General features: G+C 67.5%; 51 protein-coding genes and 2 pseudogenes (1 of these 53 only partly in view). 35 read left to right on the forward strand and 18 right to left on the reverse strand.

The genetic code is table 11. From position 1 onward, the window contains the following. The 4 genes from trxA to ACRRRO_RS11080 form a co-directional block, all read left to right on the forward strand. A protein-coding gene (trxA, locus tag ACRRRO_RS11065) for a thioredoxin (RefSeq protein WP_424789056.1) crosses the window boundary here: on the forward strand, positions 1–270 show its 3' portion. 99 nt of this gene lie to the left of the window's left edge; 270 of the gene's 369 nt are visible here — the last part of the coding sequence; its start codon lies beyond the left edge, outside the window; the stop codon is at positions 268–270. A gap of 46 nt (positions 271–316) precedes the next feature. Next, positions 317–709 (forward strand): DUF302 domain-containing protein, encoded by a 393-nt coding sequence (locus ACRRRO_RS11070; RefSeq protein ID WP_424798034.1) that lies wholly within the window; start codon positions 317–319, stop codon positions 707–709. 185 nt (positions 710–894) lie between these two features. Then, a complete protein-coding gene (locus tag ACRRRO_RS11075) occupies positions 895–1,545 on the forward strand; it encodes a hypothetical protein (protein ID WP_424798033.1) in 651 nt (216 codons plus the stop codon). A gap of 298 nt (positions 1,546–1,843) precedes the next feature. Next, positions 1,844–2,305: a hypothetical protein gene (locus ACRRRO_RS11080; RefSeq protein WP_434081532.1), complete on the forward strand. Its 462-nt coding sequence runs from the start codon at positions 1,844–1,846 to the stop codon at positions 2,303–2,305. Between the two features lie 58 nt (positions 2,306–2,363). On the opposite strand, the gene ACRRRO_RS11085 is transcribed toward ACRRRO_RS11080, so the two are convergent. Together ACRRRO_RS11085 and ACRRRO_RS11090 are read right to left on the reverse strand one after the other, a co-directional pair. Next, positions 2,364–3,362 carry an aldo/keto reductase gene (locus ACRRRO_RS11085; RefSeq protein ID WP_424798031.1) on the reverse strand — a complete coding sequence of 333 codons (999 nt, stop codon included), beginning with the start codon at positions 3,360–3,362 and terminating at the stop codon, positions 2,364–2,366. Positions 3,363–3,429: 67 nt separating this feature from the next. Further along, positions 3,430–4,299, reverse strand: coding sequence for an amidohydrolase family protein (locus ACRRRO_RS11090; RefSeq protein WP_424798030.1), 870 nt, complete (start codon positions 4,297–4,299; stop codon positions 3,430–3,432). A 264-nt stretch (positions 4,300–4,563) separates the two neighbouring features. On the opposite strand from ACRRRO_RS11090, the gene ACRRRO_RS11095 reads away from it, so the two are divergent. The 7 genes from ACRRRO_RS11095 (at position 4,564) to ACRRRO_RS11125 (ending at position 10,831) form a co-directional block, all read left to right on the forward strand. Next, the gene (locus ACRRRO_RS11095) at positions 4,564–5,514 is read left to right on the forward strand and encodes a nucleoside hydrolase (protein ID WP_424798029.1); all 951 of its coding nucleotides are present in this window, start codon (positions 4,564–4,566) and stop codon (positions 5,512–5,514) included. A gap of 86 nt (positions 5,515–5,600) precedes the next feature. After that, positions 5,601–6,917, forward strand: a complete 1,317-nt coding sequence (locus tag ACRRRO_RS11100) for an ABC transporter substrate-binding protein (protein ID WP_424798028.1) — start codon at positions 5,601–5,603, stop codon at positions 6,915–6,917. A 20-nt stretch (positions 6,918–6,937) separates the two neighbouring features. Next, complete coding sequence (locus tag ACRRRO_RS11105) at positions 6,938–7,912, forward strand: carbohydrate ABC transporter permease (RefSeq protein WP_424789064.1); 975 nt, start codon at positions 6,938–6,940, stop codon at positions 7,910–7,912. Further along, a complete protein-coding gene (locus ACRRRO_RS11110; RefSeq protein ID WP_434081533.1) occupies positions 7,909–8,445 on the forward strand; it encodes a carbohydrate ABC transporter permease in 537 nt (178 codons plus the stop codon). The genes ACRRRO_RS11105 and ACRRRO_RS11110 overlap by 4 nt, the downstream gene beginning before the upstream one ends. Beyond that, positions 8,366–8,764 (forward strand): ABC transporter permease subunit, encoded by a 399-nt coding sequence (locus tag ACRRRO_RS11115; protein ID WP_434081534.1) that lies wholly within the window; start codon positions 8,366–8,368, stop codon positions 8,762–8,764. Before ACRRRO_RS11110 ends, ACRRRO_RS11115 begins: the two co-directional genes overlap by 80 nt. A 79-nt stretch (positions 8,765–8,843) precedes the next feature. Continuing rightward, positions 8,844–9,704, forward strand: coding sequence for a ribokinase (locus ACRRRO_RS11120; protein WP_434081535.1), 861 nt, complete (start codon positions 8,844–8,846; stop codon positions 9,702–9,704). Between the two features lie 47 nt (positions 9,705–9,751). Continuing rightward, positions 9,752–10,831 carry a LacI family DNA-binding transcriptional regulator gene (locus ACRRRO_RS11125; RefSeq protein WP_434081536.1) on the forward strand — a complete coding sequence of 360 codons (1,080 nt, stop codon included), beginning with the start codon at positions 9,752–9,754 and terminating at the stop codon, positions 10,829–10,831. Between the two features lie 9 nt (positions 10,832–10,840). Here the strand turns inward: ACRRRO_RS11125 and ACRRRO_RS11130 are convergent. From ACRRRO_RS11130 to ACRRRO_RS11140, 3 genes and pseudogenes are all read right to left on the reverse strand, one after another. Next, positions 10,841–12,252 (reverse strand): annotated as a pseudogene (locus ACRRRO_RS11130) (sugar porter family MFS transporter). An 84-nt stretch (positions 12,253–12,336) separates the two neighbouring features. Continuing rightward, on the reverse strand, positions 12,337–13,980 hold the full coding sequence (locus ACRRRO_RS11135; protein WP_424798024.1) for a DNA repair helicase XPB: 1,644 nt from the start codon (positions 13,978–13,980) through the stop codon (positions 12,337–12,339). A gap of 196 nt (positions 13,981–14,176) precedes the next feature. Next, positions 14,177–14,917 carry a GntR family transcriptional regulator gene (locus tag ACRRRO_RS11140; RefSeq protein WP_424798023.1) on the reverse strand — a complete coding sequence of 247 codons (741 nt, stop codon included), beginning with the start codon at positions 14,915–14,917 and terminating at the stop codon, positions 14,177–14,179. Positions 14,918–15,126: 209 nt separating this feature from the next. Here ACRRRO_RS11140 and ACRRRO_RS11145 point away from each other — a divergent pair, with 209 nt between their 5' ends. The 12 genes from ACRRRO_RS11145 (at position 15,127) to ACRRRO_RS11200 (ending at position 29,617) form a co-directional block, all read left to right on the forward strand. Next, a complete protein-coding gene (locus ACRRRO_RS11145) occupies positions 15,127–16,149 on the forward strand; it encodes an extracellular solute-binding protein (protein ID WP_424798022.1) in 1,023 nt (340 codons plus the stop codon). A gap of 87 nt (positions 16,150–16,236) precedes the next feature. Then, positions 16,237–17,334 carry an ABC transporter ATP-binding protein gene (locus tag ACRRRO_RS11150; RefSeq protein ID WP_424798021.1) on the forward strand — a complete coding sequence of 366 codons (1,098 nt, stop codon included), beginning with the start codon at positions 16,237–16,239 and terminating at the stop codon, positions 17,332–17,334. Next, positions 17,331–18,992 carry an ABC transporter permease gene (locus tag ACRRRO_RS11155; RefSeq protein WP_424798020.1) on the forward strand — a complete coding sequence of 554 codons (1,662 nt, stop codon included), beginning with the start codon at positions 17,331–17,333 and terminating at the stop codon, positions 18,990–18,992. The genes ACRRRO_RS11150 and ACRRRO_RS11155 overlap by 4 nt, the downstream gene beginning before the upstream one ends. Positions 18,993–19,066: 74 nt before the next feature. After that, complete coding sequence (locus tag ACRRRO_RS11160) at positions 19,067–19,858, forward strand: inositol monophosphatase family protein (RefSeq protein WP_424798019.1); 792 nt, start codon at positions 19,067–19,069, stop codon at positions 19,856–19,858. Between the two features lie 202 nt (positions 19,859–20,060). Then, a complete protein-coding gene (locus ACRRRO_RS11165; RefSeq protein WP_424798018.1) occupies positions 20,061–21,320 on the forward strand; it encodes an amidohydrolase family protein in 1,260 nt (419 codons plus the stop codon). Continuing rightward, positions 21,317–21,721 (forward strand): TIGR04076 family protein, encoded by a 405-nt coding sequence (locus ACRRRO_RS11170; protein ID WP_424798017.1) that lies wholly within the window; start codon positions 21,317–21,319, stop codon positions 21,719–21,721. Before ACRRRO_RS11165 ends, ACRRRO_RS11170 begins: the two co-directional genes overlap by 4 nt. Then, positions 21,718–22,728: an LLM class flavin-dependent oxidoreductase gene (locus tag ACRRRO_RS11175; RefSeq protein WP_424798016.1), complete on the forward strand. Its 1,011-nt coding sequence runs from the start codon at positions 21,718–21,720 to the stop codon at positions 22,726–22,728. Before ACRRRO_RS11170 ends, ACRRRO_RS11175 begins: the two co-directional genes overlap by 4 nt. 76 nt (positions 22,729–22,804) lie before the next feature. Continuing rightward, positions 22,805–23,944: a DUF885 family protein gene (locus tag ACRRRO_RS11180; protein WP_434080256.1), complete on the forward strand. Its 1,140-nt coding sequence runs from the start codon at positions 22,805–22,807 to the stop codon at positions 23,942–23,944. After that, on the forward strand, positions 23,881–24,456 hold the full coding sequence (locus ACRRRO_RS11185) for a DUF885 family protein (protein WP_434080257.1): 576 nt from the start codon (positions 23,881–23,883) through the stop codon (positions 24,454–24,456). The genes ACRRRO_RS11180 and ACRRRO_RS11185 overlap by 64 nt, the downstream gene beginning before the upstream one ends. Next, positions 24,449–26,089 carry a DUF885 family protein gene (locus ACRRRO_RS11190; protein ID WP_434080258.1) on the forward strand — a complete coding sequence of 547 codons (1,641 nt, stop codon included), beginning with the start codon at positions 24,449–24,451 and terminating at the stop codon, positions 26,087–26,089. Before ACRRRO_RS11185 ends, ACRRRO_RS11190 begins: the two co-directional genes overlap by 8 nt. Positions 26,090–26,232: 143 nt before the next feature. Then, positions 26,233–28,224 (forward strand): ABC transporter substrate-binding protein, encoded by a 1,992-nt coding sequence (locus ACRRRO_RS11195; protein ID WP_434080259.1) that lies wholly within the window; start codon positions 26,233–26,235, stop codon positions 28,222–28,224. A 130-nt stretch (positions 28,225–28,354) separates the two neighbouring features. Continuing rightward, the gene (locus ACRRRO_RS11200; RefSeq protein WP_424798012.1) at positions 28,355–29,617 is read left to right on the forward strand and encodes a nucleotide sugar dehydrogenase; all 1,263 of its coding nucleotides are present in this window, start codon (positions 28,355–28,357) and stop codon (positions 29,615–29,617) included. Positions 29,618–29,763: 146 nt separating this feature from the next. On the opposite strand, the gene wecB is transcribed toward ACRRRO_RS11200, so the two are convergent. Beyond that, the gene (wecB, locus tag ACRRRO_RS11205) at positions 29,764–30,846 is read right to left on the reverse strand and encodes a non-hydrolyzing UDP-N-acetylglucosamine 2-epimerase (protein WP_424798011.1); all 1,083 of its coding nucleotides are present in this window, start codon (positions 30,844–30,846) and stop codon (positions 29,764–29,766) included. Between the two features lie 42 nt (positions 30,847–30,888). On the opposite strand from wecB, the gene ACRRRO_RS11210 reads away from it, so the two are divergent. After that, entirely contained in the window at positions 30,889–31,125 is a 237-nt protein-coding gene (locus ACRRRO_RS11210) for a hypothetical protein (RefSeq protein ID WP_424798010.1), read from the forward strand. Positions 31,126–31,176: 51 nt separating this feature from the next. On the opposite strand, the gene ACRRRO_RS11215 is transcribed toward ACRRRO_RS11210, so the two are convergent. After that, positions 31,177–32,169, reverse strand: a complete 993-nt coding sequence (locus ACRRRO_RS11215; protein WP_424798009.1) for a hypothetical protein — start codon at positions 32,167–32,169, stop codon at positions 31,177–31,179. Positions 32,170–32,477: 308 nt separating this feature from the next. Between ACRRRO_RS11215 and ACRRRO_RS11220 the strand changes: the two genes are divergently transcribed. Genes ACRRRO_RS11220 through ACRRRO_RS11240 form a run of 5 tightly spaced genes read left to right on the forward strand, consistent with a single transcriptional unit; the run spans position 32,478 to position 34,603 of the window. Further along, positions 32,478–32,825 (forward strand): ArsR/SmtB family transcription factor, encoded by a 348-nt coding sequence (locus tag ACRRRO_RS11220; RefSeq protein WP_424798008.1) that lies wholly within the window; start codon positions 32,478–32,480, stop codon positions 32,823–32,825. A 40-nt stretch (positions 32,826–32,865) separates the two neighbouring features. Further along, positions 32,866–33,525, forward strand: coding sequence for an SRPBCC family protein (locus tag ACRRRO_RS11225; protein ID WP_434080260.1), 660 nt, complete (start codon positions 32,866–32,868; stop codon positions 33,523–33,525). Further along, positions 33,407–33,847 carry an SRPBCC domain-containing protein gene (locus ACRRRO_RS11230; RefSeq protein WP_434080261.1) on the forward strand — a complete coding sequence of 147 codons (441 nt, stop codon included), beginning with the start codon at positions 33,407–33,409 and terminating at the stop codon, positions 33,845–33,847. Before ACRRRO_RS11225 ends, ACRRRO_RS11230 begins: the two co-directional genes overlap by 119 nt. Further along, positions 33,844–34,377, forward strand: a complete 534-nt coding sequence (locus tag ACRRRO_RS11235; protein ID WP_434080262.1) for a DNA alkylation repair protein — start codon at positions 33,844–33,846, stop codon at positions 34,375–34,377. Before ACRRRO_RS11230 ends, ACRRRO_RS11235 begins: the two co-directional genes overlap by 4 nt. A gap of 28 nt (positions 34,378–34,405) precedes the next feature. Then, on the forward strand, positions 34,406–34,603 hold the full coding sequence (locus ACRRRO_RS11240; protein WP_434080263.1) for a DNA alkylation repair protein: 198 nt from the start codon (positions 34,406–34,408) through the stop codon (positions 34,601–34,603). 449 nt (positions 34,604–35,052) lie between these two features. Here the strand turns inward: ACRRRO_RS11240 and ACRRRO_RS11245 are convergent, their stop codons facing one another. Then, positions 35,053–35,760: a hypothetical protein gene (locus ACRRRO_RS11245; RefSeq protein ID WP_434080264.1), complete on the reverse strand. Its 708-nt coding sequence runs from the start codon at positions 35,758–35,760 to the stop codon at positions 35,053–35,055. Then, a complete protein-coding gene (locus ACRRRO_RS11250) occupies positions 35,676–37,505 on the reverse strand; it encodes a helicase-associated domain-containing protein (RefSeq protein ID WP_434080265.1) in 1,830 nt (609 codons plus the stop codon). Before ACRRRO_RS11250 ends, ACRRRO_RS11245 begins: the two co-directional genes overlap by 85 nt. Before the next feature lie 328 nt (positions 37,506–37,833). Between ACRRRO_RS11250 and ACRRRO_RS11255 the strand changes: the two genes are divergently transcribed. Continuing rightward, positions 37,834–38,217 carry a cold-shock protein gene (locus ACRRRO_RS11255; RefSeq protein ID WP_424798004.1) on the forward strand — a complete coding sequence of 128 codons (384 nt, stop codon included), beginning with the start codon at positions 37,834–37,836 and terminating at the stop codon, positions 38,215–38,217. Then, positions 38,201–39,292, forward strand: coding sequence for a DUF3027 domain-containing protein (locus tag ACRRRO_RS11260; protein ID WP_424798003.1), 1,092 nt, complete (start codon positions 38,201–38,203; stop codon positions 39,290–39,292). The genes ACRRRO_RS11255 and ACRRRO_RS11260 overlap by 17 nt, the downstream gene beginning before the upstream one ends. A 158-nt stretch (positions 39,293–39,450) precedes the next feature. Here ACRRRO_RS11260 and ACRRRO_RS11265 read toward each other — a convergent pair whose 3' ends face one another. The 4 genes from ACRRRO_RS11265 to ACRRRO_RS11280 form a co-directional block, all read right to left on the reverse strand. Beyond that, on the reverse strand, positions 39,451–39,660 hold the full coding sequence (locus ACRRRO_RS11265) for an HNH endonuclease signature motif containing protein (protein ID WP_434080266.1): 210 nt from the start codon (positions 39,658–39,660) through the stop codon (positions 39,451–39,453). Positions 39,661–39,734: 74 nt separating this feature from the next. Continuing rightward, positions 39,735–40,853, reverse strand: coding sequence for a DUF222 domain-containing protein (locus ACRRRO_RS11270; RefSeq protein ID WP_434080267.1), 1,119 nt, complete (start codon positions 40,851–40,853; stop codon positions 39,735–39,737). Next, positions 40,844–40,966, reverse strand: coding sequence for a hypothetical protein (locus ACRRRO_RS11275; RefSeq protein ID WP_434080268.1), 123 nt, complete (start codon positions 40,964–40,966; stop codon positions 40,844–40,846). The genes ACRRRO_RS11270 and ACRRRO_RS11275 overlap by 10 nt, the downstream gene beginning before the upstream one ends. Positions 40,967–41,133: 167 nt before the next feature. Next, positions 41,134–42,963 carry a PucR family transcriptional regulator gene (locus ACRRRO_RS11280; protein WP_424798001.1) on the reverse strand — a complete coding sequence of 610 codons (1,830 nt, stop codon included), beginning with the start codon at positions 42,961–42,963 and terminating at the stop codon, positions 41,134–41,136. Positions 42,964–43,043: 80 nt separating this feature from the next. Here ACRRRO_RS11280 and ACRRRO_RS11285 point away from each other — a divergent pair, with 80 nt between their 5' ends. Further along, on the forward strand, positions 43,044–44,579 hold the full coding sequence (locus ACRRRO_RS11285) for a CoA-acylating methylmalonate-semialdehyde dehydrogenase (protein WP_434080269.1): 1,536 nt from the start codon (positions 43,044–43,046) through the stop codon (positions 44,577–44,579). 14 nt (positions 44,580–44,593) lie between these two features. Then, a pseudogene (locus tag ACRRRO_RS11290) lies at positions 44,594–45,966 on the forward strand (aspartate aminotransferase family protein). A 589-nt stretch (positions 45,967–46,555) separates the two neighbouring features. Here ACRRRO_RS11290 and ACRRRO_RS11295 read toward each other — a convergent pair. The 5 genes from ACRRRO_RS11295 to ACRRRO_RS11315 form a co-directional block, all read right to left on the reverse strand. Next, positions 46,556–47,785 (reverse strand): glycosyltransferase family 4 protein, encoded by a 1,230-nt coding sequence (locus ACRRRO_RS11295; RefSeq protein ID WP_424797998.1) that lies wholly within the window; start codon positions 47,783–47,785, stop codon positions 46,556–46,558. Further along, the gene (locus ACRRRO_RS11300; protein ID WP_434080270.1) at positions 47,785–48,789 is read right to left on the reverse strand and encodes a UDP-phosphate glycosyltransferase; all 1,005 of its coding nucleotides are present in this window, start codon (positions 48,787–48,789) and stop codon (positions 47,785–47,787) included. Before ACRRRO_RS11300 ends, ACRRRO_RS11295 begins: the two co-directional genes overlap by 1 nt. Before the next feature lie 5 nt (positions 48,790–48,794). Beyond that, the gene (locus ACRRRO_RS11305; RefSeq protein WP_434080271.1) at positions 48,795–50,309 is read right to left on the reverse strand and encodes a polysaccharide biosynthesis protein; all 1,515 of its coding nucleotides are present in this window, start codon (positions 50,307–50,309) and stop codon (positions 48,795–48,797) included. A gap of 44 nt (positions 50,310–50,353) precedes the next feature. Further along, a complete protein-coding gene (locus tag ACRRRO_RS11310) occupies positions 50,354–50,584 on the reverse strand; it encodes a hypothetical protein (protein ID WP_434080272.1) in 231 nt (76 codons plus the stop codon). A gap of 239 nt (positions 50,585–50,823) precedes the next feature. Beyond that, complete coding sequence (locus tag ACRRRO_RS11315; protein ID WP_424797995.1) at positions 50,824–51,576, reverse strand: DUF6270 domain-containing protein; 753 nt, start codon at positions 51,574–51,576, stop codon at positions 50,824–50,826. Between the two features lie 727 nt (positions 51,577–52,303). Between ACRRRO_RS11315 and ACRRRO_RS11320 the strand changes: the two genes are divergently transcribed. Both ACRRRO_RS11320 and ACRRRO_RS11325 read left to right on the forward strand, forming a co-directional pair. Beyond that, the gene (locus ACRRRO_RS11320; protein ID WP_434080273.1) at positions 52,304–54,373 is read left to right on the forward strand and encodes a glycosyltransferase; all 2,070 of its coding nucleotides are present in this window, start codon (positions 52,304–52,306) and stop codon (positions 54,371–54,373) included. A 215-nt stretch (positions 54,374–54,588) separates the two neighbouring features. Then, on the forward strand, positions 54,589–57,366 hold the full coding sequence (locus tag ACRRRO_RS11325; protein ID WP_434080274.1) for a heparinase II/III domain-containing protein: 2,778 nt from the start codon (positions 54,589–54,591) through the stop codon (positions 57,364–57,366). The last annotated feature ends 305 nt before the right edge of the window (positions 57,367–57,671 follow it).

Below are 57,671 nucleotides of genomic sequence, written 5' to 3' on the forward strand. Positions count from 1 at the left end.
CGCAGTTTCGCGCCGATCTATGACAAGGCTGCTACCCAGCACCCCGACGTGGTCTTCGGAAAGGTCGACACCGAGGCCGAGCAGGCGCTGGCCGCCGCGGCCAACATCACCTCGATCCCGACGCTGATGGCCTTTCGCGACGGGATCGGCGTGTTCTCCCAGCCCGGTGCGCTGCCGGCCAAGGCGCTGGAGCAGGTCATCACCGCCGTCAAGGACCTGGACATGGATGAGGTCCGCGCCCAGATGGCCGACCAGCAGGCGAGCGCCTGAACACCCACGCAACCACATCGCGGTACCCGACCAGAGAGGTCCTCACATGGACTACGGAATCAGCATCACCCTCCCCGACGACTTCGACGCCGCGATGCCCAAGGTGATCGAGGCGCTGGCCGAGCAGGGCTTCGGCGTTCTCACCGAGATCGACATGGCCGCAACCCTGAAGAAGAAGCTCGACGTGCAGATCGCCCCGCACGTGATCCTGGGCGCCTGTAACCCGCCGCTGGCCTACCGTGCGGTGCAGGCCGAGGAGTCCATCGGGCTGTTGCTGCCCTGCAACGTGGTGGTGCGCTCCGGCGATGGCGGCACCATCGTCGAGGCCCTCGATCCCCAGGTGATGGTCGGCGTGACCGGCAACGAGGAACTCACCGGCGTCGCCGATGAGGCCTCCACCCGCCTGCGCGCGGCGCTGCAGTCCCTGCAGGCGCAGTAGGAGATGGACCGACGACGACGATTCCCCCGTCGTCGTCGGTCCTTCCCCCGTGCTTGCTGGGCGCGGCCGGATCGTGGTGCGCGCACCGCCTCACCCGGAGCGTAACCACCGCCGACACCCGACGCCGGCTGCCGCGGTTGGAGCGACGGCGGACCCGAGTCCCCGCCGAGCCCTACAGTGGGCGGGTGGACCCCGCGGCGCGAGCGCAGAGCAGCACCGTCGCGCAGACGCCCGGAACCGCCTCCGGTGACCGGCCGCCCTGGTGGGTGCCGGTCGCGGCCTGTGTGGTGTGGTTCGCGCTGTGGTCCCTCACCCCCGGGCTGCTCAGCAACGGCGTGGGCAGTTGGGTTTCGGACGATCCGGATGTGGCGGTGCTCGTGGAGAGCGCGCTCGCGCTAGTGATCGTGGCCGTGCTCGCCCTTCTGCACCGGCGCTACAACCGGGTGCTGTTCGCGCGCTCACGGCTGATGTGGCTGTACGCGCTTCCGGCAGTGCTGGCGATGGCGCTGCCGTTGCACTACGGCATGCCCGCGCCCGTGGGGGTGTACATGGTGTGGATGAGTGTGTCGGTGTTCTGGCAGGACTACCTCACCTTCGGCCTGCTGCAGAGTTACCTCGCTGAGCGCGTGCCCACCTGGGGGACCATCACGATGGTGGCCGTGATGTTCTGGCTCGGTCACGCGCTGTTGCTGCCCGATACGTTCGGCCCGGCCAACCCGCTGGCCGCCCTGGCGATGCTGGCGATGGGCGCGCTCTTCGCGTTGCTGCGCGCCCGCCTGGGCACGTTGCACCTGCTGCTGGCCTTGCACATGGCGTTCTACTTCGTCTTCGCGTGAGACGACGCGGGCGAAAGCGTAGCGACCCGGCGTCCTCGGCAATCGGACGCAGGCCTCACCCGGCCGACCGCACGTTGCGCACGGTGGCAAGGGTGCGCAGGTCGGTGTTGCGGTCCGGACGTTGCGGGGTGCCCACGTCTGAGGTGCCGACTCGGCGGGTCAAGTTTACGCTGTATACCCATGCGAGCGGACGGGGGAGTTTGATGAGCGAAGTCAGTGGTGACAGCCGGGATGTGGTGGACGTTCTGGTCGCTGACCACGGCCGGATACGTTATCTGTTGAGGCAGGTCGAAGGGCCGTGGGCACCGCCAGGCGCCGAGACCTCGCTGCGGCCGTGATCGCCGAGGTGAAGCGGCACTCGGCGATCGAGGCAGACGTGTACGCGGTGATCGAGAGGCAGCTGCCCGAGGGTGCGCGGGAACGACCGGATGGCGCATGGGTCGATCGGGACGAGCGGGAGCGCAGCATCGTCGTTGCGATGGATCGGATGGCGACTCTCGACGTCGGCGATCCGGAGTTCTTCGAGTGGGTCGGCCACCTGCAGCAACTCTTCCGCGATCACGCGCACGATCAGGAGGATGAGGACTTTCCCATGTGGCGAGCCGGTGTTCCGGCTGCGGAGCTGGCCGCGCTACGCAAGAGTGTGGCTGCCCGACTCGAGCCAACCGGAGCGCGGGGACGGCGGGTCAACCAGGACCCGGCGATGCCCTCGATCCCGAGCGCACCGGAGGGGACGTCCCCGACCAAGGTGTCGGCCTGATCCCGGGTGGCACCCTAACTCCAGGAAGCGGCTCCGCCCTCCGGCCCTCTGAGCGGACTTACGGCAAGGCCTCCCGTGCCAGCAGTCCCTCGGCCACCAGGTCCTCCCAGAGCGCTGCCGGGACTCGGGTCTGATAGCGCTGCAGGGCCTGCTGGAACTGCTCCGCGTTGGAGCTGCCGACGACCACCGATGCCACCTGGGGCTTCAGCAGCACGAATGCCACGGCAACCTCGGGGAGGGTGAGTCCGTGCCGTTCACAGACATCGGCGATCCGGTTGGTCCGCGTGATCAGTTCGGCAGGTGCCGCTTCGTAGTTGTAGGGCGCGTCCGCCGCCGGGCGCTGCCGGGCGAGCAGTCCGGAGTTGTAGACGCCGGCGATCACCACGCTCGCCCCGGTTTCCTCGGCAGCCGGGAGGACGTCGGCCAGGGCGCCCTGCTCGAGCAGGGTGTAGCGGCCCGCGAGCATCACCAGGTCGGCGTCGCCTTCGCGGATGAACCGGGCGACCATCGCCGACTGGTTCATCCCTGCCCCGAAACTGCTGATCACGCCCTGGGTGCGCAGTTCCTGGAGGGCGGGCACGGCGCCGTTGATCGCCTCGTCCCAGTGGTCGTCGGGGTCGTGGATGTAGGCGATGTCGATCCGGTCCAGGCCGAGCCGCTCCAGGCTCTCCTCGATCGAGCGTCGCACCCCCGCCGCGGAGAAGTTCCACACCCGTTTGGTGGTGTTGGGCACCCCGTGGAACTGCTCGTTCGTCCCGGTGCCGCCGGGGTTCGGCCGGATGAGCCGCCCGACCTTCGTCGACAGCACGTACTCATCGCGCGGGTACTGCGCCAGCGCTCTGCCGAGCCGGCGCTCGGACAGGCCCATGCCGTAATGGGGAGCAGTGTCGAAGAGCCGGACGCCGGACTCCCAGGCGGCGTCGACGATCCGCTCCACCTCGCCCTCGGGCATCTCGCGGTAGAGGTTGCCGAACTGTGCCCCGCCCACTCCTAGTTCGGTCAGGGACAGGCCGCTCCGGGTGGTGCGGCGGCCGATCTGAGGGTTGTCCGTTCGCATGGCTGTCTTCCTTGCTGGTGAATGGGTCAGTGGGCCCGGCCGGGGTGGGATGCGCGGGCAGCGGAGGTCATCGGGAGCGATCCACCACAGTGGTGATCGCCGGATACCAGCGCCGGGCGGTACCCGACCAGACCTGTTCGCGCTCGCCCTCACTCAGTGGCGCGAGCAGGTCCTCGGCGATCTCGACCGCGCGGCGATATCCGCCACCCAGGATGCACACGGGCCAGTCGCTGCCGAACATCACCCGGTCGGGTCCGAAGGATTCCAGGACGGTCTCGGCGTAGGGACGCAGCCGCTGCGCCGTCATCGGCTCATCGTCGAAGACGAGATAGCCGGACAGTTTGCACGCGACGTTGGGATGACGAGCAAGATCGCGGATGTCGGCTGCCCAGGAATCGAAGTCCGCACGGGCCATCGTGGGTTTGGACAGGTGATCCAACACGATCCGGGCCTCCGGGCTCGCCGCGGCCAGGCGGGTCGCCGCAGGCAGAATTCGGGCATCGGTGAGCAGATCCAGGCTCAGGTCCCGTGCGGCCAGGGCGCTCGCGGCCGCACGTACCGGATCGCGAGCGAGCCAGTCCGGGTCGGCCACGTACTCGCCCGCCACGCGGATCCCGATCAGGTGATCGCCGCCGGGGCCCTGCCTCAGATCATCGAGAAGATCACCGGGCGGCTGTGCACCGTCGACGTCGATCCACCCGACCACACCGGCCAGCCCGTCCTGGCTCGGCGCGAGGGCAAGGATCTCCGGTGTCTCCTCGGGCTGGGCCACGGTCTGGACGAAGATCCCGAAGTCGATCGCGCTCTCGCGCGCCGCCTCGTGCCAGTCGCCGAAGTCATAGGGCCCACCGATGACGTCTCTGGTCGCGTCGTCCATCCACTCCTGGGGACGGACGGCCTCATCCCAGACGTGGTGGTGAGTATCAATCCGCAACATGCTCGACCTCCGCCGGTGTCGTCTCCCGTTCACGTTCACGTTCAGTGTTGTGGATGACGCCAGGATTTTCAGACCAAGCAGGCCGCGGCCCTGCTGGAGTTCCTGGCCGCGCGACTGGCCTCGGTCCGGCCCCGGGTTCAGCCGCGCGCCCTGGCCTCGGGTCTGGCCGGGGCGAACCTCGCCTCGCAACTTTTCGAAGTTGTGGTTGAGATCACCATTCAACACGTGTAGAGTCCACGCAACACGAGTTGAATGGGGTCTTAAATGCGGATCATTCTTGATACCGATATGGCGATGGGCGCCCCGGGATCAGAGATCGACGACGGTTTCGCGCTGGCGCTGCTGATGGCCGATGAGGTGTTCGACGTCGAACTGGTCACCAGCGTCAACGGGAACATCGACGTCGAGTCCGGCACGCTGCTGAGCGTCGAACTGCTGCAGCGGTTGAAGCGCCCGGACATTCCGGTGGTGCGCGGTGCCGCTGCGCCGATGATGGAGCCGGAGAAGGCTCGCGGTGCGCCGGAGAGCGTGAAGGAGAACTTCGGCCACCACCAGGCCGCGCCCGGATTCGCCGCGGCCGAGATCGCGCGCCGGGTGCTGGAGTCACCGGGTGAGATCACCCTGGTAGCCATCGGACCGCTGACCAATATCGCCCTGGCGATCGCGATGGAACCTGAGGTCGCTACCGCGGCCAAGGAGATCGTGGTGATGGGCGGGGTGTTCCGCGGTCACACCCAGGCGGCGCGGATGCCGGGGGAGTTCAACTGGTGGGTCGATCCGCACGCGGCCCGAGCGGTGATGCACAGCGGCGCGGCCATCCGCCTGATCGGGCTGGATGTGACGACCCAGGTGCGCCTCACCCGGGACGACGCAGCGACCATGGCTGACAGTGGCCGTGAGTTCGGCGCGTTCGCCGGAGAGTGCACGGTCGCATGGCTCGACCGGTTGGCGAAGGCCAACCCTGGTGAGGAAGGTGCGGGCCAGTCCTGCGCCATGCACGATCCGCTCGCCGTCGCGGCCCTGTCCCGGCCCGAACTGTTGGATTGGCAGCCGGCCCACGTGAACGTCCTGACCGCAGAAGAAGCCGGGCGCGGCGTGGCCATCGCTGACTTCCAGGAGCGCGCCGACGCGCCGATCCCCAACGCCCAGGTGGCTGTAGGGGTGCGGGTCGAGGAGTTCATGACCTACTTCCTGGACCGCATCGCCACCTACTGACCGACCCGGCCGCACCCGACCAGGTCCACCGCGCCACGCGCACTTTTGATTCGCCTCGACACCGTTGTCACGAAAGGACACACGAAATGCGACGCATCCACACGGCTGCCGCCGTCGCGGGGGCTGCGGCCCTGATTCTCACCGCAGCATGTTCCGACTCCTCCACCGCCACCGGCGACGGCGACGGTGACGGCTGGTCGATCCCGGAGGAGGATCCGACTGCCACGATCCAGGTCCTGGGCCACCAGGACGCCGAACTCATGGAACCGGTCATCGAAGTCTTCCACGAGGACCACCCAGACATCACCGTGGAGTACGAAGCGGTGCCGTTCGACCAGTTGAACTCGGTGCTGGATGCGCGGATCGCGAACCAGGACGGAAATCCGGATGTGTACTGGGCGGACCAGCCGCGGGTGGCGGCGCTGGCTTCCCGGGGTTATCTGGAAGACCTGACCGAGCAGTTCGCGGACCTGACCGGAACATTCGACAGCGCGCCGGTGGAGTCCAGTTCCTTCGACGGCAGTCTGTGGTCGTTGCCGATCGCGAACTCCACGCAGTTGCTGTACTACAACGCCGACCTGCTGGACGAGGCCGGTGTCGAGGCGCCCTCGGGTGAGATCTCCGAGCGGATCACGTGGGAAGAGATCCGCGATCGAGCCCAGCAGGCAGTCGACGGCGGGGCCGAGCACGGCTTCCTCTTCGGCCAGGTGCACCGGTACTACCAGATCCAGCCGTTGCCGCAGTCCAAGGGCGGCTCCGCCGGCGCCTCCGACGACCTCGGCCTCGAGCCGGACATCACCTCCGAGCCCTGGGTGGAGTCGATGGAGTTCTACCAGTCGTTGTTCACCGAGGACCTGTCCCCACTGGGCGTGACCCCGGAGCAGTCCAGCGCCGAGTTCATCACCGGCAACACCGCCTTCTTCGTGCAGGGCCCGTGGCTCCTTCCCCAACTCGACGAGGCCGAGTTCACCTGGGGCGTGGCCCCGCACCCCTACTTCGAGGGCGGGGAGCCGGTCACCCCCACCGGCTCGTGGTCCCTGGGGATGAGCCCGTTCAGTGATGACAAGGAAGCCGCCGCCGTCTTCATGCGGTGGATGTCGGCTGACAACGGTGGTGGGTACGCCGTGAACTTCGGGGCACCGGAACTTCCCTCCACACCGGAAGGCAAGGAGGACTACTTCCAACGCGATGTGTTCGACTCCGACGCCGGTCAGGACGCCGTGACGATCATCGACCACGAGACGGCCGAGACCGCGGTGCCGCGTCTGCAGACCGTCGGCTTCGTGGAGTTCGAGGAGATCCTCGGCCGGGCCTTCTCCGACATCGCCTCCGGTACGGACCCGGAGACTGCGCTGCAATCGGCTCAGGATGAGTTGACCAACGCGTGGGCACAGTACGAGTAGGGCGCGATCAGACCAAGCTCATGACTGCCCTTACTCGGTCCACCACCGGCCCCACCCGCACCCCGGCACAGCGCCGGGGTGCGGGCGGGTCCGGCCAGCACAAGCGTTCACGCCGCCGGGCCAAGGAACTGGCCTGGGTCGCGGTCTTCCTGGCCCCGGCCCTCCTCACGATCATCACCCTGAGGATCGCACCCACCGTCAGCGCAGCGGTGGACAGCCTCTACCGGGGCTTCCCCGGTGGCGTGCAGCCGGCGGACTTCAGCGGCCTGACCAACTACGCCACGCTCTTCTCCAATGACATGTTCCGCGACACCGTGGTCCGCACGCTGGTGTTCAACGTCATCATCAACCCGCTGCAGGTGGCCTTGGCACTGGCCGTCGCGGTGCTGGTGACCCGGCGGATCGCGGCGCCGGCGCTATGGCGCACCCTCATCTTCATCCCCGCGACGGTCCCGGTCGTGGGGTCCTCGATCGTGTGGGGCATCGGGCTGCGGCCGAACGGACCGATCAACGCGATCATCGATGCCCTCGGTGGGAACCGCCAGCCGTTCCTCACCTCACCCGCCCAGGCGATGGCCTCGATCATGGTGGTGATCTCCTGGATCGGCATCGGCTACTGGATGTTGTTCCTCATCTCTGGTCTGCAAGCGATCCCCGAGGAGTACATGGAGGCGGCGAAACTGGACCGGGCCGGTCCGATCCGCACCTTCTTCTCCATCACGCTGCCGCTGCTGAAGCGTCCGCTGCTGTTCGTCCTGGTGGCGTGCACGGTTGCCAACTTCGTCCTGTTCGTGCCGATCCAGATGCTCACCAACGGTGGTCCGGAGAACAGCACCACGATGCTGATGTTCAACGCGTACCGGACCACGTTCACCTACTCGAGCAAGAACCTCGGTGCCGCCGAGGTGATGATCCTGACCGTGTTGATGCTGGTCTTCGTCGCGCTGCAGTTCCGGCTGTTGCGTGAGGACCGACCCGCGAGGAGCAAACGATGAGCGCAGTAGCCAGTCGCCGTCGCGGCCGCCTGGAGCGCAAGTCCGCGATCCTGACCCTGGCGGCCATGGCGGCGTCGGCCATCTTCATCCTGCCCGGCCTGTGGCTGGTGGTCGGGTCGGTGCGGCCCGGCTCGGAGATCTTCAGTTCCGTCTCACCGCTGAGTTGGCGCATCCTGGTGCCCAGTTCGGTGAGCCTGGACAACTACGTGAACCTGCTCAGCGGGCCGTTCGGCCGGGCCCTGATCGTCTCCCTGGTGGTGTGCCTGCTGACCGTGGGCATCGGCCTGGTGCTCAGCGCCACCGCCGCCTACGCCCTGGCGGTGCTGAACTTCCCCGGGCGGGGCGCGGCGTTCGCGTTCGTCGTCGTCAGTTTCATGGTGCCGTTCGAGGCGATCGCCATCCCCCTGTCGCAGTTGTTCACCGGATGGGGGGACCAACACCATCATGGGTCTGGTGCTGCCGGGCATCGGCAACGGGCTGGCCATCTTCAACCTGCGGCAGTACTTCCTGGGCATCCCGAACTCCTACCGTGAGGCCGCCACCCTGGATGGTGCCTCGGAGGCCCGGATCCTGACCAATGTGTACGTCCCGATCGGTGGCGTGGCCCTGGCGAACTCGGCTTTACTGATCTTCCTCGGACAGTGGACCGCCTACCTGTGGCCCTTGCTGGTGGTCTCCGAGGCGCGGCTGCAGGTGGCACCGGTCGCCCTCGCACGAACCTTCGGAGAACATTCATTCGACTACGGGCAGAACTTCGCAGGAGCGGTGGTGCTGTCCCTGATCCCGGCGGTGATGATGTTCATGTTGCAGCGCTTCTTCGGCGGCCTCTCGCTCACCACAGGTGAGAAGTGACTCAATCGACGCACTCCCGGCAGGTGGTCGTCGTCGGCTCGGCGAACGTGGATTACCTCATGCGGGTGGACCGTTCGCCGTGCCGGGCCAGACCGTCCTCGCCGAGGAGTTCCGCAAGTCCCCCGGCGGGAAGGGGGCGAATCAGGCAGTTGCCGCGGCCCGCCTGGGCGGCCGGGTCTCGTTCATCGGATGCGTCGGCGACGATGACGACGGCGCGATGCTGCTGCGCGTGCTGCGAAGTGAAGGCATCGACATCTCCGATGTGGAAACTGTCGGGGACCAGGCCACCGGGCTCGCGGTCGTCGCGGTCGACCGATTCGGGCAGAACTCGATCCTCGTGGTGCCCGGAGCGAATTTCGCGATCAAGGCCGATCGGGTGCGACGGGTGATCCGAGCATCGGCCCCCGGAGCCGTGCTGACCCTCCAGGCGGAGATCGACCCGGAGGTGATCGCCGCCGCGATCGACGCCGCTGCCGTACAGGGACTCAGGGCGGTGCTGAACCTGGCCCCGTTCATCCACCTGCCGGCGCAGTTGCTGGCGACGTGCGATCCGCTGGTGCTCAACGAGTCCGAAGCCAGTGAACTGCTCGGTGAGCCGGTGCGGTCGGTACCGGTGGCGTTGCGGGCGGCCCAGGAGCTACGCCACCGGAGCCGGTCGGTGGTCATCACCCTGGGGGAGCAGGGCGCGGTCTGGGCCGATGCTCACGACGCGGGCGCGGTCGAAGCCGAACGGGTTGAGCAGGTCGTCGACACCACCGGTGCGGGCGACGCGTTCGTCGGTGCCCTCGCCGTGCACCTCGCCGGTGGCGCCGACCTGGCGGACGCGGTCCGGGTGGGCGTGGCGGCCGGAACCTTCTCGGTGACCCGCCCGGGCGCCCAGTCCTCCCACCCGACGGCGGCCGATCTGGCCCCGATCCTGAGCCCGCTGCGAGTCCGTTGAGGGCTCGGTGTTGGTAGCGTCGGGCACGAGCGGAAGGGGAGGTGCAGGTGGCGGTAACGCGCGCCCAAGTGGCCGCTCACGCTGGGGTGTCCCCCGCCGTGGTCTCCTACGTGGTGAACGGAGGGCCCCGACCGGTGTCGGCCAGGACCAGGACCAGGTTGCGGGTGGAGGCGGCCATCGCCGAACTCGACTACCGGCCGAACCGGATCGCGGCGGCACTGCGCGCGGCGACGACCCACTCCATCGGACTGCTCACGCCCAGCCCCACCAACCCGTTCTTCGCGGAGTTGTCCGCCACGCTCATGCGGGAGTTCTCCGCTCGCGGAAAGTCCCTGTCCGTGGCCGTCACCGATGAGGATTCCGACCTCGAGTTGCTCCACCTGCGCTCCTTCCTCGACCGGCAGGTCGACGGCGTCATCCTGACCTCCGCCGGATCGGTCGTCGCGATGGAGGAACTGGGACCGCACTCGGTTCCGGTGCTGGTGGTCGATCGGGTCGGGACCATGGAGGTCCCGGCCTTCTCCCGGTTGCATGTGGAGAACACCCATGGTGCCCGGCTCGCGACCGAACATCTCCAGCAGCACGGTCACGAGATCATCGGATGCATCGCGGGCCCGCCGACGGAGAAGTTGGTGGCCGAACGGATCCAGGGCTGGCGGCAACAGCAGGACGGCCGGGACGACGACTTCGACTCCCTGGTGGAGCACGGGGACTTCTCCGCCGCCGGTGGTCACGGCGCCGCGCACGCCCTGCTCGGTCCGGGGTCCCGTCGTCGTGCTTCCGGCAGGCCCGCGCCCACGGCACTGTTCGTGACCTCGGACGTCCAGGCCTTCGGTGTGCTGCTGGCGTGTCAGGAACTGGGCCTGCGGGTGCCGCAGGACGTCGCGATCGTCAGTTTCGACGGCACCGAACTGGCGCGATTCGCCAACCCGCCACTGACCAGCGTGCGCCAGCCGATCGAGGAGATCGCGCGCGTGGCCACCGAGGTGCTGCTCGCCCGGATCGCTGACCCGGCGCTGGAGCCGGCACACCAGACGTTCAAAGGCACCCTGGTGATCGGACGCAGCTGCGGCTGTGACGACCGGGCCGAGCCTGCGCCCGATGGTCTGCCGGCAGAGCATCGGTAGGTGGCCGGCCTACATCTCCTCCAGTTCCTTGCCCTTGGTCTCCGGGACGAACTTCCACACGAACAGCAGCGACAGCACTGCACAGGTGGTGTAGAAGCCGTAGGCGAACCCGAGGCCCAGGTCGGCCATCGCGGGGAATGAGGTGGAGATCGCGAAGTTCGCCAGCCACTGGGCTGCGGCGGCCAGACCGAGCGCGGTCCCGCGGATCACATTGTTGAACATCTCGCCCAGCAGCACCCACACCGCGGGACCCCAGGTGGCCCCGAAGAACACCACGAACAGGTTCGCCGCGATGAGGGCGGCTACGCCGGCCCCACCGTCCAGCACCGGCTCGAGTTCGCCGTCGGCGCCTTCCACCACCCGCGCGGTCGCGAACAGGAACGCCAGCGCGCCCAGGGACACCGACATCCCGAAGGATCCGATGAGCAGCAACCGGCGCCGGCCGATCTTGTCGATCAGCGCGATCGCCACGATGGTCACGGCGATGTTGGTCACGGAGGTGATGACGGTCTGGGTCAGGGGGCGTCGGCCTCGGTGAAGCCGACCGACTGCCACAGCGCCGAGGAGTAGTAGAAGATCACGTTGATGCCGACGAACTGCTGGAACACCGACAGGCCGATCCCGATCCACACGATCGGCAGCAGGTTCCTCCCGCCGGGGTTGAGCAGGTCACGCCACGTGGCTCGCTCCTCGCGCACCACCGTGCGGGTGATCTCCTTGATCCGTTCATCGACTCCGACCCGCATCACCTGGCGCAGCACGCCGCGGGCGTCCTTCTCATCCCCGCGCGCCACCAGGAACCGGGGCGACTCCGGGATCGTCAGGGCGAGCACGCCGTAGGCGAACGCGGGCACCACCTCCACGATGAACATCCACCGCCAGGCCTCCAGCCCGAACCACAGTTCCTCGGCGGCGCCGCCGGCCGTGGCAGCCAACCAGGCGTCGGACAGCAGCGCCACGAAGATGCCGGTGACGATGGCCAGCTGCTGCAGCGAGCCGAGGCGGCCGCGGATCGGGGGGGGGGCGATCTCGGCGATGTAGGCCGGGGCGATCACCGACGCCGCGCCGATCCCCATGCCCCCCAGCAGCCGCCAGCCGATCAGGTCCGCGGGGCCGAACGCCAGGCCCGAGCCCAGCGCGGACAGGAAGAACAGGGCCGCGGCGATCACCATCACCCGCACCCGCCCGATCCGGTCCGCCAACCGGCCGGCCAGGTAGGCGCCCACCATGCACCCGAGCAACGCCGAGGACACGGTGAAGCCGAGCAGCCCCGGGCTCATCTCGAACTGCGCCTCGATGGCGCTGACCGCGCCGTTGATCACGGCGGTGTCGAACCCGAACAAGAAGCCGCCCAGCGCCGCCACGGTGGCGAGTTGGACCGCCTTGCCGGTGTGGTAGTCGGTCGATTCCGCAGTCGACATCTGCCCTCCCCGTCCGGTTCGTCCGGTCACAGTAGCCGCGGAGGGACGACTGCGCTCGCCGAGGTTCTGAGCACGCCTGCTGCGCTACGCCGCGGTGAGGTCCTCGGCGTCGATGATCCGGTAGGCATAGCCCTGCTCGGCCAGGAACCGCTGGCGGTGCGCGGCGAACTCCTGGTCCACGGTGTCGCGGGTGACCACGGCGTAGAAGTGAGCGGTCTTGCCGTCGGCCTTGGGGCGCATCACCCGGCCCAGCCGCTGGGCCTCCTCCTGCCGGGACCCGAAGGACCCGGAGATCTGGATCGCCACCGACGCCTCGGGCAGGTCGATGGAGAAGTTGGCCACCTTGCTCACCACCAGGGTGGGTACCTCACCGGTCCGGAAGGCCTCGAACAGTTTCTGCCGTTGCGGCACCGTGGTGGCCCCGGTGATCAGGGGCGCGTCCAACGTCCCGGCCAACTCTTCCAGCTGGTCCAGGTACTGCCCGATGATCAAGGTCTGCTCGCCGTCGTGCTTCTTCAGCAGCTCCCGCACCACCGCGGTCTTGGCGGGCGCGGAGGCGGCCAGCCGGTATCGGTCCTCCGGTTCGGCGATGGCGTAGGCCATCCGGTCGCGCTGGGACAGGTCCAGCCGGATCTCGATGCACTCGGCCGGGGCGATGTAGCCCTGGGCCTCGATGTCCTTCCACGGCGCGTCGTAACGCTTGGGCCCGATCAGGGAGAACACCTCGTCCTCCCGGCCGTCCTCGCGCACCAGGGTGGCGGTCAGCCCGAGCCGGCGCCGGGCCTGCAGGTCCGCCGTCATCCGGAAGATCGGGGCGGGCAACAGGTGCACCTCGTCATAGACGATCAGGCCCCAGTCGCGCGCGTCCAGCAGTTCCAGGTGCGGGTAGGCACCCTTCCGCTTGGTGGTCAGCACCTGGTAGGTGGCGATGGTGACCGGGCGGATCTCCTTGCGGGCCCCGGAGTACTCCCCGATCTCCTCCTCGGTCAGGGAGGTGCGCGCCACCAGTTCGTCGCGCCACTGCCGTGCCGCCACCGTGTTGGTCACCAGGATCAGCGTCGTGGTGCCCGAGCGGGCCATTGAGGCCGCACCCACGATCGTCTTGCCCGCTCCGCACGGGAGCACGACGACGCCGCTGCCGCCGTGCCAGAAGGTATCCACCGCTTCGGCCTGGTAGGGGCGCAACTGCCAGTCGCCGGTGCCCAGTTCGATGGCGTGCTTCTCGCCGTCGACGTACCCGGCCAGGTCCTCGGCCGGCCAGCCCAGTTTCACCAGCACCTGCTTCAGGTGCCCGCGCTCGGAGGGGTGGACCACGACGGTCTCGTCGTCGATGCGGGTGCCGAGCAGACCCTGGGTCCGCTTGGCCCGCGTCACCTCCTCCAGCACCGGTTTGTCCAGGGCGTGCAGCACCAGACCGTGTTCGGGGTGCTGCATCAGTTGCAGCCGCCCGTAGCGCGACATCGTCTCGGCCACGTCCACCAGCAGGTGATGGGGCACCGGGTAGCGGGAGAAGCGCAGCAGGGTGTCGACCACCTGCTCGGCGTCGTGCCCGGCGGCGCGGGCGTTCCACAGTCCCAGCGGGGTGAGCCGGTAGGTGTGGATGTGCTCCGGGGCGCGCTCCAGTTCAGCGAACGGGGCGATCTCCCGCCGGCACTCGGCGGACTGTTCGTGGTCGACCTCGAGCAGAAGAGACTTGTCCGATTGCACGATGAGGGGTCCGCCGGTCATCGGACCATTGTCACCCACCGATGGGTTCAGTTCGCAATCAGGGTCCGACGACGGCGGGGGACGTGTGCGTGATCTCTCACCGGGGGATGGGCTTCTCGGGGCGCCGCCGGGCGCGATCGCGGTACCTCGAGTTCGACTCCGCCCCACTCCTGGAACGCGCCTCGGGCGCGCAGATCGCGACTGCGGAATCGGACGGTCACGACACCCGCAGCACCGAGAAGTGGAAGGCCCCCTCGACGAAGTAGTTGCGCGAATAGATCACCGGAGCGCCCTCGCGGTCGAAGTGCGCCTGCCGCAGCAGCAGATACAAGGGCTGTGCAGGAGGGTCCTCACCCCACGCGATGCCCTCGTCGTGGACGGCATGGATGGCCGTGGAGGCATAGGCCGGGGTGTTGATGCCACGGGAGCGCAGCAACTCGAAGAGAGACCCGTCGAACTGAGTCGGCTGGTAGGGGCCAGGGAAGATCCCGTCGATAATCTCCTCGTAGCAATAGGCGACAGTGCGGTGATCGGCCTGGAATGAGCGCTCAAGGTACAGAACTTCGCTGTCTGGGTCGATCCCGAGGCTGTCGGCTGCTTCGGGCGTGACGCCCCGCTTCTCCGCCGTACGGCACGTGGCTCCTGACTCGAACCCTTGCTGGCGGATCGTCTCCGTAGTCGAACGCAGTTCCTGCAAGCCGGCACTGACGCGGGAGCCCAGCGCCGTTACGAAGGTCCCCGAGCCGCGCCGGGTGTGGACCAAGCCCTGGGACTCCAGAAGTTTCAGCGCCATTCGAACGGTGGATCGGGATACGCCGTAGGTGGCGCCCAGGTCCCCCTCGGTGGGCAACTGGTCCGCCGTGGCCCACTCCCCGCTTTCCAGCCGCTCCTTCAAACTGCGCATCATGCGCACGTGGAGCGGCTCGTCATTCGTGAGTGATCGCGATGTATCTGCCATGGCTCCATCCTGACGGTGGTTGTGCGCCTGAGCACAGTATGTAGCGCCTCGTTGGGTCCGGGTCGCGAGTCTGATGCGCCTTTACTCGGTCCCTGTCATCGCGTTGACATTGCCACAAATGCCACCGTAATGTGCAGGCATCAGTTGACTGACAACTGCCAACTTACATGTTGTCTCCACGAGACACTTCGACGCGGAAGAGTTGAGAAATGAAGAGGATCACACTGGTGCCGGCGCTGGCAGCCGTCGCGCTCGTCCTGGCTGCTTGCAATGGAGACTCCGCCGGCAGCAATGGTGCCGATGAACAGGAGGGCGCCGGAGGCACGGACCAACTAGTCATCTACGCGTCCCACCCCACGGAGATGGTCGACCACTTCGTGGCCGCATTCCAAGATGAGAACCCCGGCATCGAGGTCGACCTGATCACTGGTGGTACCGGTGATCTGCTCGGGCGGATCCAGGCGGAGGCCGAGCGGCCCCAGGGAGACATCATGTGGGGCGGCAGTTCTACGACAGGGGGTTCCTCACCCGAGTTGTTCACGCCTTACGACTCCGAGGTCCTCGACGCCATCGATGAGGCCTACATCGATCCGGCTGGTTTCAACGCCCCCTCGGATGCGTTTGCGATGGTGATCGTCTATAACACCGACCTTGTGGATCCTGCTGATGCTCCGACGAGTTGGGCAGACCTGACCGACCCGCAGTGGCAAGGGAAGGTCCGGTTCGCGAACCCGGCCTCGTCCAGCTCCTCCTACGCGGCGCTGGTCAACTGGTTGATCGCCTATGACTGGGACTTCGTCGAGGATCTCGCGGGCAACTTCGTCATCGATGACAGTTCCAGTGCCCCGTTCACAGCCGTGGGGCAGGGTGAGTCGGAGATTGCCGTCGCCTACGAAGAGGGCGCGTACCGATGGTTGGAGAGTGGGAACGTCGAGATCGTCTACCCGGAGGACGGTGTGGTGCTCCTGCCTGGCGGTCTGTTCCAGATCGCTGACGGACCGAACCCGGACAACGCGAGAGCATTTGCCGACTTCGTCCTCTCGGCCGAGCAGCAGCAGGCCTTGGTGGACGACTTCCCGGGGCGTCGGCCCACCCACACCGAGGTAGACCTACCCGAGGAGATGCCGGCTGCCGACGAACTCAATGTTCTCGACTACGCCAGCGCCGATGCCGAGGAGAACCAGGACGACAACCTCGAGCAATGGCGTCGCATCATGATCGAGGCCGGCTGACCTTCCCACGACCCACTTAGTGGGATCGGCCCTGCGCGCGTGCTTGTGGCAGTGCGTAGGGCCGCCCCCGTCCACCAGGAGCCCATCGTGTCCGCACGCACCACCGACGCCGCTGGCGTCGAACTTAGTGATGTCACCATCAAATTCGGCGATGTCGTCGCTGTGTCCCAAGTTGACCTGAAGATCCGTAGCGGAGAGTTCTTCACGCTGCTGGGTCCATCAGGTTGTGGGAAAACAACCCTGCTGCGCGCCATTGCAGGTTTCAACCGCCAAACCCGGGGAAGCATCGAACTGGCCGGAAAGGTCGTCGACGCCATTCCGGCGCATCGACGCGACACCGGTATGGTCTTCCAGAACTACGCCGTGTTCCCACACCTGAATGTCTGGGACAACGTGGCCTACGGCCTCAAGCCCCGCAAAATCGTGGGAACTGAGGCCGATGAGCGGATCCGCGAGGCGTTGTCGATGGTGGACCTCACCGGCTATGAGGAACGCCAACCCAAGCAACTCTCCGGTGGTCAGCAGCAGCGGGTGGTCATCGCCCGCGCGATAGCCATCCGCCCGAGTGTCTTGCTCATGGACGAGCCGCTGGCGAACCTGGATGCGAAACTGCGCGTGCGCCTACGCAACGATCTGCGTCGCCTGCAGGAGGACCTGGGCATCACCACGATCTACGTCACTCACGACCAGGAGGAAGCTCTCACCCTGTCCGACCGGATCGCGGTGATGAGTGCCGGCAAAGTGATGCAGGTTGGCACCCCGGATGAAATCTACGACGCCCCTGCCTCGCGCGGGGTTGCCGAGTTCATCGGGGAGGGCACTTTCCTCCGGGGGGTGGCCGAACATGTAGACGGTCAGTCCGTGGTGAAACTAACGAACGGCTCGTCCCTCGCCGTCGCCGATGAGGCGTTGACGGGCCCGGTCTGGGTCGGAATGCGCCCGCACGACATGCAGATCGTCCAGGCACAGCACGGAGCCAACGGCTTGCGCGGCACGATCGTCTCACGCTCCTACCTCGGTGCCTCGGTGCAGTTCATGGTTGATTGCGGCGTCGAACGACCTGTCATGATTCAGCGCTACGCCCACGGACTGGGCAAGGTCAACGTCGGCGACGATGTCATGTTTCACATCGACCCCAGCCGTGTGCTGACCTTTCCCGGGAGCGACGAGAAGGCCGAACTATGAGCGCAGTAGCGTCCCCCCTTCGCGGTCGGCTGACGTTCTGGTCAAGCGTCACCATCGGTGGGTTGATCCTGTTCATCGGCTTGCTGATCATCCCCCTGGGTCGAATGATCCTGTCCTCGATGACCGACGTTCCTGGTGACACGGTTCTGCAGACCTACCTGGACTTCTTCCGGTACGGCTACTACTACGAGACCCTGATCAACAGCCTCGTCGTCAGTACCGTTGCGACGGTCCTGGCCACCATCGTCGGGACACCGCTGGCCTATTTGGTCACCCGTTTCAATATTCCAGGCAAACTCCTCGTGCGTGCCGCGATCGTGCTCACCTTCGTCTCTCCGCCCTTCATCGGCGCGTATGCCTGGATCCTGCTCTTGGGGCGCAACGGCGTGATCACCGGGGGGCTCGCGTCCCTTGGGATCAACATGCCCACCATCTACGGGATGCGCGGCATCATCCTGGTCTTCACCCTGCAAGCGATGCCGTTCATCTTCCTCATGGTCAGTGCGGGCTTGAAGACCGTCGATCAGAGTATTGAAGATGCCGCCACCAACCTCGGCTACCGGCCATTGCGCGTGGTGTTCAGCGCAATACTGCCGCTCATCGTCCCGGCGATCTCCACAGGTGCTCTCCTGGTCTTCGTGACCTCCTTCTCTGACTTCGGCACACCGATGATCGTCGGAGAGAACTATCGGGTCTTGGCCTCCCTCATCTACACCGAGTTCATCAACGAGCACGGCGGGAATCCCGCCGTGGCCAGCGCTCTGTCGCTGATCATGCTGGTGGTGACGATCGGGGCTCTGGTGCTGCAGCGCTGGTACGCCCGTCGACGCTCCTTTGGCCAGGAGACCGTTCGCCCTCTGCAGCCGCGCAGGCTCACCGGATGGCGTCGCGCCCTGGCCACGGCCTACGTGTACACGGTCGTCCTCGCCGCGTGCTTGCCACTGCTGACCATCGTGGTCTCCTCGTTCCTCCAGACCAGGGGCCCCTTGCTCACTGCGTCCCTCACCTTCGAGAACTACGCCAGCGCGGTTCGGCTGCCACGATCACTGGTCAACACTCTGGTCTTCTCCAGCATCGCCACGGTGCTCTGCGTGGTCGCCGGAGGCCTGATCGCTTACGTCGTCGCCAGGCGCCGGAACAAGTTGGTCGGCGCCTTGGACTTCTTCTCCATGGTTCCCTACGCCGTCGCCGGGGTGGTCCTCGGTATCGCACTGAGCGTAACCTTTGGGGGTTCCCCCTTCTTCCTGGCCGGCACCGCGACGATCTTGATCCTGGCCTACTTCATTCGGCGGTTGCCGTACTCGATCAGATCGATCTCGGGCATGCTGAGCCAGATCGGTACCCAGACCGAGGAGGCCTCGGTCAACCTGGGCGTGGCTCCGGCGAAGACGTTCTGGAAGGTCACCGTACCGATGGTCGCGCCGGCGGTGATGTCCGGAGCTCTGCTCACCTTCGCCACGGTGGTGCGGGAATTCAACTCCACGGTGATCCTGTATTCCGGGGCTACCCGCACGATGCCGGTGGAGGTGTTCGCGCAGGTCCTGCAGGGCAACTTCGCCAGCGCCTCAGTGGTGGGCACGGTGCTCATCGTGGTCAGCTTGGTGCCGATCGTGTTGCTCTTCAAATTCATGGGTAAAGACGAGGAGTTCCTGGTGTGAGGAACTCGGCACGGGACCTAACAGATCCATCCGAACCACCTCTCAGCACTTCGGACCCGTTCCGCCTCGTTGAGGTGCTCACCGAGATCGCAAGCGAGGCCGGTGACTATCTGCGAAGTGTGTTCGGTACTCCCGTGGATGTGGAGGTCAAGAACGGCCCTAGTGACCTGGTCACAGTGCACGATCGAATCGTGGAGAAGAAGATCCGGCGGCGCATGGAGGCCGCCCTGCCAGGCGTGCGAATCGTTGGGGAGGAGGACGGGGTCAGCGGCGGAGTCGGTGAGGTTGTGTGCTACATCGACCCGATCGATGGCACCAGCAACTTCGCTTCCGGAGTCCCGTTCTATTGCGTGAGCCTGGCCCTGACCATCTCGGACCGGGTCGTGGCCGGGGTGGTGCATGACCCAGAACGGGAAGAGACCTTTTCCGCGACCGGTACCTCGAGCCTGCTGAACGGGAACCCGGTGCGGGCCACCTTGACCACTCGGGATCGTGACGCCCTGCTGATCAGTTCTTGGCCGTATGAAGGCGGCGTTGTCGATCGAAGTGAATTGGCTGACTACGAGTTGGCGCTCGCTTCCTTTCGCACCGTGCGCCGGCTCGGCTCGGCAGCACTGGGACTGGCCTACGTCGCCGCGGGCCGCGCTGACGTCACCAGTGAACTCATCGCGAAGCCGTGGGACGTGGCGGCAGGCTTCCTCCTGGTGACCTCGGCGCAGGGGCGGATCACTCGCTCACCGGCGTCCGCGGGAGATCCATCGTGGTATGCCCCGCGTTACATCGCCCACGGGCCTGACTTCGATGTGAGCCGATCGTCGATCCGCCACAGTCTCGCGGATCCGGTGCGCAGTTACTCCTCCTCGTGACCCCCGCGCCGGCTGGCCGCTTGGAAGGGACCGGCCGGGAAATGTACAGCGGGGTGGGGTTGTGGTCGAATGTCCGGCAGGCCCTGCCCGCCGCTGTCCAGCGCAACCCGGGGCCGGGAAGAGGAGACGACGTGCCGAGCGAATGCCCCCGGGGCGACCGGCGTCGCCGGCCTCGTGCCGGCGTGGGAGGCGGGTGCGCACGATGAACGCTCCCGCGGTGCTGACCAACCTGACGCTCTGGGACGGTATCGACGCGACCAGTCGCACCGGCCAGGAGATCCATCTCGGAGCCCACGGGCGCATCGATGCCGTGGGACCAGCCGGCAGCATCGACCGTCCCGACGGCGCGGCCGTGGTGGACGCCGACGGCGCAGTGGTCCTGCCCGGGCTGATCAACATGCACGTGCACCTCGGCCTGGCGCTGCCGGGTCCGATGCAGGAACTGGCGAAATCCTCCGACGACGCCGCCCGCGCACTGCTCATGGCCGGCAACGCCGCCGCCACCTTGCAGGCAGGTGTCACCACGGTGCGCCTGGTCGGTGAGAAGGACTACCTCGACTTCTCCCTGCGCGAGGCCATCGCCACCGGCACCGTGCCGGGCCCGCGCATCTACACGGCCGGGCACGCGCTGTGCTGCACCGGCGGGCACGGCCACGACGCCGACGGGCTCGAGGCCGATGGCGCCGACGGGTTCCGCCGCACCACCCGCGAGCAGTTGCGGGCCGGTGCGGACCTGATCAAGGTCTGCCTCACCGGCGGCATCGCCGGCGAGCACGAAGCCATCGACACCCCGCAACTGACCGATGAGGAGATGACCGCCGTCATCACCACCGCCCACGACTGGGGCCGCAAGGTGACCGCCCACGCCGGCACCGCCGCGGTGATCGCGCGCGCGGTCGAACTCGGCCTGGACTGTGTGGAGCACGGGTACGAACTCACGCCCGAGGTGTGCGAGTTGATGGCCCGGCACGGCTGCTGGTACGTGCCCACCATCACCGTGAGCCGCTGCGAGCAGTTCTTCATCGACAACGGCGTGCCGGAGTGGATGCGCGCACGCGCCCTGGCCGCCGGGCCGCGGCACTGGGAGAGCCTGCAGCACGCCCTGGCCGCCGGCGTCCGCATCGCGATGGGCACCGACATGCCACCCCAGGCCGACTACGACGGCACCAGCGCCACCGTGCGGGAGATGGAGTTCATGGCCGAGGCCGGTATGGCGGATGTGGACGTGCTGCGCTCGGCGACGTCCTGGGCCGCGGAGTGGCTCGACGTCGAAGGGGCCATCGGACAGGTCGCCCCCGGCGCCGCGGCCGACCTGATCCTCCTGGATGAGGACCCCGCCCGGGACGTCTCGGCGCTGCGGGGGATGCACGCCGTCATCCAGGCCGGCCGGCCCGTCCGCGATGACCGCGGCCTCCTCCGCCCGCTCAGCAGGCCCGCAGCACCCACCAGGACGGCACCATGACCGACCAGAACGCGTACGAGCCCAACGCAGCCGACCAGAACCCGGCCGACCAGGACCCGTCCGCCCACCCCCCACCCGACCCGGACGCCCCCCGCACCGAAACCGCCGACCTGCGCGTCGTCGTCGACCGCATCGAGGGACGCTCGGTGTGCGGGCTCGCCCCCGGTGACTACGTGGAGATCACCCGCTCCTCCCAGTTGCGCATCCCCGAGGGTCGGCACTTCTGCATGTACGCCCTGGCCTCCGTGCTGCCCCTGCTGCCGGCCAAGCAACGGGCCCTGCGGGACGGCGACTGGCTCGCCTCGGACTCCCTGGTCGCCTGCCCCGACCCCGACGAACGTCTCATCATGCGCATCGAGCGCATCGGCCACTCCAGCATCCCCACGGAGGAACTTACGTGAGCGCCCTGACCGTGGCCCTGCAGACGGACAAGACCATCGCCGCCTACCGGGCCCTGGCCACCCAGGTGCGCGACCTCGGCTTCGATGGACTATCCGTCTATGCCGACCTGGGGTTCCAGCCACCGCTGCCCGCGCTGCTCACCGCGGCGGCCCAGGCCCCCGGCCTGCGGCTGGGCGCGGCCTGCATGAACCCCTACCTGACCCACCCCCTGGAGATCGCCGGACAGACGGCGACGCTGCTCGATGCGGCCGCCGGCAACGCCTACCTGGGTCTGGTCCGGGGCGCCTGGCTGAGCGAGGCCGGCGTGCCCACGCCGCGCCCGCTGGCGGCGCTGCGGGACACCATCACCATCGTGCGCCGGCTGCTCTCCGGTGATGACAGCGGCTACACCGGCGCCGTGTACTCCCTGCCGGCCGGCCAGCGACTGCAGTACGAACCGGCCGCCACCGACGTGGACGTCCTGCTGGGAGTCTGGGGCCCGCGCGGCGCCGCCCTTGCCGGCGAAGTGGCCCAGGAGGTCAAGATCGGTGGCTCGGTCAACCCGGACATGGTCGCCCTGATGCGCACCTGGCTCGATGACTCCGCCACCGCTGCCGGTCGCGGCCCCGGTGCGGTGGGCATCGTCGCCGGCGCCGTCACGGTGGTCGACGACGACGGCGAGGCCGCCCGGGCGCTGGCCCGTCGCGAGGTGGCCATGTACGTGGACGTGGTGGCCGGCCTGGACCGGACGGTGCAGGTGGACCCGGCGTTGCTGCAGCGACTGCACGACCTGCTGCAGGCGGGCAAGCACGACGAGGCCGGCGCCCTGCTGCCGGCTGACCTGCTGGAGAAGTTCGCCCTGTGCGGCACCCCGCAGCAGGTGGCGGCCCGCACCGTGGAGTTGATCGACGCCGGGGCCTCCCGGGTGGAGTTCGGCACCCCGCACGGTCTCACCGGCCCGGGCGGGATCGACCTGCTCGGGCGCGAGGTGGTGCCGATGGTCCGCCGCGAACTCGCCCGCGTGTGAACTACCCGGGTTGCATGGTGAGCGACGAATTCATGATGATCGACGAAGAGAATGGTGAGCAGTGCATCAGGATGCGGTGACGGCGGATCTGGGCCACCCCGGCCAGGTCGCGGACTCTTACGTGGACGGTCTTACCGTGCTCAACCCACGGGCCGCGCAGGCCATGGGGCAGCAGACCGACCGGCTCTGGGCGGCGCCCGGCCCGGAGGAGGTCGAGCAACGGGCGGCCCTGGCCCGCGATGGCCTGCGCCAGTTGGACCAGCGCCCGGCTGGGGAGTCCGAGGAGTCCGCACCGGCCCGGGTGCTGCGGCGCGCGCTGGGTGAACGGCTGCACAGCGAGATGGCCTTGCACGACAGTGGCTTCATCCCGGGCCTGGTCGCCCCGCTCGCCTCACCCGCGCACGAGGTGGTGATGGGGCTGGAGTCCGCTGCGGGCGACGCCGACCTGCTCATCGGTGGCCTCGCCCAGGTACCGGACGCACTGCGTTCCTACGCCGCGCGGCTGGACCACGCCGCGGCCGGTGGGTACGTCGTCGCGGCCCGGCAGTCCCGGACCCTGGCCGCCCAGCTCCGCCGGTGGGCCGACCCGGCCCGGGATGACCGGTTGGGCCGGTTGCTCACCCCGGAGACAGCGCCGCGCGCCGAGACCGAACTGGCCGCCGCGCGAGCGGCGTGCGTGGAACTGGCCACCTGGCTGGAGGACGTCCACGCCGCCCGGGGCAGCGAGGTCGACGCCGTCGGCCCCGACCTGTACCGCGCCACCTCCACGGCGTTCCTCGGCAAGGAGATCGATCTCGCGGAGGCCTACGCCTTCGGTTGGGACCGGCTGACCGAACTCACCCGCCAGGGCGAGCAGTTGGCCGCCCGGCTCGGTTGTTCCAGCATGGACGAGGCGGCCGCGATGCTGGACGCCGACGCCTCCGGGCACGTGCGGGTGGGGCCGCCGCTGGTGCAGTGGGTCGAGGACCGCATCGCCCGCGCCCACGGCACCCTCGATGGCACCATCTTCGACATCCCCGCCGACTCCCGCTGCGGTGCGGTGCTGGCCGCGCCCGGATCCGGCTCGATCTACTACTCCCCACCGGACCCGGCCGGCACCCGGCCCGGGCGGGTGGTCTGGTCCACCCCCCCACCGGCGCCACCGAACTGCCGGTGTGGCGAGAGGTCAGCACCGTGCACCACGAGGGCGTCCCGGGGCACCACCTGCAGTACGTGATGACCATGTCCACTCAGGCCCTGCACCCCTGGCAGCGCTACCTGTGCCACATCCACGGCTACGCCGAGGGGTGGGCGCACTACACCGAGGGCCGCGCCGGCGACTGGGGCCTGATCGCCGATCCAGGGGAGCAACTGGGCGTGGTGCTGGCTCAGCGGTGGCGGGCGGCCCGGATCGTGATCGACATGGGCCTGCACCTGGGCTATGAGATCCCCGCCGGGAACGGCTTCACCCAGGCCACCACTTGGACCACCGACGTGGGCGTGCAGGTCCTGACCCAGGCCGCCGGGTGTGACACCGAGACCGCCCGGTTCGAGGTGGTCCGCTACCTCGGCTGGCCCGGTCAGGCGCTCGCGTTCTCCATGGGTGCGAAGTTGTGGGAGGACGCGCGCAGTATCGCCCTGGCCACCGGCCGGTTCGACGAACGCAGTTTCCACCAGCAGGCACTGTCCCTGGGACCGATGGGGTTGGGACCGCTGCAGCAGACATTGGAGGAGTTGGCCCGTGCATGAGTTCGCCGCCGTCCTGGTCCGGGCCGATCCGGCCACCGCACGCCAGGTCGGCGTGCTCGACCCGCAGACGGGCAGGCCCACGCTGGCGCTGCCGGCCACCGACCCCGCCTTCTACGCGCGGCTGGAGGAGACCATCGCAGGGTGGGCGGGGCCGGTGCTCAGCCCCGAAGGGTCCCGGGAGTGGCTCGAGGAGCGGTGCCTGCAGGCCGAGGTCGCCTACCGCCTGCACGAGTTGCGGGTGGCCCGCCCGTGGCAGCGCGCGCCCTACTGGTACGCCGAGGTCCTCGGTGACGCGCTGACGGCCCTGGACCCGGACCACCTGGGCGATCACGCCTACGCCACCGCCTACCTCGACCTGCTCGATGAGGCCGCGACCTTCCTGGACGCCGGACGTGCATCGCTGACGCCCGAACTGGTCCCGTCCCGCTGGGCCACCATGGCGATCCCCGCCGTCGCCGGTCTGCGCACCCTGATCGCGGACGAACTCCCGGACCTGGACGCGGCGCTGCCGACCGACCTGGCCGGGGATGCGGATCGACGGCGCACGGCCCTCCTTGGCGCCATGGACGCCTTCGGGCAGCACTGTGACGCGCTGACCACCGCCGGCGCCGGCACCTGGGCGGTGGGGGAGGAGACCTTCACCGGGCTGCTGCGCGACTACCACCTGCTGAACCTGAGCCCGGATGAGATTTGGGAGCACGGCTGGGCCAAGGTCACCGAGGTCGAACAGGGCCTGACCGAACTCGCCGCAGTCCTCGACCCGGCCCGCACCTGGCCGGAGCAGATCGAGGCTCTCAAGGCCGAACGCACCCCCGGGCCCGAGTTCGTCAACGCCTACCGCGCCGAGGTGCAGACCAGCATCGGGCAGACCCTCGAGCACGACCTGCTCAGCGTGCCGGCGGACCAGGAGTGCGTGGTGGCCCCGCTCCCGCAGTTCCGCCGGGCGGGCCTGCCGCTGGGGGAGATGCGCACCGTTCCTCCGTACGCCTCGTCGATGGTGAGCCAGTTCCTCATCACCCCGGCCGACCCGGATGCCACCCCGGAACGCCAGGCCGGGCACGAGCGGGACAACTGCCCGACCTTCATCCGCTCCATCGTGGGCCATGAGACCTACCCGGGCCACCACCTGCAGTCGGTGCACCACGTGCTCGGCACGGCCGAGGATTCCTTCCTGCGGTTCTTCCGCACGCCCCTGTTCGTGGAGGGATGGGGACTGTATGTGGAGGACATCCTGGAGGAGCGGGTGTTCGGGCAGAGCACCCAGGCCCTGTTCGCCCGTCGGAACACGTTGTGGCGCTCGCTGCGCCTGGTGATCGACACCGGATTGCACACCGGCCGCCTCACCCACGAGGACGCCGTGCAACTCCTCGTCGAGCGCACCGGGATGGACCACCACAGGCCGCCGGGGAAGTGGACCGCTACACCCGCCACGACAACCCCACCTACCCCTCCACGTACGTGCTGGGCCGGGACATGTTCCACGAACTCCGCGCCACCTTCGCCGCCGTCGTGCCCGGGGGGCAGGGCCGGTTGCACGACGCGCTGCTGCGGTACGGCTCCCCGCCGGTGTCGCTGCTGGAACCGGTGCTGCGCCGCGAGTTCGGCGCGGCGCCGTAGCCGTCTTACCTGGTAGGACGGACGACGGCGAGACTCACCAATCTGTGTACGATCCCGGTGTCCATGGTGGACCTCGAGGCACACTCGAGTTTCCCGGTCCGGTGGGCATCCCGGCGAGCCAGTCCCGTCGTCGCGGGCCCGCGGCACCACGTAGGAGGAATGTTGAAGACCAGACGCCTGATGGCCGGAGTTGCCGTAACCGCTGCGACCGCCCTTGTGCTGGCGGCGTGCAACGGCGGAACCGGGGACGACCCCGATGCCGACCCGGTGGACACCGACGACACCGACTCCACCGGCGAGGCCCAGGACAGTTCGCTGACCATCGGCTGGAACCAGTCCTTCTATGAGTACAACAACGACTCCCGCACCGGGAACGCCACCGCGAACGCCAACATCCTGTACCTGATGAACGAGTCGTTCCGGTACTTCGACCAGGAGCTGGAACTGCAGCGCAACGAGGGCTTCGGCACCTTCGACATGGTCAGCGAGACGGACGAGGGGATGACGATGGAGTTCATCCTCTCCGATGAGGCGTACTGGTACGGCGGCCCGGAGCCGGTGGAGGTCGACGCGGCCGACCTGATGCTGTACTGGGCGGCGCACTCCGGCCACCGCAACACCCTGGCGGACGACGACGAGGTGATCGCCCAGGTCGAGTCCGAGCTGTTCGAGGAGTACGCGCAGGAGGGCGACGACGGCGAACCGGAGATCCCCGAGGAGATCCAGGACGACTACGACCAGGCCGTCCAGGACGAGGCCGCCCAACGGCTCGACGCCGAGAACGAGGTGTTCTTCAACGGCACCCGCGCCAGCACCATCGGCCTGATCCAGGAGATGCCCGAGATCATCGCCGACGGCAAGGGCGTGACCTTCGACTACTCGGTGCCGTACGTGGACTGGGAGTACGACTTCGACGTCGGCGTGCCGGCGCACGTGGTCGGCATGCGCGCCCTGGACATCGAGGACCCCCAGGAAGCCAAGGACGCGGTGATCGCCGCCATCCAGGACAACGACGTGGAGGCGCTGTCCTCCATCGCCGCGTTCTGGAACACCGGCTTCCAGTTCGGTGACACCCTGCCCGATGACGAACTGGTGTACCTGTCCTCCGGGGCGTACCTGATGACCGAGTTCCAGCGGGACCAGTACCTGACGCTGACCGCGAACGAGGACTACACCGGCGATCGGCCGGCCGCGATCCAGGAGATCACCGTCACCATCTCCGGTGACCCGATGAGCCACATCCAGGCCCTGCAGAACCAGGAGGTGCACCTGGTCCAGCCGCAGGCCACCCCGGACACGCTGGCCGCTCTGGAGAACCTGGGCGAGTTGGTCGGGGTCTACACCGGTGACGGACCCACGTATGAGCACGTCACCCTGGCCGTGGACAACGGCGGCCCGTTCGACCCGGAGACCTACGGGGGCGACGCCGACACCGCCCGGGATGTGCGCAACGCGTTCCTGAACCTGATCCCGCGCCAGGAGATCGTGGAGACCCAGGTGCAGCCGCTGTACCCCGAGGCCGAGGTGCGTCACTCCTACACCCAGGTGCCGGGCTCACCGGACTACGACCAGATGGTCGAGACCAACCAGATGCCGCAGACCTGGCCGGTGGAGACCGACCTGGACGCGGCGACCGAGTTGCTGGAGAACGCCGGGGTGGAGACCCCGGTGCCGGTCCGGGTGATGTACGACCCGAACAACGCCCGCCGCTCCAACATCTACGAACTGATGCGCGAGTCGGTGGAGCGCGAGGGCCTGTTCGAGCTGGTCGACGTCGGCGACGTCAACTGGGGTTCCCTGCTCACCGACAGCAGCCTGTTCGACGCCTCCCTGTTCGGCTGGCAGTCCACCTCCACCGCGGTGGGGGCCTCCTCGGCGAACTACATCACCGGTGGGTTCAACAATATCGGCGAGTTCTCCAGCGAGCGCGTCGACGAACTCTTCGACGAACTCAGTTCGGAGACCGACGCGGCCGAGCAGGCTAACATCCTCGCCGAGGTCGAGCAGATCCTGGTCGAGGAGGCCTTCGGCACGGTGCTCTTCCAGCACGAGTTGATCGCCGGCTATGACTCCCGCCTGCAGAACATCGACCCGATCCCGCTGGCGCCGACCATCTTCTGGAACTACTGGGAGTGGGAGTTCCAGGACTGATCCCCGGGCCCGCCGGCGTCGGGTCCGCCACACTCTGCCGCGGAGCGTGCCAAGAGCAGCATTGGCGCGTTACCGTGGGGCGGAATCGAGGTGGGGCACCCGCCTGGGACAGAGCGGATGAGGAGGCGCGGTGAGCGCAGACGCGGTGGTACTTGGCCTGGGTTATGTGGGTTTGCCGTTGGCCCAGGAGGCGGTGCGTTCGGGGTTGAGCGTGCTGGGCTTCGATGTCAGCGCCAAGGTGGTCGAGGGCCTGAACGCGGGGCGTTCGCACGTGGATGACCTCACTGATGCTGATGTGGCGCAGATGGTGGAGGCAGGTTTTCGGGCCGATACCGATGAGTCGGTGATCGGGCGGGCCCGGACCGCGGTGATCTGCGTGCCGACGCCGTTGTCGGCGGAGGGTGGCCCCGACCTGGGGCCGGTGGTCTCGGCGGGTCAGGCGGTGGGGCGCCAGCTCCGGGCGGGGATGACGGTGATCTTGCAGTCCACCACCTACCCGGGCACCACCGATGAGGTGTTGGTGCCGTTGTTGGAGGAGGGGTCGGGTTTGACGGCCGGGGTGGACTTCCATGTGGCGTTCTCCCCCGAGCGCATCGACCCGGGCAACGCCAAGTTCGGGATGCGGAACACTCCCAAGGTGGTGGGGGGCCTGACCCCGGAGAGCACCGCGGCGGCGGTGGCGTTTTATGAGCGGTTCGTGGACACCGTGGTGCCGGCCAAGGGTCCGCGGGAGGCGGAGATGGCCAAGTTGTTGGAGAACACCTACCGCCATATCAATATCGCGTTGGTCAATGAGATGGCCCGGTTCGCCCACGAGCTCGATATCGATCTGTGGAATGTGATCGATATGGCCAAGACCAAGCCGTTCGGGTTCCAGGCCTTCTATCCCGGCACCGGGGTGGGTGGGCATTGCATCCCGATCGACCCGAACTACCTGTCCTATAACGTGCGGACCCGGCTGGGGTATCCGTTCCGGTTCGTGGAGTTGGCCCAGGAGATCAACGCCACGATGCCCGGTTATGTGGCCCGGCGGGCCCAGGACATCTTGAACGAGGACGCCCTGGCCATGCGCGGGGCCAGCGTGCTGCTGCTCGGGGTGACCTACAAGCCCGACATCGCCGACCAACGCGAATCCCCGGCGGTACCGCTGGCGAAGGCGCTGCAGGCCCAGGGTGCGGTGGTGTCCTTCCACGACCCGAACGTGGTCACCTGGAACGCCAACAGCCAGGCCTTGCAGCGGGTCGGGGACCTGGACGCGGCGGTGGCGCAGGCGGACCTGGTGATCCTGGTGCAGGACCACAGCGAGTATGACGTCGAAGCCCTGGCCAAGGCCTCCAAGCGGTTCTTCGACACCAAGGGCAAGGTCACCGCTCCCGGCGCATACCGCCTCTGAGCCGACGACGGCGTAGCCGGGCCCGGTCGGTGACCGCGCCCGGCGATGCGGTGCTCTGCGCGAGCGCACCCGGCTCGGCGGTGCCGTGCAGAGGGCGCGCTCCGGCCCAGGGGTGTTCAACCGGGCGGCGCCCGGCCGGGCTGTGCTCAGCCGGGCAGCGCCCCGGCGATGACGTCGGCGATGCGCTGACCGGCCTTGCCGTCCCACAGGGGCGGGGTGGGCCATTCGGTCAGCGGTCCGGTGGCCAGGATCTGCTCCACCTTGCCCGCGAGGGTGTCGGTGGTGACCAGTTCGTTGGTGCCGTGGGTGATGGTGACCGGGCGTTCGGTGTTCGGGCGCAGCGTCAGGCACGGCACGCCCAGGATGGTGGTCTCCTCCTGCACGCCCCCGGAGTCGGTGACCACCGCGGCGGCGCCGCGCACCAGGCCCATGAACTCCAGGTACCCCAGCGGCTCCTCCAGCCGGATGCCCGGGTGGTCCAGGATGCCGGCCGCCTCCAGGCGCGGGCGTCCGCGCGGGTGCAGCGGCACCACGATCGGGGCGAGCCCGGCGGCCTGGTGCACCGCCGTGACCAACCGGCGTACGTCGTCGTCGTTGTCCACGTTTCCCGGCCGGTGCAGCGTGCCCACCAGATAGGGCCCCTCCAGGCCGAAGGAGGCCCGGGCGGCGTCGGCGTCGAAGCGGTCCAGGTTGGCCAGCAACGTGTCGATCATCGGGTTGCCCACCAGGTGGATCTTGTCCGGGTGCACCCCCTCGTTGCCCAGGTGCGCGATCGCGTCGGGGCTGGTGGTCAGCAGCAGGTCCGCCAACCGGTCGGTCACGATCCGGTTGATCTCCTCGGGCATGGTCAGGTCGAAACTGCGCAGCCCGGCCTCCACGTGCGCGATGGGGATGCCGAGTTTGGCCGCGACCAGGGCCGCCCCCACGGTGGAGTTCACATCCCCGTAGACCACCACCATCGCGGGCTTGCGCTCGGTGAGCAGGTCCTCCATCGCCACCATGATCGCCGCGGTCTGCTTGGCGTGCGTGCCCGAGCCAACGCCCAGGTTCACATCCGGGGTGGGGATGCCCAGCTGCCGGAAGAACACCTCCGACATCCGCTCGTCGTAGTGCTGGCCGGTGTGCACCAGAAGTTGCTCCACGCCCCGGGATTCCAGGGCTGCCAGCACAGGTGCGGCTTTGGGGAAGTTCGGGCGGGCACCGGTCACATGGATGACCAACGGATTCATCAAGGCCTCAGCAATCGCCGGAGTCAGGTCCCGGCCAGCCTAATGGCGCGGCTACGACGCCGAATCCGCGGCCCGTCCGAACCCCAGGCGCTGCCCCAACCGGAGGCGCTGTCCCAACCGGAGGCGCTGTCCCAACCGGAGGTGCTGCCCCAATCAGAGGCGCTGTCCCAACCGGAGGTGCTGCCCCAATCAGGGGCGCTGTCCCAACCGGAGGTGCTGTCCCAATCAGGGGCGCTGTCCCGACCGGGGCGCTGTCGTAACCCGGGGGCGCTGTCGTAACCCGGCGACCCCTCGGGCCGAAGTACCCGCCAGGCCGGCGGGCAGGCGGCGTCAGAACCCGGCCGGTCCCACGCGCTCGCCCTCGCTGATCGCCGCCTCGCGCCTGTCCGAGCGCTCGGTCACGATCTCCTCACCGGTGCGGTAGCCCTCCACGTCAGCGCGGGCGTCCTCCTGGGCGGAGATGCTCGGTCCGGCAGCACGCAGGTCGGTGAACTGCCCGCTCAGTTCTCCGCGCACCCGGTTGTCGGCTCCCACCGGGGCCGGGTTGTTGTCCGCACCGGTCAGGTCCCCGCGGATGATGTTGCCCGCCACGCTCACCCCGCCGGTGTTGCGCGAGACGGTCAGGTCCGCGCCGAAGTAGTTCACCTCGTCGCACTCGGCCAGCGCGTCCCCGGCGCCCACCTGCACGGCGGTGTTGCCGAGATAGCTCGCGTTGCCGTCCACCTCGCTGGCGCAGATCAGTGCCCCCGCCGCGTTGTCGGCCACGGTCAGCTCCCGGGCGATCGTGGAGTCGATGATGTCGGTGGAGACGGTGCCCTCGGTGCTGACGAATCGGCCCACCCTGGTGGAGTCGAGGTAGACGGCTCCGTCGACGACGTCGATCCGGCCCTCCACGTAGGTGTCCATCGAGTACAGGAAGCCCGGATCATCGTCGCCGGCTCGGCCAACCACATGCCCGCCCACCTGGGAGCCCTCCAGGAACACTCCGTAGGCACCGTTGCTGGCCAGGTTCGCCCCGATGGCGGTGCTCGTCGCGTCGAAGTAGGCGTCGGAGGCCACCACCACCCGGTCGGCGAGGGTGCCGTCGGTGACCACCAGGTTCGCGCCGGACTGCACCCGCACCTGCCCGGTCACGGTGGTGCCCTCCAGGATGCAGGTGCGCCCCGAGGGGACCACGAGGTCACCTGGCACGGTGACCTCGCCGGCGGTGCCCACGCAACGGGTGACCAGATCGGCCGAGGCGGTAGCGGCGGTTGCCACGGCACCGGTAGCCGCCAGCGCCAGCGCTGCGAGCACGGCGGCGGGGCGAGATGACTTACGCACGGTGTCTCCTTGGCAGGCTCACCGACGCGTGGGAGAGCCCAACGATGTCAGGGACTATCCACTGTACGTCTCCAACCTGCCGTGAAGCAATGCCCTGACGTGCGCAAACGCATCTCCACGGGCGCAGCGGCCGGCTTTGTGCTAGCCGCCGGGCCAGGTCCGTGCGGTGCTCACGGGCCGTGCCTGAGGCCGTGCTTCGCGGCATCTGAAGCCAGCACCGGCCCATTGTGACAGGCGCCGATTCCAGGCATCCTCGTTCCGAATTTGGGCCTTGACGAGACCGTTCCGTGGGTCTAACGTACAACCAAATGGTTGCACATCACCAGCAGCGACTGGAACTCAGCGACGACGAGGTGGACCGGATCTTCCAGGCTCTCGCCGATACCACCCGGCGTGACATCGTCCGGCGCACCTTGGTCGAGGAGTTCTCCGTCTCCCGTCTGGCCGCTGAGTACGACATGTCGTTCGCAGCGGTGCAGAAACACGTCACCGTCCTGCAACGGGCAGGACTGGTCACCAAACACTCCAGGGGCCGCGAGCGACTCGTCCGCGGCAATCCCGCCACCATCCGCCGGGCCCAGGCCCTCCTGGACCACTACGCGCAGATCTGGCGCAGCCGCATCGACCGCCTCGACGCGCTGCTGGAGCAGGACTGAGAAACACCTATCGAGGACAGACCGAGGAAGGTCACCAACGATGCCTATCACCACCGTCCACAAGGACACCGAAACCCTGCAGATCACGATCGTCGCGGACTTCACGGTGCCGGTGCAGCGGCTCTGGGACGCGTACGCCGATGCCCGTCAGATCGAGAAGTTCTGGGGACCGGTCACCTGGCCGGCCACCTTCACCCGCCACGATATGGCCCCGGGCGGGTTCTCCCACTACTACATGACCGGACCGGAAGGGGAGCGGTCCGGCGGTTACTGGGAGTTCCTGGCCGTCGATCCGGGACGCTCCTTCGAGGTCCTGGACGGCTTCACCGGCCCGGACGGTAACCCCGATCGGGATATGCCGGCCATGCGCATGGTGTACGAGTTCACCGAGACCGACACCGGGTCCCGATGCACCACCACCACCTACTTCAACTCCGCCGACAACCTTAAGCGGATGCTCACCATGGGCATGGAGGAGGGCATGCGCTCGGCGATGAGCCAGATCGACGACGTGGTGGCCGATCTGGCCTCCCTTCTCCGCGGACCTACCGGTTCAGGCCCAGATCCTCTCCGACACCCAGGTGCGCTTCTCCCGGATCATCCGCGGCACACCCCAGCAGGTCTGGGACGCCCATCAGGACCCGGAGTTGCTCAAGCGCTGGATGCTCGGACCGGACGGATGGTCGATGACCTCGTGTGAGGTCGCCACCGAGGTCGGGCAGACCTACCGGTACGCCTGGGCCCCCGATGACGGCAGCAGTCCCGGCTTCGCCCTCACCGGTGAGCTCCTGGAGGCCGAGGAGCCGCACCGGGCGGTGCAGACCGAGGCGATGGAGGGGATGGAGGGCCCGCCCACGTTGAACGAGCAGACCCTCATCCCCGTCACCGGTGGCACCCTGATCACCTTGCTCATCACCTACGACAACGCCGAGATGCGCGACGCCATCCTGGCCACCGGCATGACCGACGGCATGGAGACCAGTTACGCCCGGCTGGAGCGCGCGGTGCTGGCCGCGGCATGAACGCCACCGGGAGCACCGGCACCGGCACTGCCCGCGCCGAGGCGATCCGCACCGACACCACCGGCGTCGAGCAGATCTTCACCGCCCTGCGTGAGGTGAGTTCACCGACCGAGCGGGACAAGGTCGCCCGGCGACTGCCGCCCGACAGCGGGCTGGCGGCCGTCGGGGTCCGGATGCGGGACGTGTTCGACCTGGCCAAGTCCGCCACCGACCTCCCGGTTTCGTCCGTGCCGGATCTACTGGCGTCCCGGTGGTACGAGGTGCGGATGGTGGGCGTGTCCATCCTGGATTTCAAGGCCCGACGGCGGGGCCTGAGCGAGCAGGACCGGCGCGCCCTGTACGAGGTGTACTTGGACAACCACCATCTGCTCACCGCCTGGGACTTCATCGACCGGGCCGCACCGCGGGTGGTGGGGGCCTACTTGGTGGACAGGTCCAGGCAGCCGCTGTTCGACCTCGCCCGCTCGGAGGTGGCGCTGGAGCGCCGCACCGCGATCACCGCGCGCGTTCTGGCTGATCGGCTCGGGTGACCTGGAGGACCCGCTGGCGCTGGCCCGGATGCTGGTCGCCGACCCCTCGCCGTGGGTGACCAAGCCGGTCGGCACCGCGCTGCGCCAGGTGGGCACAGTCGATGAGCAGGCTCTGGTGGACTTCCTGAACCGGCACCACCAGGAGATGACCCGCCCGAGCCTGCGGCTGGCCACGAGTAACCTCGACGACGCCACCCGCGCCCAGTTCATCCGCCCCCGCCGCTGACCCCCCGCCGGCGCCTGCCGATCGCTACCTGCCCGAGGTCGCGGCACCTGACCCGCCGCCGCTGAGGTCCCGGCACCTTGGCCGCCGCCGCTGCTGAGGTCGCGGACCTGGCCCGCTGGCCGCGGTCCATCACGCTGAGGTCGCGGCAGTTGGACTGAGTGCACCGGGGAGGTGGTGCGAGTTCGAGGCATATGCCGCGACGTCAGGCAGATGGAGGGTTGGCGCCGGCAGATGGAGGGGCGGCGCGAGTGGTCGTGGTCGGCAGGGGAGGGCCGGCAGCGGAGGGCTGACGGCGACTGCCGGGCTGCGTAGCGCCGCTGCTGAGGTCGCGGCAGTTGGACTGAGTGCACTGACCAGGTGGTGCGATCTCGAGGCAGGTGCCGCGATCTCAACGGCAGGTGGAAGGGCGGCGCGAGCGGGTGGTGGTCGGTAGGGGAGGCCAGACGGCGTCAGCCGGGCTGGGTCGCGACGCTGACGATGCGGTGGGCCGCCACCGTCAACTCGGCCTGCTTCACCACATCGAGCACCCGCACCCGCCCGCCGGCCACGCTCAAGGGGCGCACCCGGCGGTGCTCGGGCGCTCCGGCCGATCCGGCGATCACCAGTTCCACCTGCGTGCCCCCGGCGGCGGCCTGGCGCAGGAGTTCCAAGGCGTACACGGGATCCTGGCTGTGCCCGTTGCCGGCACTGCGATGCGCCCGTTCCTCCCCGGTGCGCATCTGGGCGATCAGTTCGGCCAGTGCACCGGGATCATCGGCAGCGCTGTGCGTCACCGTGCCCGCAGGGACTCCAGCGTGCGTCCCGCCACCGGCTGAGCCCTCCGCAGTAATCCCGCTGCCGCCCCGCGCTCCGCTGCCCGCAGAAATCCCGCTGCCGCCCCGCGCTCCGCTCCTCGCAGGAAGCCCGCTGCCGGCCCGCAACCCGCTGCCGCCCCGCGCTCCGCTGCCCGCAGAAAGCCCAGTGCCCGCCCGCAGCCCCCGGCTGGCCCGCACCTGACGGCTGCCCAGGGCCACCACCTGCCCGTCGGGGCCCTCGGCCAGCGCCGAGTGCCCGGCCGCGCGCAGCGCCTCGATCAACTCCTGCGGCCCCACCTCGGCCACCGCCACCGTGGGCGCCAGCAGCCGCAACCCCAGGTCAGCCAGGCCCTTCTCGCCCACCAGCGCAGTGAGTACCCCGTCCTGCCCGGCGCGCAGGAACGAGGCGGCCCGGCCCACCCGCAACTGCCCGTGGGTGCGGGCGGTGTCATGCACAGGTACTCCAGCGGCTGGGGCACGCCGGTGCGGGAGAACCGACCCAGGTCGGTCAGTATCTGCTCCGGCAGCCACCCACCGTCCAGGGCCGCACGCACCGAGTCCGGGGTGAACCGCACCGTCATCGCCGAGCCGCGCGACTCGACCTGCGCGGTCGCCTCCAACAGCCGCGCCAGCGCCGGGTCCGGCCGGCCGGGCACGATCCCGGTGAGGTCGCCCTGGATGAACATCTCCTCCACCAGCGGGGGCAGGCCGACGGCGAAGGCTTCGGCTATCGCCGCGGGTGTCGCCTCCGCCGCCAGCAACACCCGGCCGGGCTCACTCAACGCCCCGGCTCCGGTCAGTCCCAGGGCTGCCGCCTCGGCCAGCACCGCGGCCACCGTGGCCTCCGGCGGGGCCGAACGCGGGGTGTGCCAAGCCAGGTGCTCCTGCACGGCCGCGGCGTCCGGGGCGGACCCGGCCGGCCACCGGTCCAACGCCTCCAGTACCCGGCGACGCAGTTGCGGCGCCCAGGAGCGCTGCAGGTCCGGGGCCAGGGCAGCGCGCAGCACGCCCTTGTCGGTCCGGGTGCCCACCAGCCACGGGGTGCGCGCCGACTCCAGCCACGTCCACACCATCTGGGCCCACCGGCCCTGCACCGGGTCGGGCTCGGGCTCCAACCCCACCGCGGTCGGCGCCCAGAACGAGCCGTCCCCACCATGGTGGTGACCCACCAGGCCGAGCATCCCGGCCAGCTCGGCGATCAGCGCCGCGTGTTCCACCTCCGCGCCGAGCATCCCAGCCAGGGCCCGCATGTCCCGCACTCCCACGCCACCGGTGCGCAGGACCGGCGGTGGGTCCTGCGCCCAGGCCCGGGTCAACTGGTCCAGATGTCGCAGCACCGATTCCCCGGCCCGGGCCGCCTCGGCCGCCACCGTCGAGGCACCGCGCGCCGGCGCCTCCGTCAGCGGGGCGGCCGTGGGCACCTCGCGGACCAGCCGGCCCCCGCGCAGGGCCAGCGCCACCTCCCGGGGCAGCACCACCTGGGTCTCGGAGAGCCGGTGCAGGAGTTTGGCGCCCAGCAACCAGTGCACCGGTTCGGGCACGTGCTCGAAGGATCCCACCGCCGGCCCCCACATCAGCGCCGTCAGCATCCGCTTTGCTGGTTCCGGCGCCCCGGTGAGGGCTGCCGTCACGGCGGGCTTCGTCGTCGGCCATCCATCGGCGGCCCGCAGCCCGAGCGCGCGCAGCGGCGGGCCCAGACCCAGCGGAGCCGACGCCAGCGCCTCGCGGGCCCCCTCCACCAGCGAGATCGCCTCTGGGGACCCCAGCGCCAGGGCGCGGTCGAGCAGGCGCGCGGCGCCGTCGTCGGCCTCGAACCCCAGCGCCTCGGTGAGTGCGCGCACCGAGGTGGGGGAGGAGGGCGTGCTCATCACCGCCAGCGTTTCGGCCACGGTCAGGGTGGGGCGGTCCAGTTGCCCCAACGCGTGGGTGACGGAGGCGCGCGAGCCGGCGCGGGTGGCCATCGCGGTGATCGACGACGGCGGTGGGGTGGCCAGATCCGGGCGGGTGCGCAGCAGGTGCGCCAGGGCGTCGTCGTCCCAGCCTCGCAGGGTGCCGGCAAGGTCGGCGCCGGAGGGCACCGTCTCGGGCGTGGCAGGGCGGGAGGTCATCCGCACCATCTTAGTAAGTGTGTGGCTCCGGCTCGCGGCCAGGCAGCGTCAGGGTCGGGCAGTGGTCGGGCAGCGGTCGGGCAGCCTCAGGGTCGGGCAGCGGCCGGGCAGCGGTAGGGGCAGCGGTCGGGCGGCGTCAGGGTCGGGCAGCGGCAGGGCCGGGCAGCGTCAGGGTCGCGCCGACCGCGCCGCCACCGGGCCCCACCGCACCTGCACCCGCGCCCCATTGAGTTCGTCACTGCCTACGCGCGGCGCTACTCTGGGACCATTGAATACCGGCGGGTTCGGTCCTGCCCAGTTACCACAGCACAGAAAGTCAGGGATCCAGGTGCCCACCGGCAAGGTCAAGTTTTTCGATGCTGATCGCGGGTTCGGCTTCATCGCCTCCGACGACGGCCAAGAGGTCTTCCTGCACGCCTCGGCCCTACCGGCCGACGCCGAGACGCCACGCCCGGGCACCCGGGTGGAGTTCGGGGTGGCCGACGGGCGGCGCGGCCTGCAGGCCCTGTCGGTGCAGGTACTGGACTCCGGGCCCTCGGTGGTGCGCGCCAAGCGCCGCCCCGCGGAGGACATGGCCGTGATCGTGGAGGACCTGATCCGCTCCCTGGACCGGGCCGGCGGGCGCCTGCGCGGTGGGCGCTACCCGGAGAAGGCCGAAGCGGCGAACCTGGGCCGACTCCTGAGGGTGGTGGCCGATGAGTTCGACGCGTGAGACCTTCGCCCCCCCGGCCCGCACCGGGTCGGTGCGCAAGCCGAACAAGGACGCCGTCCTGTCCGGCGCCGTGGACCTGGCGAGGGTGGCCGTGGCCAGCGAGGCCGGGACCGACCTGGGTGAGTACCTCGGGTTCGAACTCGAGGGCGAACGGCTGGGCACCCACTACTTCACCACCACTGCGCCCGGGTACGTGGGCTGGCGCTGGTTCGTCACGCTGACCCGCGCCCCGCGTTCCCGTACGCCCGCGGTGGCTGAGGTCGGGCTGCTGCCCGGTGACGGCGCGTTGCTGGCCCCGGAGTGGGTGCCGTGGGCCGACCGGCTGGCCCCGGGGGACCTGAGCGCCACCGACCGGTTGCCCTACGACCCCGACGACGAGCGTCTGGAGCGGGGGTATGTGGCCACCGGGGATCCCGAGGCCGACCGGGTCGCGATCCGCGAGTTGGGCCTGGGCCGGGACCGGGTGATGAACCGCAAGGCCCTCGATGCCGCCGCCACCCGCTGGTACAACGGCCCCGCCGGCCCGGACACCTCCGGGGCCCGCCAGGCCGGAGCGGACTGTGCCTCCTGCGGGTTCATCGTGCCGCTGGCCGGGTCGCTGGGCACCCTGTTCGGGGTGTGCGCGAACGAGTGGTCCCCCGACGACGGCAAGGTGGTCTCCCTAGACCACGGCTGCGGGGCGCACTCGGAGACCGACGTGCGCCGCCAGGGTGGGGAGTGGACCCAGTCCGACCCACACCTGAACGACCTGGAACTGGAAGTGGTCGTCTCGGTCGAGCGCAGCCGCGCCGAAGAAGAGGACGACGACGGCGGCGACGGGCTCGACGGGCGTGAGACCGCCGAGAGTGGTGACGGGCGCGAGACCGCCGAGGATGCTGGCAGCCCGCAGGCCACCCAGGCCAGCCAGACCGACGACGGCGAGGGTGCTGGCAGCACGCAGAGCGCCGAGGCCACCCGGACCGACGACGTTGCGACTGCCGACAGCAGTGTTGACACGGATGCAGGTAGTTCTACTGCGGACAGCAGTGTTGACACCGATGCAGATGGCACGGAGAGTCGCAAGGACGACGTTTAACCTCGGCGGGTGGAACGCCACCGTCGTGCGAACGCCACCGTAGAGCGGACGGCGCTGGCTGAGCAGGCATGATGTGGTTACCGGAGCGTGGATGTGCCCGGGTGGCTCCTGCCGCTCCCGCCGCTCATGCCGCTACTGCTGCAACCGCGTCGCTGCCGCTACTGCCGCATGGTGAAGGTGTAGCCGCCGGCGGATGCTCGGCCCTGGTGATATCTGTGGTCGTGGGCCATCCGATGATGGCGATGACATAGTGGCACCGCGTTATCGAGATCGGTGGGTCCGTGGTGGGACCAGGGGATGGCGTGGTGGAGTTCGCACCAGGCGTAGGGGCGTTGGCAGCCGTCGGCGGCGCAGGTGGTGTGGCGCACGGTCAGGGCGGTGCGTTGGGGTTCGGTGAAGAGTCGTTTGCTGCGCCCCAGGTCGAGTGGGATCGACTTTCCGTTCAGGACGGTTGGGATGAGGCCGGAGTTGCAGGCGAGTTGGCGGGCCTGGGCGGCGGAGATCTTTTCTCCGGTGTCCAGCCCGGCTGCTGCGAGTCGTCCGCGGAGTACGTCTTCATCGAGGGTGTGACCACGATCGTGGCCGCGGTTTTGGGGCTGAGGTGGTCGGTGGGAAGGTGTTCGATGAGTTCTGCCAGGGCCAGGCCGTGCGTGTTGGCCCAGTCGGTGCGCCGCCCGTGGGCTGCCCGGGCGGGGTTGGGCAGCCCGGACAGGTCCTCCATCGAACTGTCGGTCGCGCCCGTGCCGCGGCGTGCCTCTGCACCCAGTCCCGTGCCCGGTCCGGGGACCGGCTGCGGGCCCGGAGCCGCGCGGGTGCCTGCTGCGGTGGCACCGGGGGCTTTGCTGGTGGCGTCATCGGCACCGAAGAGCGCGTCCTCATCCGCACCGGTGTTGTCGAAGGCCTGACGGCCCGCGCCGGCGTTACCGAACGCCCCGCCACCGCTGCCTGCGTTGCCGGTGCTGTTGTCTGCGGGTCCGTTGGTGCGGCGGGGTGCGGTCATGGTGTGGATGATCTTGCGCAGCAGGTGGCCGTGGAAGACCGGGAGGGTGAAGTGTCCGGTGACGGTGCCGTCGTGGTTGTCCCGCAGGGTCAGACGCGTCTGTGCCCGGGCGCGGGCTTCTTCATCGGCGATTTGGCCCTCTTCGTGCGCGTCGACGGTTTCGCGGTCCTTCTTCAGCGCCTCCAGTTGCCGCCGGGCGCGTTGGCGAAGCGCTGAGGGGGGTATCTGCTTGGCCTTGTCCACCAGGTCCGCTTCGACCCGGTTCCGCTCCGCGGCGGTGAGGCCTTCGGGCAGTTTCTCTCCGGCGCCCACGATGATCTCGGCGTGCTCTGCAGAGATGTCGCCTCCATCCAGGGCCCGCTGGGTGGGGACACGATCGGTGAGCCGGGTGGCGAGCTTGGTCTCTCGGCTGGTCTCTCGCCCGTCGTCGTTGGTGTGCTTGGCCGCCCACGAGGCGGTATCGGCATGACCGGATCTCTGGGCGGTCCTGGCCTGATCGGCGGCGGCGAGGACTTTGAGTTTGTAGGCCCGCACCCGCGACTCGATCCGCTTCAGATCCACCACTGTCCCTGCCCTGCAGCGTTCAACCCACGCGGGTCCAACCCCACCAACCCGTCCAGCGCGGCATAGACCTCCTGGGTGGGGGAGATGCGCGGGAGCGGGTGGACTGCCATAAACCCACACTACCTAGAACGGGCGTTCGAGTCAATGGTTCGAACCAAACTCTTTCACATTGCACAGATTCGATTCGATCATGGCCAGATTCGATGGAGCCCTGCCCGTTCGTTGTGTTCCGGACCGGTCGAAGCCAGGCCCGACGACGACGGCGGCGCCCGGCCGTTCAGGTCGCCGACCCGACCTCCTTGGCCAGCAGCGCCACGTGCAGGGCGGTGCGGGTCTCGGCATCGGCCAGGTCCACGCCGAGGATGCGTTCCATCCTGCGCAGCCGGGCGTACAGGGCCTGTCGGCTCAGGTGCAGGGCCCGGGCCAGGGGGGCGATGGCCCCGCCGGCCTCGAGGTAGCGGCGCAGCACGGTGACCAGGCCGGTGTCGTGCTGGTCGTCGTGGATGAGTAGTGGGGCGAGTTGGCGCTCGGCGAAGGCGGTGAGGCGTTCGTCGCCACCCAGCAGCATCAGCAGCCCGCGGATCCCGATGTCGGCGATGCGGTGGTACGCCTTGCGGTGCTCGGCCGGGATCAGCGCGGCGGCGCGGGCGATGTAGGCGGCTTCGGGCAGGTCTGCCCCGGCCTGGGAGATGCTGTGCCGCTCCGGCGTGACGCCCACCACCGCGCCCTGCCGGACGCCGCCAGGGGTGACCGAGGTGCGCCCCAGCGCTGCCGCGAACGTCTCCAGCGCCGTCTCCGGGCTCGTCCTTCCTGGCAGCGCTACCAATACCCCGACCAGGTCCTCATCCAGCGGGCTGACCAACGCGGATAGCTGCGCCTGGGCGATAGCGCGCGAGACCGCCTCGGCCAGGGCCTGCTCCGACCGCGGGCCGGCGAGCGGGTCGGCGCGGTGGTTGCCGAGCGGGTCGGCACCGTGGTCGCTGAGCGCGTCCGCACCCGGTGAGTCCGCCCCGGCGCGTCTGCCTGAGGACGCCCCCACCCCGGACGCTCCCACCCCAGCCCCGGCCGCCCCCGCCCCGGCCACCCCCGCCCCGGACACCCCACTCCCGGACACCCCAGCCCCAGCCGCCCCCGCCCCCGCCCCAGCACCCCCGTCGTCGGTCCGCCCCCGCGCCACGCACAGCGCCAGGTAACGCTGCGCCCGCACCAGGCCGAACGCCTCGGCGGCCGCGCGCACGTCCTCATCGGGCGCGCGGGCACCGGTGTCGGCGAACCCGGCGAGGAAACGCTGCAGGGCCCGGGAGCGCAGCGAGGCCGCATCGCGTTCCATCAACCGCGCCACCGCCAACGCCTGCGCGGCCCGTTCCACCAGCATCCGCGCCGCCGACGGGGGCACCACCGGCTTGCCCACCAGCACCAACCGCCCCCAGTCGCCCTGGGTGCCGCCCACGCCGGTCACCAGCCACCCGTGTTCGGGCACCTCGTGGGTGCCGCCCACCCGGTCCACCAGCCGGGAGCGGGCCGACCAGTCGGTCAGCACCTGCGCATCGGCCCGGGTGTAGGCGATCACCTCGTGGGCCAGGTTCTCCAGCACCACCGCGCTGCCGGCCATCTGCGCGGTGCGCTCGATGATCTCCTGGGCGTCGGCGCCGGCGACGGCCACCTGGGTGAAGACCTCATGCACCTGCCGGGTGAAGGTGAGCAGTTCGTGCTGATCGTCCACGATCCGGGCATGCACCGCTTCGGTGATGGTGACGAACTTGACCGTGCGGTGCAGCGCCACCATCGGCAGCGCCGCCGCACTGGCCTCATCGACCATCACCTGGGGCACCGAGGCGAAGCGCCGCCCCAGTTCCACCACCAGCGCCGCCGCCCCGGCCGTGGCCAACCCGCGGATGTACTCGCGCTGGCGCGCCGGGTCATCGGGCAGGGCCACCAGGGTGGTGAGCAGCAACTCCCCACCGGAGAGCAAGGCCGCCGGGTCATCGCCTTCGAACACGTGCACCCACCGCACCGGCCGGTCCAACTGGTCCGCACCGGTGAGCAGCCGGGGGATCCCGGTCTGCACGGCGGGGGAGTCCAGCACCTGGCGCACCGTGATCGACATTGACACAGTGTATGGAACTTCCCGGCCAAACGAACAGTATGTACCTACCGCCGGGGCCGGTTCTGGCGGAGACTGGCACTATGACCACCACCGACACCACCACTGCCGCCTCCACGACCGCCAGCACGCCCGTGTCCCACTGGGTGAACGGGCAGCCCTACGCCGGCAACGCCGAGCGCAGCGCCGAGGTGTTCAACCCCGCCACCGGCCAGGTCTCCTCCCGCGTGGCCCTGGCCGGCGCCGAGGACGTCGAGCACGCCGTGGCCGCCGCCACGGCCGCCTTCCCCGCCTGGCGGGACACGTCCCTGGCCAAGCGCACGGCCATCCTGTTCACGTTCCGGGAACTGCTGAACGCCCGCAAGCACGAACTGGCCGAGATCATCACCGCCGCCGAGCACGGCAAGGTGCTCTCCGACGCCCTGGGTGAGATCACCCGTGGCCAGGAAGTGGTCGAGTTCGCCTGCGGCATCGCCGACCTGGTCAAGGGCGGGATGACGGAGAACGCCTCCACCAACGTGGACGTGTACTCGGTGAACCACCCGCTGGGCCCGGTGGCGATCATCTCCCCGTTCAACTTCCCCGCCATGGTGCCGATGTGGTTCTTCCCCCTGGCCCTGGCCACCGGCAACACCGTGGTGCTCAAGCCCAGTGAGAAGGACCCGAGCGCCTCGTTGTGGCTGGCCGAACTGCTCGGCGAAGCGGGTCTGCCCGACGGGGTCTTCAACGTGGTCCAGGGCGACAAGGTCGCCGTGGACTCCCTGCTCACCCACTCCGACATCAAGGCCGTCTCCTTCGTCGGCTCCACCCCGATCGCCCGGTACGTCTACGAGACCGCCACCGCAGCGGGCAAGCGGGTGCAGGCTCTGGGCGGGGCGAAGAACCACATGCTGGTGCTGCCCGACGCCGACCTGGACCTGGCCGCGGACGCTGCGGTCAACGCCGGGTTCGGTTCCGCAGGGGAGCGGTGCATGGCCATCTCGGCCCTGGTGGCCGTGGGCCCGGTGGGCGATGAGCTGGTCGCCAAGATCACCGAACGGATGAACAACCTCACCGTGGGCGATGGCCGCCGCAACTGCGACATGGGCCCCCTGGTCACCAAGGACCACCGGGACAAGGTGGCCTCCTACATCGACGCCGGGGAACGTGACGGCGCCGTGGTGGTGGCCGACGGACGCACCGTCACCCCCAACGGCGACGAGGCCGGCTTCTGGCTCGGCCCCACCCTGCTGGACCAGGTCACCCCGGGCATGAGCGTGTACACCGATGAGATCTTCGGTCCGGTGCTCTCGGTGCTGCGCGCCGACACCTACGAAGAGGGCCTGGAACTCATCAACTCCAACCCCTACGGCAACGGCACCGCCATCTTCACCAACGACGGCGGCGCCGCCCGGCGGTTCCGCGACGAGGTGCAGGTCGGCATGGTCGGGGTGAACGTGCCGATCCCGGTGCCGGTGGCCTACTACTCCTTCGGCGGCTGGAAGTCCTCCCTGTTCGGGGACGCCCACGCCTACGGGCATCATGGGGTCAGTTTCTACACCCGCACCAAGGTGGTCACCGAACGCTGGCTGGACCCCAGCCACGGCGGCATCAACCTCGGCTTCCCCCAGAACGACTGAGACGAAGGCACCTCATGACCACCACTGAGACGGCACGCACAGCGGACACCCAGCGCACCTACGACCTGGACCGGTCGCACGTGTTCCACTCCTGGTCCGCCCAGGGCGCCCTGGACCCGATGGTCATCACCCGGGCGCAGGGCTCCTACGTCTGGGATGACCAGGGGAAGAAGTACCTGGACTTCTCCTCCCAGATGGTCAACGTCAACATCGGCCACCAGCACCCCGCGGTGGTCCAGGCCATCAAGGACCAGGCCGACAGGATCTGCACCATCGCCCCCGCCCACGCCAACGACGCCCGCTCCGAGGCCGCCCGCCTCATCGCCGAGCGCGCCCCGGAAGGCCTGGAGAAGGTGTTCTTCACTTCCGGCGGGGCCGAGGCGGTGGAGAACGCGGTGCGGATGGCCCGCCTGCACACCGGCCGGAACAAGGTGCTGTCCACCTACCGCAGTTACCACGGCGCCACCTCGGCGGCGATCAACCTCACCGGTGACCCGCGCCGCTGGGCGAACGAGTTCGGCAACGCCGGGTACGTGCACTTCTTCGGCCCGTTCCTGTACCGCTCCCCGTTCCACTCCGAGACCCAGGAGCAGGAGACCGAGCGCGCCCTGGCCCACCTGGAGCAGACCATCGCGTTCGAGGGCCCGGGCACCATCGCCGCGATCGTCCTGGAGACGGTGCCGGGAACCGCCGGCATTATGCCCCCGCCCCCGGGCTACCTGGCCGGGGTGCGCGAACTGTGCGACCGGCACGGCATCGTCTACATCGCCGATGAGGTGTGATGAGCGGGTTCGGCCGCACCGGCAAGTGGTTCGCTTTCGAGCACTATGACGTGGTGCCGGACCTGATCACCTTCGCCAAGGGTGTCAACTCCGGTTACGTGCCCCTGGGCGGGGTGGTGCTCAACAACGAGATCGCCGCCACCTTCGATGAGCGCGTCTACCCCGGCGGCCTGACCTACTCCGGCCACCCGCTGGCGTGCGCCGCAGCGGTTGGTGCGATCACCGCGATGACCGACGAGGGCGTGATCGAGAACGCCGCCACCCTGGGTGAGCAGGTGGTGGGCCCGCGCCTGGCCACAATGGCCGAGAACCACCCGGTGATCGGGGAGGTGCGCGGCCTGGGCATGTTCTGGGCCCTGGACCTGGTGATCGACCGCGACACCCGGGAGCCGCTGGCCCCCTACGGCGGCACCAGCGCGGCGATGGGTGAACTCATCGGCGCGGCGAAGAAGTCCGGTCTGCTGGTTTTCAGCAACTATCACCGCATCCACGTGGTGCCCCCGTGCACCGTGACCGAGGCGGAACTGACGCAGGGCCTGGACATCCTCGATGAGGTGCTGCACGTCGCCGATGCGCACACCACCGCTGGTTCCAACCAGCGGTAAGGCAACAACGGACGACGACGACGCCCGGCGGTAGTCGCAGAACTCACCGCTGGGCGGTGGTCATCTCTGCGCCCGTCGAGGGGTTCCCAGTCGTGATCCACGTGGGGGAGTCCCCGAAACACAGTGACGCGGTGCAACTCGGCTTGAGGAAACCCCGTTCGTTGGCGTGCATTTCGCTCGCGGATCGCGTTTCGCGCGAACTGCATCGGGTGGATGAGTGAGTCGCGTTCGGGCCCACCCGGATCGAAGGCGTCGCGCGCTGTCAGGTGAACGTTCTGGTAGTCGATCACCACGGATGCTCGCAGCACTGCTCCTCCATGAAAAAAATCCCCGCCAATCCGTAGACGGCGGGGAGCAAGGCTTCAGTGTGTCCCATAGCGCAACGCGAGTCAAAGTTGAGGAGCGCCAAGATGGATCCGAGTGCAGGACTGAGTTTATACCAAGGGGCCTCATCCTTCGACTGTCCTCGCCACCCACGGTGAGCAGGTAATCAACCCTCGTCTAGCCTCGATGACCGAGAACCACCCCGGTTCCAACCAGCGGTAAGGCAACAACGGACGACGACGACGCCCGGCGGTGGTTGCAGAACTCACCGCCGGGCGGTGGTCGTCACGTGCTGCAAGAGGGAGAGGTAGTGCTCGGCGAGGTCCTCCTCGCGGGCGTGCATGGCGAGCCACTGCGCGCCGCTGCCCCCGATATCGAGCAGGCTGCGGTCCTGCTCGAGGGTGCGCCACAGCCCGGCGAGGGCCTCCACATCCCCGGGTGGCACGACGTGCCCGGCGCCGGCGTCAGTGAGGATCTGCGCCGGTTCACCGGCCAACGCCCCGGTGACGTGCCGGCCTGTGCCGATCACCTCCAGGAGTTTCGAGGGCACCGTCCAGGCCATCGGCTCCCAGGGCCGCAGGCTCACCAGCACCGTGTCGGCCCAGGTGTACTGCGTGGCGGTTTCAGCGGGGGAGACCGGGTCCAGGAACGTCACCGGTGCCTGGAGTTGGTCAGCCAACTCCCGGATCTCGGGACGCAGCGCCCCATCGCCCACGATGCGCATCTGCACGCCCACACCCTGCTGCCGTAGCAGCGCGGCGGCTCGCACGGCGGTTGCCAAGTCCTGGGATCGGCCCACGGTGCCCAGGTAGAGGACGCGTAACGGACCTTCGTGGTCGATACGCGCCGGCACCTGCTGCTGGTTGGTGCCGGTGCGGATCACGTGTACCGGCGGCATGCCGCGATCGCGGAGGCGTTGGGCGAAGGCCTCCGACGTGGTGACCAGCGCGGTGGCCCGGCGCTGCGCCCACGTCACCACATGGTGAGCCGCGGTGGCGAGCAGACCGCTGAGTGAACTGGATTCGTCGTCCTGCCATTGGCGCCGGTAGGAGATCAGGTCCGGCCAAGCATCGCGCATCTCCACCACCACCGGCACGCCCAGCAACCGCCCGAGGACAGCACCGGCGAGGACTGTGGGCAGACTGGGGGCGGTCGCCACGATCACGTCCGGGCGGTGCCGGCTGAATCTGGTCAGGCCGACTCGGACGGTGTCCACTGCGGCGATGACTTGGTCCAGTCCGCGGGTACGCACCGTCTTGTCATAGGGCAGATACCGCACGCGGTGCACCACCTCCCCCCAGGCACCGGCTGAGCGGGTGCCCGGGCGAAGGGCGGCGTGTTCGGCGCGCACGTAGCCGTGCGGGTAGTGCGGGGGAGTGGTGATCACGTTCATTCGGACGCCGCGGTTGCGCAGATGCGGCACCAGCGCGGACCAGCGCCGCTGCGGGGCGCCGACCTCCGGCGGGTAGTAGTGGCTCAGCAGCAGCAGGCGCATCAGGGTGCCGCCTTCCGCCACGGCACTGGCGCCGCGGCCCACACCGGCAGCCGCAGGTACGCTCCGGCCACGGCGAGGATAAGTACCGCGGTGACCACCTGCAACGCCACCGGGGCGCCCAGGAGCATCGGCAGGGTCAGCACGCACATCGCGGCGGCCACGGTGCTCACGGTGCCGGCGACCCGCGGGTGGGACCAGCCGGCGGTGATCAGGCGCTGGTAGATGTGCAGTTTGTGCGGTTCGTACCAGCGTTCCCCGGCCCGGATCCGCAACTGCAGGGTGTAGGCGGTGTCCAGCAGGTACACCAGGAAGGGAGCCAGTAGCGGGGCGAGAGGTACCCCGTTGCCTGCCAGCACCAGCGCGGCAGCGGTGAGCGCGGCGCCGATCGCGTAACTGCCCACGTCCCCGAGGAAGATCTTGGGCGCCACCGCGTTGAACGGCAAGAACCCCAACGCGGCGCCGGCCAAGGAGGCGCTGAACAGTGCGGTGGTGGGGCTGTCGGCAGACAGTGCCAGGATCGCGAACCAGAGTCCGGTGACCACGGTGTGGGTAGAGACCAGGCCGTTGGCGCCGTCCATGAAGTTGGTGACGTTGACCGCCACCAGCAGCGCACCGGCGGCGAACAACGCCCACACCGGGCTCCAGCCGGTGAGGATCGTTCCCACCAGGGCCACCAGGAATCCCAGCACCACCTGGATCGCGAACCGGAACCTGGCGCTGAGGGAGGTGAGATCGTCGTTGAAGCCGAGCGCGCCGTACAACACCGTGCTCGCCAACAGCCAGGCCGCCCCCATGGCGTGATAGCCCGACCCCAGGGTCGCCCCGACCAGCATCCCGATCCCGAGGGCCACCAGCACGGCGAGTCCGCCCCCACGAGCAACGGGCTGGTGGTGTAGTGATCGGGCGACGGGAGCATCAACCACACCGAAGTGGTGCAGAACCCGGATCAGCACCCAGGTCAGGCCGGCACCGGCGAGCGCTGCGCCGGCGCCACCGGCCAGCACGCCTATCAAGTTTCGGTCCCCACCCGCTTCAACCACGCGAGCACGTCCTCGGCCGGCAGCAGCCCTGTCCGGCTGCGCAACTCGGCCAGATCGGTCAACTGCCGCGGCTGCAGGGGAGGAACCTGCACGTGCGTGATCAGTTCGTGGTGGGGGCGTTCATCGGATTCGACGGAGCCCAGGCGGCTCTCCCGGAGTTTCTCGCCGGGGCGCACCCCGGTGTAGACCACATCGACGTTGACTGCACCGTTGAGTTCGGCGTACCGGCGCGCGATAGTCTCCACGTGCACAGCATCGCCCATGTCCAGCACCAGGGCCTGGCCTGGGCCGCCGATCGTGGCTGCCTGCAGCACCAACTGGCAAGCCTCGTTGATGGACATGAAGTACCGGTACATGCGTGGATCGGTGATGGTCAGGGGCCGGTTGGTGGCGACCTGGGCGCTCCAGGTGCGCAGCGCGGAGCCGCGGGACCCCAGCACGTTGCCGAAGCGCACGGAGATGTAGTGCTTGCCCGACCCGTTGGCTACCCCGGACACCAAGCGTTCGGCGGCACGTTTGGAGTAGCCGAGCACGCTGATCGGGTCGGCGGCCTTGTCGGTGGAGATGTGCACGAACCGGGCGACGTCGTGCCGGAGGCACGCGCGGGCGAGGTCGTAGGTGACGTGCACATTCGCGGACAGTGCCTCGTAGGGGAACCGCTCAAGGAGAGGCAGGTGCTTGAGCGCGGCAGCGTGGAACACCACATCGGGCTGGATGGTGGCGATCAACTCATCGACGATGCCCGGTACGCGCAGGTCGCACAGGACCACGTCCTCCGAATCCAGGAGCGCCGTGCCCTCGATGGACAGTTGCGTGGTGTGCAGGCCGGACTCATCGCGGTCGGTCAACACCAACCGCCCGGGGGCGAACTGGGAGATTTCCCGCGCCAACTGGGATCCGATCGAACCCCCTGCGCCGGTGACCAGCACCACCTTGCCGTCCAGGTACGCCGAGATCGCATGGAGGTCGGTGTCGACCGGGTTGCGACCGATGAGGTCCTCGAGGCTCACCTTGCGGAACATCGCCTGTGTGGTGAGGTGGTGTTCCCGTCGCGCTTCTTCCGGAGCCACCGTCATCAGGGCCGAGGTGGAGGGCATGGTACGGAACTGCAAACCGGCCTCACGGGCGGCCCGCGAGGTGCGCAGCACCACCTCGCTGCTCGCGCTCGGGATGGCCAGCAGCGCGGTATCGGCGTTGGTGCGCTCGGCGACCTTGGCCAGGTCGTCCAGTGTGCCCATCACGCGCACTCCACCGATCCGCAGGAACCGCTTGTGCGGGTCATCATCGAGCAGCGCAACCGGGACGTAGTGGTTGTTCCGGTCGGTCTGCATCATCTCGATGGCCAGCGCCCCACCCTCTCCGGCTCCGAGGATCAAGGTGCGCGGGCCGTTGGGTTTGCGGGTCTGGTTGCTGCCTTGGCGAAGGGCGAAGAAGCGCACCGCAGCCATGAGACCGACTGCACCGGTGAAGGAGAACAGCGCCACCGAGAGCGGGATAGGCCGAGACGGGAGTAGGACTGTGTAGATCGTCAGCGCGCGATCGCGATGAAGCCACCGATCATCGCCAACGTGACGATCTCGTCGCGAGAGCCGTACCGGTACTGGCCGCGGTAAACCAGTACTGCACCCAGCGATGTCTGGATCACCACGGCAATGAGGACGGCCCACATGAGGCCTCCCGCACGCACGGGCACATCCGCCAGGTCGAACCGCGCGAGCGTGAACGCGGTAAGAATCACCACCCAGCACAGCACATCCAAAGATGCGCGGAGCACCCAGTCGGCGCGGCTGGAGCGCTGGTGGCGGGGAGTGATCCCTCGGCCAGCGTCAGCGCGCCCAGCGTCGACTGGGGATGGTGGTACGGGCGGCCTACTCACACAGTCACTCCCCAAAGACCCCCTTGCAACCGGGCAACTAACCTCCTCAGCGTACCGAGGGAACTTGCCATCAGGTAGAACCCCCGCTGTTTGGCACCCCCGGCGCTACCTGAGCAGTGTCGCTAGTTGGAGTTGGAGTTGGAGCTAGCGACCATCTGCTCGATCGTGCGGGTGATGCCCAGGTAGGCCTGGTCGACGTAATGGTAGGCGGCAGGGCCCCACTTGTGCGCGGAGTCCGAGATGGCGTCCTTGCCGATCACGTGCGTGCGCACACCGGCATCCTTGAACACCTGGTAGTAGCGAGCGAATGCCTTGTTCCAGTGCCGCGCCGGCTTGTTCCACCACTTGTTGGCCGGAGTGCCCACGTCGGTTCGACTGGCGAAGGTGGCTTCGATGAGCAGCGTGCGCTCGATTAGCCCGGTCTGGCGCAGCAGCCCGATGAAGGCCGACGCAGCGGGCAGCCAGAGCGCGAAGTGCTCGTTGGACCCAAACGGGATCATGGGCGATGCATCCGGAAAGTGCTGGAGCAACTTGGAGTCTAGCAATTCTTGGGAGCGGGTGACATAGACGCCGCCTCCCAACCGGACAACTCCCAGCCGCTCGTCAACCAAGTCCAGCACCAAAAGGTCGATATCCGTGGCTTGCTGCGGCAACGTCGTCCGCATCGAACTTGCGAAGTCGCTCACCACCATTCGGCGCTGGAAGGCGGACTCGAGTCCTGGGACCTCGGTTAGATCCAACGAGGGCGCCGCAGCGCTGATTAGCGATTGCCGCGCGGTATACTCCTTGAGCATGTAATCGGACCTCAGGTACTCGTACATATCGCGGGAGACGCAACTACCGTATAGGAGTGTGCGATGCGAGGTTGTAGGCAAGTCGTCTCCCTCCTTCTACACCGGTGAAGCGCAAGAGAACGCTAACCTGTTTATGCTTGCAGAGATATGATGTCGGGACCACCGGTCTTGCAACACGGCTAAGCGACGAGGAGATGGTTCGGTGCAAAGGAAGCGCTGGACGCCGCGCTCCCCGTTTCGGACAGAGCCGGTGACTTGGACCACCTTGCCGCTGGGGTCTCACGGCCGGGTGCAGGGTCGCGCGCAACTCTCAACTTGGAAAGCAGCCACCGAGCACGGCATTTCGCCTTCACAGGCGTTCCGTTCGCAGACACGTGCCTCAGGGCTGGTGCGAAACATACGCCGTGCTCAGGGCTTACACGAGGCGGTTCTTGCGGGGATTGGCATGAGCCTTTCTGGCAGCGCGTCGAGGCCTCCGAGCGGGACCGATGACTAGAGTAGGTATCGACTTATCGCCGTTAAACTCGGAGCAGACGGAAGTTTGCTCCCGGTGTGGTCAAGCGATACCTGGAGTGTGCGAGGCGCAGAGTTTTGCGTTACTGGCACGGAGCGTTGCTGGCTGGATGGCACGATGATCCAAAAGGAGCGAAGGCAGTTGAACAGGCACCGTTCCGGAGGAAGCCTATTCCACGAGACGGTGGTGGGTCATGTGATGAGTAAACCAAATAGGTTGCGGAAAAGGTTTTCGAAGTTGTACGCTCGCGCAAAGCTCGAGGCGGCACGCCGTTTATGCAAGACACGATTTGGCATGAGGCTGCAAGAAGTTCACCGAGAGGAGTCGCGTAAGGCGTACCTAAGGTCGAAAGCGGACGCAGACACAATGTGGAAACGCGATCGCAAGCGTGAGTCGCTGGACATAATGAGGGAAGCGCTCTTAAAGTACCCGTCTGATAGTTCGGCTTGGTACACATATGGAATGAGGCTACTTGAGGTTGGGCGAGGTGACAGCGCTTTTGAGGCCTTAAAAAATAGCATTCATCTCGATCCGCTCAACTTCGATGCGCTGGAAGTCTTAATGGAAGTCGCACGGAAAAGAGATCCTCGCGGGGGGTACACGGCACAGGCTTTAAAGAGGTTGGACAAAAAAATACTGGCTCGACCCGAGCGGCACAGGGAAGCGTTAGACTTTGCTATTCCGGGAAGAAGGGTGGCGCTTCTGAAATTGCTGGCCGCGTCCCCTGACCCAGTTACGCGAGCGGTCGTCGCATTGGCGGACGCTGAACGATCCGGGATGCCGATACCCGAAGATGTGCACGAGTCGGGACTGCCCTCATTAATCTATGCTTTGGGACGTGGTCGCATAGCGGCAAGCACGCGTCAGATGGATGAGATGGATTCTACTCTCCTCCCAATCGCGTCCATTCGCCGGGCTGCGAGGAGGTCCCTGAATAAGAACGACGCTATGGGGGCGCACCGCCTGCTCGAGCACTACTTGCGCGGGGCACCTCACGACGGCTGGGCTCGCGCAAAGTATGCTGAGACCCGCACCGACGAACTGACTGTGCGAGAACTCACGACCATGGGCTACCCAGTCCCTACTCGCGAAGCGGAATCCGTTTCTGTCGAGTTTCGTGAGCGGGCTCTCTATCTCGTTCACAACTCGCTTCCATACCATTCAGCTGGTTACGCGACCAGAACTCAGGGCGTTCTCAACGCACTACGGGAGCGAGGATGGGATCTCCAGGCAATTACCCGCCTAGGTTATCCATTCGACATGGATGGGTTCAAGGAATTACACACCATCCCGCAGACTGATAGCATTGACGGCGTGCCCTATCGTCGTCTGCACCGTGTGCGTGCAGTCTTTCCCAGGCAACCTCTACAGAATTACGTGGAGCGTTATGCGTATGAGGTAGAACGCATTGCAAAAGCGCGAGGAGTATTCGCGATCCATGCAGCGTCTAATTATGTGAATGGACTTGCGGGGGTTATCGCTGCGAATCGTATAGGCATACCGAGCATCTATGAAGTGCGGGGGCTCTGGGAAATAACCCGTGGATCAAGGGACGCCTCGTGGATGAATTCACATGAGTTTCACTTCCACGCCCGAATGGAACTAGAAGCCGCTCGCCACTCGAGCAGCGTGATCACTATCACTGATGCTTTGGCTGCTGAGTTGGTCGAGCGGGGCGTGGATGAAGCGAAGATCCGAGTCGTGCCCAACGGCGTCGACGTAAGCAAATTTGACCCCGTACCGCGCAACGAGGCTCTCGCACGTGAACTTGGGCTCGCCGGGCGGACGGTGGTGGGATATGTCGGGTCGCTCCTCGATTACGAGGGCTTGGATCTGCTGATCCGCGCCTTCGCAGCGATACCAGACGTGGAGACTTTCGCTGGACTGCTCATCGTCGGCGACGGCCCGATGCGCTCTCATCTCCAGCGACTTGCGAGGGAACTCCGGTTAGAGAGCATTGTCCGGTTCCCTGGCCGCGTGGATCATGACCTCGTGAGCGAGTACTATTCCGTGATCGATATAGCGCCCTTCCCCAGGCTTCCGCTTCCGGTATGCGAGATGGTTTCACCCTTGAAACCACTTGAAGCGATGGCGATGCAGAAGGCCGTCATCGCGTCGGATGTGGCCGCCTTGGCAGAAATGGTACGCGAGGGGGAGACAGGTCGGTTACACGCGAAAGGCGACGTTGACTCTCTTTCGGGGGTTCTCAGCGACTTGCTTGCGAGTCCTCAGTTGCGAGAGGACTTGGCACGCAAAGGGCGCGAGTGGGTGAGAAATGAGCGAAGTTGGCCAAAGTTGGTTGAAGCCCTCCACGAACTGTACGTAACTAAGGGCGGAATACCAGACCACCCCCACGAATCGTAGGAGGTCCTCAGCGATCCATGTTGTATCGAGCCTTGGCTGAATGCAACGATCCGACGGTACTAAGGAGGAAAGCGCGGTGAGAGAAGCCGTAAGAGCAAATGGGCGACCGAATGCACGACGCTCAAGGCGTACTCTGGGGCCCCGGAACCGCGAGGGAGCCTTGGTCGGTCGCATTTTCATGGGGAAGAGACTGAATGGGGCGGAGTTCAGAAAAGATGGTTGATCCCCTGCCCTCCTCAGACCAGGGCGGATATGAACGAACCGGTAGTTGGGTGCCAGACGTGGTGGAATGTCTTCTTAAGGGGGAGCAAGTTGTACCACTCTTTGATCTACTTGAAGTCGAGGCAGCAATCGATCAACTCCCTAATACTCAGTTGAGGGACCTTTATAGACAGTTACGCGACCAGGGCTACCTTGAGCGGGCGTTAAAGGTCGCTGCAACGATCGACGCACGGAAGGGAAATGCCAACTCGAGTGAACGGCTGAGGGCGGAAGTGACCGTCCTTAGTGGATCTCTAGAGATAGATATTGAACCGCTCGATGCGCCCTTCGGTTCTAAGCATGGACGCGCACTAATGGTGGTCGGCAGCGCTCTGCCAGATACTGAATCTAGTTATACGAGACAGACGCACGAACTTGCGAGCATCGGACCCAGCATCGGGCTTGACATATCTGTAGTCACACAGATGGGAATCGGCGGAAGTGGTTCCTATGAGATTGAGGTTGCAAGGGGGGTCCAGTATCACAGAATTCCGGGACCTGTAAGAGGATCGATCCCGTTCGACCATTGGCTGAGAACGTTCGCTGTCCGGCTCGCCTCCGTAGTCCGGAAGGTTCGCCCTTCGGTTCTCATTGCGTCTTCTGACTTCGTCAACGGATATGCTGCATGCGCGGTTTCTGCCCAGTATTCGATTCCGATGATTTATGACGTGCGCGGGCTTTGGGAGGACTCTTGGCTGCGGCGCCAGCGGCAAAAGTATGGATGGTCGTCAAGTCAAGTACCGCAACGCTGGGGATGGCCCGACGTTTGGAAAATGAGGCGTGAGCGGGAATTCGAAGTGATGCGTTCTGCTCGGGTGACTGTGGTGCGATCTTCAGAGTTGGCTGACCAGATTATCGCGGAGGGCGCCGAAGAGGGTTCCGTACTCGTCGTACCGTCGGGCGGGGAGCCAGGAAGTTGGATCGATGCCTTTGGGCGTGCCGGTGCATTAGACCCGGATAGCGCAGCTTTAGCCAGAATTAGACTCTCGGGAGACGTATTCAAAAGGCATATCCGTTCGATGGAGCGCCGCCCACTCGGTCAAACTGAAACCTTTGGGAGCGCGGGTTCGGTTGCGAAAATTCGAGAGCATGGATGGAAACTCGGTTCCCTGGAACCCGTCAAGATCGATGTGCCATTTGATTGGGTCAACGCTTGCCGAGAGAATCGATCGCAGGCATTTCACTTGCACGCATGGGACTTTATGGCCCCTTTCCTGGAGTCATGGAGCACACATAGGGACCGAGATTCGCTCAATTGGTGCCTGGATCGCGCGGCCGATTGGGCTGCATTATTCAACGACGGGCGTAGCCACGGCACGATGGCGTGGTACGACATGGCTATCGGCCTACGTGCCCCGCGTCTGGCCTATTTGGTTCAAGAGGGTGTGCACGAGAACGCCGACGCCGACCTGCTGGATCGACTAAGTCAAGCTGTCGTTTTGCATCAAAGGGCGATACACGCACCGGGCGCATTCAATCCTGCCACGAATCACGGCTTCTACACTGCCGTGGGACAACTAAGTTTCTCATCTCGGCTTGCCGGTTTACCTGGTATGAATATTATTTATGATCAAGGCAGGAAGAGATTGCGCCTAGTGGTCGCGAAGCAGTTTGCTTCCGATGGCGGACATTTGGAACATTCGCCCGATTATCATCGAATGTTGTTGTCCTCGTTTCTGCGCGCGATGGATGACGGTCTCTTGACCGATCCCGAGGTTCTATCGCGCGTTAGAAAGGCCGAGGAGGTGATGGGCTGGTTTATCCAGCCTGACCGGTCAATCGTTCAAATCGGAGATTCTGCGGGGCACATTGCACAGCCTTCCGATCGTGCGATGAATGGAGCGTACGCTGCTTTCCTCGCCTCGAATGGAGACCAGGGGCGGGCCAATCCGGACGAACTGCTCGTCTTGCCAGAGACGGGATACGCGATCGTGCGCTCGCCACAACCCTTTGAGAAAGGCGAGCATCTCAAATCGGGCTATCTGACCCTAATGGCAGGGTTTCACTCCCGTGCTCACAAACACTGTGACGACTTATCGCTAACGTGGTTCGACAAGGGGCAGTCGATACTTATTGACGCCGGCAGATTTGGCTACCTTGATCAGTTACCCGCTGATTCCCCACAGCGTGGAGAGGGCTTCTTCTATGGTCGGCCTGAAAGGCAATATGTTGAACGCACCATTGCCCATAATACAGTTCAGATGGACGACCAAGAGCACGAGCGCCGGCTCCGCGCTCCTTACGGTTCGGGAATACTATCGGGCCAACGTAACGGCTTGGACTTTCGGATCGCGGGATGCGTAGACCACGCTACTTGGAAGCACCATCGGTCGGTCGTATATAGGCCCGGTGAGTGGCTCTTGGTGCGCGACGATGTCGTCAGTCAGGATGGCCAAGCGCATGATTTCACGGTTTGGTGGAATCTGCCTGAGTCTCTAACTGAGCCGAGGGTGCGAAGCGACCGTGTGAGTTTTCGAATGATTGGTGGCGAGATGCTTCGGGTGACTGCGCTGAACCATTCCGCCGTCATACCACCTGTAAAGGGACAGTCAGCACCATTGCGTGGCTGGCGTTCGATACACGACTACGAGTTCAGTCCAGCATGGTCGTTCGGACACCGTGTCCGGGCCACCAAGGCGCATTCGTTTCGCACGCTCCTAAGTCTCCGAGATATCTCGCGAGAGGAAACTGCCAAGATCTCCGGTTTGCTTGCCGATCCGGACTATCTCTGAGGTGCCATTGTGTGAGTGACTTACCTTCGAGGACTCCATTCTTGCCGAAACGTGAATTGGGCGGAATGCGAAGCAGGCTAAGCAGAGACGGTATGTCAAGGGCTCCCTGCGCGTACACTAGCCCGGAGCGCGCGGTATCAGAAGAGGCGTCTTACCGTTGTCTAATGTAGTCAGAGTTTCGACGTAGCGAACATCGATACGGAAATCCTCCGTTGCACCTATTGAGTCAAGGTTGATTCTGGCAACGTTAGCGGTTTTTGCCAGGACTAGGTCTAATGAAAGGACGCCGGGGGACGTATACGTGA

The organism is Sanguibacter sp. Z1732, assembly GCF_051020515.1.
In the GTDB taxonomy this organism is placed as follows: Bacteria; Actinomycetota; Actinomycetes; order Actinomycetales; family Beutenbergiaceae; genus CALKWS01.

Bases quoted from the DNA above. Each gene is read 5' to 3' on its own strand.
- ACRRRO_RS11095 (WP_424798029.1), top strand. From the start codon at position 4,564: ATGCGGATCATTCTTGATACCGATATGGCGATGGGCGCCCCGGGATCA.
- ACRRRO_RS11110 (WP_434081533.1), top strand. From the start codon at position 7,909: ATGAGCGCAGTAGCCAGTCGCCGTCGCGGCCGCCTGGAGCGCAAGTCC.
- ACRRRO_RS11170 (WP_424798017.1), top strand. From the start codon at position 21,317: ATGACCGACCAGAACGCGTACGAGCCCAACGCAGCCGACCAGAACCCG.
- ACRRRO_RS11100 (WP_424798028.1), top strand. From the start codon at position 5,601: ATGCGACGCATCCACACGGCTGCCGCCGTCGCGGGGGCTGCGGCCCTG.
- ACRRRO_RS11320 (WP_434080273.1), top strand. From the start codon at position 52,304: ATGAGGCTGCAAGAAGTTCACCGAGAGGAGTCGCGTAAGGCGTACCTA.
- ACRRRO_RS11155 (WP_424798020.1), top strand. From the start codon at position 17,331: ATGAGCGCAGTAGCGTCCCCCCTTCGCGGTCGGCTGACGTTCTGGTCA.
- ACRRRO_RS11165 (WP_424798018.1), top strand. From the start codon at position 20,061: ATGAACGCTCCCGCGGTGCTGACCAACCTGACGCTCTGGGACGGTATC.
- ACRRRO_RS11070 (WP_424798034.1), top strand. From the start codon at position 317: ATGGACTACGGAATCAGCATCACCCTCCCCGACGACTTCGACGCCGCG.
- ACRRRO_RS11295 (WP_424797998.1), bottom strand. From the start codon at position 47,785: ATGCGCCTGCTGCTGCTGAGCCACTACTACCCGCCGGAGGTCGGCGCC.
- ACRRRO_RS11195 (WP_434080259.1), top strand. From the start codon at position 26,233: ATGTTGAAGACCAGACGCCTGATGGCCGGAGTTGCCGTAACCGCTGCG.
- ACRRRO_RS11275 (WP_434080268.1), bottom strand. From the start codon at position 40,966: ATGGCAGTCCACCCGCTCCCGCGCATCTCCCCCACCCAGGAGGTCTAT.
- ACRRRO_RS11260 (WP_424798003.1), top strand. From the start codon at position 38,201: ATGAGTTCGACGCGTGAGACCTTCGCCCCCCCGGCCCGCACCGGGTCG.
- ACRRRO_RS11145 (WP_424798022.1), top strand. From the start codon at position 15,127: ATGAAGAGGATCACACTGGTGCCGGCGCTGGCAGCCGTCGCGCTCGTC.
- ACRRRO_RS11280 (WP_424798001.1), bottom strand. From the start codon at position 42,963: ATGTCGATCACGGTGCGCCAGGTGCTGGACTCCCCCGCCGTGCAGACC.
- wecB (WP_424798011.1), bottom strand. From the start codon at position 30,846: ATGAATCCGTTGGTCATCCATGTGACCGGTGCCCGCCCGAACTTCCCC.
- ACRRRO_RS11250 (WP_434080265.1), bottom strand. From the start codon at position 37,505: ATGACCTCCCGCCCTGCCACGCCCGAGACGGTGCCCTCCGGCGCCGAC.
- ACRRRO_RS11140 (WP_424798023.1), bottom strand. From the start codon at position 14,917: ATGGCAGATACATCGCGATCACTCACGAATGACGAGCCGCTCCACGTG.
- ACRRRO_RS11225 (WP_434080260.1), top strand. From the start codon at position 32,866: ATGCCTATCACCACCGTCCACAAGGACACCGAAACCCTGCAGATCACG.
- ACRRRO_RS11240 (WP_434080263.1), top strand. From the start codon at position 34,406: ATGCTGGTCGCCGACCCCTCGCCGTGGGTGACCAAGCCGGTCGGCACC.
- ACRRRO_RS11090 (WP_424798030.1), bottom strand. From the start codon at position 4,299: ATGTTGCGGATTGATACTCACCACCACGTCTGGGATGAGGCCGTCCGT.
- ACRRRO_RS11285 (WP_434080269.1), top strand. From the start codon at position 43,044: ATGACCACCACCGACACCACCACTGCCGCCTCCACGACCGCCAGCACG.
- ACRRRO_RS11235 (WP_434080262.1), top strand. From the start codon at position 33,844: ATGAACGCCACCGGGAGCACCGGCACCGGCACTGCCCGCGCCGAGGCG.
- ACRRRO_RS11325 (WP_434080274.1), top strand. From the start codon at position 54,589: ATGGTTGATCCCCTGCCCTCCTCAGACCAGGGCGGATATGAACGAACC.
- ACRRRO_RS11085 (WP_424798031.1), bottom strand. From the start codon at position 3,362: ATGCGAACGGACAACCCTCAGATCGGCCGCCGCACCACCCGGAGCGGC.
- ACRRRO_RS11135 (WP_424798024.1), bottom strand. From the start codon at position 13,980: ATGACCGGCGGACCCCTCATCGTGCAATCGGACAAGTCTCTTCTGCTC.
- ACRRRO_RS11105 (WP_424789064.1), top strand. From the start codon at position 6,938: ATGACTGCCCTTACTCGGTCCACCACCGGCCCCACCCGCACCCCGGCA.
- ACRRRO_RS11210 (WP_424798010.1), top strand. From the start codon at position 30,889: ATGGCGCGGCTACGACGCCGAATCCGCGGCCCGTCCGAACCCCAGGCG.
- ACRRRO_RS11220 (WP_424798008.1), top strand. From the start codon at position 32,478: ATGGTTGCACATCACCAGCAGCGACTGGAACTCAGCGACGACGAGGTG.